55 protein-coding genes, 1 rRNA gene, 1 pseudogene and 1 riboswitch (1 of these 58 only partly in view) are annotated in these 54,945 nt (G+C 72.2%); of the genes and pseudogenes, 17 read left to right on the top strand and 40 right to left on the bottom strand.

Annotated elements, in window-relative coordinates:
• Nucleotides 1-238 carry the 3' end of a UTP--glucose-1-phosphate uridylyltransferase GalU gene (gene galU / locus ACIQR3_RS33380; RefSeq protein WP_403544649.1) on the top strand. The gene continues 728 nt to the left of window position 1, outside the view, so only the last 238 of its 966 coding nucleotides appear in the window; the start codon falls outside the window, past its left edge; it ends in the stop codon at nt 236-238.
• 71 nt (nt 239-309) lie between these two features.
• Here galU and ACIQR3_RS33375 read toward each other — a convergent pair whose 3' ends face one another.
• Entirely contained in the window at nt 310-747 is a 438-nt protein-coding gene (locus tag ACIQR3_RS33375) for a DUF4442 domain-containing protein (protein WP_403544677.1), read from the bottom strand.
• A gap of 118 nt (nt 748-865) precedes the next feature.
• Here ACIQR3_RS33375 and ACIQR3_RS33370 point away from each other — a divergent pair, with 118 nt between their 5' ends.
• Nucleotides 866-2,191: an MFS transporter gene (locus ACIQR3_RS33370; RefSeq protein ID WP_403544647.1), complete on the top strand. Its 1,326-nt coding sequence runs from the start codon at nt 866-868 to the stop codon at nt 2,189-2,191.
• Here the strand turns inward: ACIQR3_RS33370 and ACIQR3_RS33365 are convergent.
• The 3 genes from ACIQR3_RS33365 to ACIQR3_RS33355 all read right to left on the bottom strand — a co-directional run bounded on the left by ACIQR3_RS33365 (nt 2,153) and on the right by ACIQR3_RS33355 (nt 5,275).
• Nucleotides 2,153-2,998 (bottom strand): spermidine synthase, encoded by an 846-nt coding sequence (locus tag ACIQR3_RS33365; protein ID WP_403544645.1) that lies wholly within the window; start codon nt 2,996-2,998, stop codon nt 2,153-2,155. The genes ACIQR3_RS33370 and ACIQR3_RS33365 overlap by 39 nt on opposite strands.
• A gap of 99 nt (nt 2,999-3,097) precedes the next feature.
• On the bottom strand, nt 3,098-4,267 hold the full coding sequence (gene tuf, locus ACIQR3_RS33360) for an elongation factor Tu (RefSeq protein ID WP_403544643.1): 1,170 nt from the start codon (nt 4,265-4,267) through the stop codon (nt 3,098-3,100).
• Between the two features lie 285 nt (nt 4,268-4,552).
• Nucleotides 4,553-5,275 (bottom strand): DNA alkylation repair protein, encoded by a 723-nt coding sequence (locus ACIQR3_RS33355; protein ID WP_403544642.1) that lies wholly within the window; start codon nt 5,273-5,275, stop codon nt 4,553-4,555.
• A 49-nt stretch (nt 5,276-5,324) separates the two neighbouring features.
• Here ACIQR3_RS33355 and ACIQR3_RS33350 point away from each other — a divergent pair, with 49 nt between their 5' ends.
• The 4 genes from ACIQR3_RS33350 (at nt 5,325) to ACIQR3_RS33335 (ending at nt 9,316) form a co-directional block, all read left to right on the top strand.
• Nucleotides 5,325-6,089 carry a TVP38/TMEM64 family protein gene (locus ACIQR3_RS33350; protein ID WP_403544640.1) on the top strand — a complete coding sequence of 255 codons (765 nt, stop codon included), beginning with the start codon at nt 5,325-5,327 and terminating at the stop codon, nt 6,087-6,089.
• A 155-nt stretch (nt 6,090-6,244) separates the two neighbouring features.
• Nucleotides 6,245-7,120, top strand: coding sequence for an undecaprenyl-diphosphate phosphatase (locus ACIQR3_RS33345; RefSeq protein WP_403544638.1), 876 nt, complete (start codon nt 6,245-6,247; stop codon nt 7,118-7,120).
• 329 nt (nt 7,121-7,449) lie between these two features.
• A complete protein-coding gene (locus tag ACIQR3_RS33340; protein WP_403544636.1) occupies nt 7,450-7,683 on the top strand; it encodes a hypothetical protein in 234 nt (77 codons plus the stop codon).
• Nucleotides 7,684-8,530: 847 nt separating this feature from the next.
• Nucleotides 8,531-9,316: a class I SAM-dependent methyltransferase gene (locus ACIQR3_RS33335; RefSeq protein ID WP_403544635.1), complete on the top strand. Its 786-nt coding sequence runs from the start codon at nt 8,531-8,533 to the stop codon at nt 9,314-9,316.
• Here the strand turns inward: ACIQR3_RS33335 and ACIQR3_RS33330 are convergent.
• The 3 genes and pseudogenes from ACIQR3_RS33330 to ACIQR3_RS33320 form a co-directional block, all read right to left on the bottom strand.
• A pseudogene (locus tag ACIQR3_RS33330) lies at nt 9,281-10,052 on the bottom strand (transposase). The gene ACIQR3_RS33335 and the pseudogene ACIQR3_RS33330 sit on opposite strands and share 36 nt — an antisense overlap.
• 223 nt (nt 10,053-10,275) lie before the next feature.
• The gene (locus ACIQR3_RS33325; RefSeq protein ID WP_403544633.1) at nt 10,276-10,923 is read right to left on the bottom strand and encodes a hypothetical protein; all 648 of its coding nucleotides are present in this window, start codon (nt 10,921-10,923) and stop codon (nt 10,276-10,278) included.
• A gap of 178 nt (nt 10,924-11,101) precedes the next feature.
• Nucleotides 11,102-11,473 (bottom strand): hypothetical protein, encoded by a 372-nt coding sequence (locus ACIQR3_RS33320; protein ID WP_403544631.1) that lies wholly within the window; start codon nt 11,471-11,473, stop codon nt 11,102-11,104.
• A 183-nt stretch (nt 11,474-11,656) separates the two neighbouring features.
• Here ACIQR3_RS33320 and ACIQR3_RS33315 point away from each other — a divergent pair, with 183 nt between their 5' ends.
• Nucleotides 11,657-12,871: a helix-turn-helix domain-containing protein gene (locus ACIQR3_RS33315; protein WP_403544630.1), complete on the top strand. Its 1,215-nt coding sequence runs from the start codon at nt 11,657-11,659 to the stop codon at nt 12,869-12,871.
• Here ACIQR3_RS33315 and ACIQR3_RS33310 read toward each other — a convergent pair.
• Both ACIQR3_RS33310 and ACIQR3_RS33305 read right to left on the bottom strand, forming a co-directional pair.
• Nucleotides 12,852-13,514, bottom strand: coding sequence for an HAD family hydrolase (locus ACIQR3_RS33310; RefSeq protein WP_403544628.1), 663 nt, complete (start codon nt 13,512-13,514; stop codon nt 12,852-12,854). The genes ACIQR3_RS33315 and ACIQR3_RS33310 overlap by 20 nt on opposite strands.
• 82 nt (nt 13,515-13,596) lie before the next feature.
• Nucleotides 13,597-13,761, bottom strand: a complete 165-nt coding sequence (locus ACIQR3_RS33305) for a hypothetical protein (protein WP_403544626.1) — start codon at nt 13,759-13,761, stop codon at nt 13,597-13,599.
• 73 nt (nt 13,762-13,834) lie between these two features.
• On the opposite strand from ACIQR3_RS33305, the gene ACIQR3_RS33300 reads away from it, so the two are divergent.
• Entirely contained in the window at nt 13,835-14,014 is a 180-nt protein-coding gene (locus tag ACIQR3_RS33300) for a hypothetical protein (RefSeq protein ID WP_403544624.1), read from the top strand.
• 75 nt (nt 14,015-14,089) lie between these two features.
• Here the strand turns inward: ACIQR3_RS33300 and ACIQR3_RS33295 are convergent, their stop codons facing one another.
• A complete protein-coding gene (locus tag ACIQR3_RS33295) occupies nt 14,090-14,830 on the bottom strand; it encodes an SDR family NAD(P)-dependent oxidoreductase (RefSeq protein WP_403544622.1) in 741 nt (246 codons plus the stop codon).
• A 152-nt stretch (nt 14,831-14,982) separates the two neighbouring features.
• On the opposite strand from ACIQR3_RS33295, the gene lnt reads away from it, so the two are divergent.
• A complete protein-coding gene (lnt, locus tag ACIQR3_RS33290) occupies nt 14,983-16,569 on the top strand; it encodes an apolipoprotein N-acyltransferase (protein ID WP_403544620.1) in 1,587 nt (528 codons plus the stop codon).
• Here lnt and ACIQR3_RS33285 read toward each other — a convergent pair.
• Nucleotides 16,493-17,398, bottom strand: coding sequence for a Gfo/Idh/MocA family protein (locus ACIQR3_RS33285; RefSeq protein ID WP_403544618.1), 906 nt, complete (start codon nt 17,396-17,398; stop codon nt 16,493-16,495). The genes lnt and ACIQR3_RS33285 overlap by 77 nt on opposite strands.
• Before the next feature lie 505 nt (nt 17,399-17,903).
• Between ACIQR3_RS33285 and ACIQR3_RS33280 the strand changes: the two genes are divergently transcribed.
• The gene (locus ACIQR3_RS33280; protein WP_403544617.1) at nt 17,904-18,470 is read left to right on the top strand and encodes a hypothetical protein; all 567 of its coding nucleotides are present in this window, start codon (nt 17,904-17,906) and stop codon (nt 18,468-18,470) included.
• A 71-nt stretch (nt 18,471-18,541) separates the two neighbouring features.
• Here the strand turns inward: ACIQR3_RS33280 and ACIQR3_RS33275 are convergent, their stop codons facing one another.
• The 7 genes from ACIQR3_RS33275 to ACIQR3_RS33245 form a co-directional block, all read right to left on the bottom strand.
• A complete protein-coding gene (locus ACIQR3_RS33275) occupies nt 18,542-19,084 on the bottom strand; it encodes a hypothetical protein (RefSeq protein ID WP_403544615.1) in 543 nt (180 codons plus the stop codon).
• 60 nt (nt 19,085-19,144) lie between these two features.
• Complete coding sequence (ung, locus tag ACIQR3_RS33270) at nt 19,145-19,828, bottom strand: uracil-DNA glycosylase (protein WP_403544613.1); 684 nt, start codon at nt 19,826-19,828, stop codon at nt 19,145-19,147.
• A gap of 107 nt (nt 19,829-19,935) precedes the next feature.
• Entirely contained in the window at nt 19,936-21,540 is a 1,605-nt protein-coding gene (locus ACIQR3_RS33265; RefSeq protein WP_403544612.1) for an ABC transporter substrate-binding protein, read from the bottom strand.
• A 224-nt stretch (nt 21,541-21,764) separates the two neighbouring features.
• Nucleotides 21,765-22,517 (bottom strand): SDR family oxidoreductase, encoded by a 753-nt coding sequence (locus tag ACIQR3_RS33260; RefSeq protein ID WP_403544610.1) that lies wholly within the window; start codon nt 22,515-22,517, stop codon nt 21,765-21,767.
• Nucleotides 22,518-22,537: 20 nt separating this feature from the next.
• Nucleotides 22,538-23,299: a 3-oxoacyl-ACP reductase FabG gene (gene fabG / locus ACIQR3_RS33255; protein WP_403544608.1), complete on the bottom strand. Its 762-nt coding sequence runs from the start codon at nt 23,297-23,299 to the stop codon at nt 22,538-22,540.
• Nucleotides 23,300-23,471: 172 nt separating this feature from the next.
• Nucleotides 23,472-23,921 carry a DUF3037 domain-containing protein gene (locus ACIQR3_RS33250; RefSeq protein ID WP_403544606.1) on the bottom strand — a complete coding sequence of 150 codons (450 nt, stop codon included), beginning with the start codon at nt 23,919-23,921 and terminating at the stop codon, nt 23,472-23,474.
• Complete coding sequence (locus ACIQR3_RS33245) at nt 23,918-24,682, bottom strand: HipA family kinase (protein ID WP_403544604.1); 765 nt, start codon at nt 24,680-24,682, stop codon at nt 23,918-23,920. Before ACIQR3_RS33245 ends, ACIQR3_RS33250 begins: the two co-directional genes overlap by 4 nt.
• Nucleotides 24,683-24,865: 183 nt before the next feature.
• Between ACIQR3_RS33245 and ACIQR3_RS33240 the strand changes: the two genes are divergently transcribed.
• Both ACIQR3_RS33240 and ACIQR3_RS33235 read left to right on the top strand, forming a co-directional pair.
• Nucleotides 24,866-25,387: a Rieske (2Fe-2S) protein gene (locus ACIQR3_RS33240; protein WP_403544602.1), complete on the top strand. Its 522-nt coding sequence runs from the start codon at nt 24,866-24,868 to the stop codon at nt 25,385-25,387.
• Nucleotides 25,384-25,851 (top strand): pyridoxamine 5'-phosphate oxidase family protein, encoded by a 468-nt coding sequence (locus ACIQR3_RS33235; protein ID WP_403544601.1) that lies wholly within the window; start codon nt 25,384-25,386, stop codon nt 25,849-25,851. Before ACIQR3_RS33240 ends, ACIQR3_RS33235 begins: the two co-directional genes overlap by 4 nt.
• 217 nt (nt 25,852-26,068) lie before the next feature.
• On the opposite strand, the gene ACIQR3_RS33230 is transcribed toward ACIQR3_RS33235, so the two are convergent.
• Nucleotides 26,069-27,400: an aminotransferase class I/II-fold pyridoxal phosphate-dependent enzyme gene (locus ACIQR3_RS33230; protein ID WP_403544599.1), complete on the bottom strand. Its 1,332-nt coding sequence runs from the start codon at nt 27,398-27,400 to the stop codon at nt 26,069-26,071.
• 35 nt (nt 27,401-27,435) lie between these two features.
• On the opposite strand from ACIQR3_RS33230, the gene ACIQR3_RS33225 reads away from it, so the two are divergent.
• Nucleotides 27,436-28,131, top strand: a complete 696-nt coding sequence (locus tag ACIQR3_RS33225; RefSeq protein ID WP_403544675.1) for a pyridoxamine 5'-phosphate oxidase family protein — start codon at nt 27,436-27,438, stop codon at nt 28,129-28,131.
• Between the two features lie 45 nt (nt 28,132-28,176).
• On the opposite strand, the gene ACIQR3_RS33220 is transcribed toward ACIQR3_RS33225, so the two are convergent.
• The 4 genes from ACIQR3_RS33220 to ACIQR3_RS33205 all read right to left on the bottom strand — a co-directional run bounded on the left by ACIQR3_RS33220 (nt 28,177) and on the right by ACIQR3_RS33205 (nt 32,034).
• On the bottom strand, nt 28,177-29,286 hold the full coding sequence (locus ACIQR3_RS33220) for a DMT family transporter (protein WP_403544597.1): 1,110 nt from the start codon (nt 29,284-29,286) through the stop codon (nt 28,177-28,179).
• A gap of 207 nt (nt 29,287-29,493) precedes the next feature.
• Nucleotides 29,494-30,492: an EamA family transporter gene (locus ACIQR3_RS33215; RefSeq protein WP_403544673.1), complete on the bottom strand. Its 999-nt coding sequence runs from the start codon at nt 30,490-30,492 to the stop codon at nt 29,494-29,496.
• Nucleotides 30,493-30,637: 145 nt separating this feature from the next.
• The gene (locus tag ACIQR3_RS33210; RefSeq protein WP_403544595.1) at nt 30,638-31,186 is read right to left on the bottom strand and encodes a Clp protease N-terminal domain-containing protein; all 549 of its coding nucleotides are present in this window, start codon (nt 31,184-31,186) and stop codon (nt 30,638-30,640) included.
• Nucleotides 31,187-31,401: 215 nt separating this feature from the next.
• The gene (locus tag ACIQR3_RS33205) at nt 31,402-32,034 is read right to left on the bottom strand and encodes a PadR family transcriptional regulator (protein WP_403544594.1); all 633 of its coding nucleotides are present in this window, start codon (nt 32,032-32,034) and stop codon (nt 31,402-31,404) included.
• A gap of 175 nt (nt 32,035-32,209) precedes the next feature.
• Here ACIQR3_RS33205 and ACIQR3_RS33200 point away from each other — a divergent pair, with 175 nt between their 5' ends.
• The gene (locus ACIQR3_RS33200) at nt 32,210-33,022 is read left to right on the top strand and encodes a PhzF family phenazine biosynthesis protein (RefSeq protein WP_403544592.1); all 813 of its coding nucleotides are present in this window, start codon (nt 32,210-32,212) and stop codon (nt 33,020-33,022) included.
• A gap of 28 nt (nt 33,023-33,050) precedes the next feature.
• On the opposite strand, the gene ACIQR3_RS33195 is transcribed toward ACIQR3_RS33200, so the two are convergent.
• Together ACIQR3_RS33195 and ACIQR3_RS33190 are read right to left on the bottom strand one after the other, a co-directional pair.
• Nucleotides 33,051-33,848 carry a CPBP family intramembrane glutamic endopeptidase gene (locus ACIQR3_RS33195; protein WP_403544590.1) on the bottom strand — a complete coding sequence of 266 codons (798 nt, stop codon included), beginning with the start codon at nt 33,846-33,848 and terminating at the stop codon, nt 33,051-33,053.
• A 109-nt stretch (nt 33,849-33,957) separates the two neighbouring features.
• A complete protein-coding gene (locus ACIQR3_RS33190; protein WP_403544588.1) occupies nt 33,958-35,457 on the bottom strand; it encodes a glutamate--cysteine ligase in 1,500 nt (499 codons plus the stop codon).
• 560 nt (nt 35,458-36,017) lie between these two features.
• Between ACIQR3_RS33190 and ACIQR3_RS33185 the strand changes: the two genes are divergently transcribed.
• Both ACIQR3_RS33185 and ACIQR3_RS33180 read left to right on the top strand, forming a co-directional pair.
• The gene (locus tag ACIQR3_RS33185; protein ID WP_403544586.1) at nt 36,018-36,602 is read left to right on the top strand and encodes a hypothetical protein; all 585 of its coding nucleotides are present in this window, start codon (nt 36,018-36,020) and stop codon (nt 36,600-36,602) included.
• A gap of 353 nt (nt 36,603-36,955) precedes the next feature.
• On the top strand, nt 36,956-37,162 hold the full coding sequence (locus ACIQR3_RS33180) for a DUF5999 family protein (protein WP_215168854.1): 207 nt from the start codon (nt 36,956-36,958) through the stop codon (nt 37,160-37,162).
• A gap of 8 nt (nt 37,163-37,170) precedes the next feature.
• On the opposite strand, the gene ACIQR3_RS33175 is transcribed toward ACIQR3_RS33180, so the two are convergent.
• From ACIQR3_RS33175 to gcvP, 4 genes are all read right to left on the bottom strand, one after another.
• Entirely contained in the window at nt 37,171-37,935 is a 765-nt protein-coding gene (locus ACIQR3_RS33175; protein WP_403544672.1) for a carbohydrate ABC transporter permease, read from the bottom strand.
• A gap of 62 nt (nt 37,936-37,997) precedes the next feature.
• Nucleotides 37,998-38,996, bottom strand: coding sequence for a carbohydrate ABC transporter permease (locus tag ACIQR3_RS33170; RefSeq protein WP_403544584.1), 999 nt, complete (start codon nt 38,994-38,996; stop codon nt 37,998-38,000).
• 6 nt (nt 38,997-39,002) lie between these two features.
• Nucleotides 39,003-40,295 (bottom strand): extracellular solute-binding protein, encoded by a 1,293-nt coding sequence (locus ACIQR3_RS33165; RefSeq protein WP_403544582.1) that lies wholly within the window; start codon nt 40,293-40,295, stop codon nt 39,003-39,005.
• Between the two features lie 241 nt (nt 40,296-40,536).
• On the bottom strand, nt 40,537-43,422 hold the full coding sequence (gcvP, locus tag ACIQR3_RS33160) for an aminomethyl-transferring glycine dehydrogenase (RefSeq protein WP_403544580.1): 2,886 nt from the start codon (nt 43,420-43,422) through the stop codon (nt 40,537-40,539).
• Nucleotides 43,423-43,602: 180 nt separating this feature from the next.
• Nucleotides 43,603-43,697, bottom strand: a riboswitch (glycine riboswitch).
• A 126-nt stretch (nt 43,698-43,823) separates the two neighbouring features.
• On the opposite strand from gcvP, the gene ACIQR3_RS33155 reads away from it, so the two are divergent.
• Nucleotides 43,824-44,198, top strand: a complete 375-nt coding sequence (locus ACIQR3_RS33155; protein WP_403544578.1) for a PRC-barrel domain-containing protein — start codon at nt 43,824-43,826, stop codon at nt 44,196-44,198.
• A 413-nt stretch (nt 44,199-44,611) separates the two neighbouring features.
• Here the strand turns inward: ACIQR3_RS33155 and ACIQR3_RS33150 are convergent, their stop codons facing one another.
• The 11 genes from ACIQR3_RS33150 to rrf form a co-directional block, all read right to left on the bottom strand.
• The gene (locus ACIQR3_RS33150; RefSeq protein WP_403544576.1) at nt 44,612-46,027 is read right to left on the bottom strand and encodes a DNA polymerase IV; all 1,416 of its coding nucleotides are present in this window, start codon (nt 46,025-46,027) and stop codon (nt 44,612-44,614) included.
• A 61-nt stretch (nt 46,028-46,088) separates the two neighbouring features.
• Nucleotides 46,089-46,772 carry a MerR family transcriptional regulator gene (locus tag ACIQR3_RS33145; protein ID WP_403544574.1) on the bottom strand — a complete coding sequence of 228 codons (684 nt, stop codon included), beginning with the start codon at nt 46,770-46,772 and terminating at the stop codon, nt 46,089-46,091.
• A gap of 160 nt (nt 46,773-46,932) precedes the next feature.
• Nucleotides 46,933-47,406 carry a bifunctional nuclease family protein gene (locus ACIQR3_RS33140; RefSeq protein ID WP_188183535.1) on the bottom strand — a complete coding sequence of 158 codons (474 nt, stop codon included), beginning with the start codon at nt 47,404-47,406 and terminating at the stop codon, nt 46,933-46,935.
• Nucleotides 47,407-47,564: 158 nt separating this feature from the next.
• Nucleotides 47,565-48,299, bottom strand: coding sequence for a MerR family transcriptional regulator (locus tag ACIQR3_RS33135; RefSeq protein ID WP_403544572.1), 735 nt, complete (start codon nt 48,297-48,299; stop codon nt 47,565-47,567).
• Nucleotides 48,300-48,341: 42 nt separating this feature from the next.
• Nucleotides 48,342-49,277, bottom strand: a complete 936-nt coding sequence (locus ACIQR3_RS33130; protein ID WP_215168868.1) for an FHA domain-containing protein — start codon at nt 49,275-49,277, stop codon at nt 48,342-48,344.
• Between the two features lie 61 nt (nt 49,278-49,338).
• Complete coding sequence (locus ACIQR3_RS33125) at nt 49,339-50,187, bottom strand: DUF881 domain-containing protein (RefSeq protein WP_403544570.1); 849 nt, start codon at nt 50,185-50,187, stop codon at nt 49,339-49,341.
• A 5-nt stretch (nt 50,188-50,192) separates the two neighbouring features.
• On the bottom strand, nt 50,193-50,525 hold the full coding sequence (locus ACIQR3_RS33120) for a small basic family protein (protein ID WP_003977440.1): 333 nt from the start codon (nt 50,523-50,525) through the stop codon (nt 50,193-50,195).
• Nucleotides 50,522-51,358, bottom strand: a complete 837-nt coding sequence (locus ACIQR3_RS33115) for a DUF881 domain-containing protein (protein WP_403544568.1) — start codon at nt 51,356-51,358, stop codon at nt 50,522-50,524. The genes ACIQR3_RS33120 and ACIQR3_RS33115 overlap by 4 nt, the downstream gene beginning before the upstream one ends.
• A 167-nt stretch (nt 51,359-51,525) precedes the next feature.
• Nucleotides 51,526-54,021 carry a mannose-1-phosphate guanyltransferase gene (locus tag ACIQR3_RS33110; protein WP_215168875.1) on the bottom strand — a complete coding sequence of 832 codons (2,496 nt, stop codon included), beginning with the start codon at nt 54,019-54,021 and terminating at the stop codon, nt 51,526-51,528.
• A gap of 115 nt (nt 54,022-54,136) precedes the next feature.
• Nucleotides 54,137-54,745 carry a CDP-alcohol phosphatidyltransferase family protein gene (locus ACIQR3_RS33105; RefSeq protein ID WP_403544566.1) on the bottom strand — a complete coding sequence of 203 codons (609 nt, stop codon included), beginning with the start codon at nt 54,743-54,745 and terminating at the stop codon, nt 54,137-54,139.
• A gap of 109 nt (nt 54,746-54,854) precedes the next feature.
• A 5S ribosomal RNA gene (gene rrf / locus ACIQR3_RS33100) occupies nt 54,855-54,945 on the bottom strand; the annotation flags it as partial.

Raw genomic sequence — 54,945 nt, 5'->3', positions numbered from 1 at the left:
CACCGACGCCCTCCAGGAACTCGCCGCGGACGGCACGGTGCACGGGGTGGTCTTCGACGGACCGCGCTACGACACCGGCGACAAGGGCGAGTACCTGCGCACGGTGGTACGGCTGGCCTGCGAACGGCCCGACCTGGGACCGGCGTTCACGTCCTGGCTGAAGGAGTTCGTGGCCGGGCTGGAGGACACCGGGGACGGGACGGGCGCCCGCGACGCCGGGGGCTCTCTCGCCGCTTGACGCCCCCATGGACCGAGGTCCCGGCCAGGCACCACCCGGCCGGGCCCTCGAACGGTGCCGCGTGCCGTGCCTCAGCCGCTCGGCCGCAGCGTCCAGGTCACGGTCATCTCCCCGGTGACGGCGCCGTCCTCGCGCCGGACGGCCACGGTCACCGGGAACTCGGGACGGAGCCCCTCGTCCAGTTCCGCGACCACCTCGGCGGCGGGCCGCCCGAGCGTCGCGGTGGCCGTGACCGGGCCCAGGGCGATCTTCTTGAACGCGATCTCGGCGTGCACGGGCAGCGGTACGGCACGCGAGAGCTGGTCGCCGAACGCGGCCAGGACGACGGCCCCGCTGGCCGACTCGCCGAGGGTGAACATCGCCCCGGCGTGCGGCCCGCCGACGTGGTTGCGGTACTCGCTCTGGTCCGGGAGGGCCAGCACGGCCCGCTCCGGACCGGTCTCCAGGTACTCCAGGTTCAGGGTCCGCACCATCGGCACCGTGGCGGCGAGCATCTCGCCGATCGACATCTGGTCTGCGCTCATGAGCGACAAGTTACCCGCAGGTAGCTTCTGGGGCCAGACCCCGCCGGGCAGGTATCGGTACGGGGCATTGGCAGAAAGGCCCCGCCCCGGCGATAGTCGCCAGGTGCCGTACGTATCGCGCCCCCGCCGCCGCGCCCCCTGGTCCCCCGCCTGGGCGAGCCGCAACTACTCCCTGCTGACCGCCGCCACCGTGGTGACCAGCCTCGGCAGCAACGGCGCGCTGATCGCCGCCGCCTTCGCCGTACTGGAGGCGGGCGGCGACGGCGGCGACGTGGGCCTGGTCGCCGCCGCCCGCACCCTCCCGCTGGTCCTCTTCCTGCTGATCGGCGGCGCGCTGGCGGACCGGCTGCCGCGGCACCAGGTGATGGTCGCGGCCAACACGCTCAACTGCCTGTCGCAGGCGGCGTTCGCGGTGCTGGTCCTCGCCGGGGAGCCGCGGCTGTGGCAGATGATGCTGCTGTCCGGGCTCGGCGGCACCGGCCAGGCGTTCTTCGCCCCGGCGGCGGAGGGCATGCTGATGTCCTCGGTCAAGGGCGAACACGCCGCCCGGGCCTTCGCGGTGTTCCGGATGGCGATGCACGGCGCGGGCCTGGGCGGCGCGGCGCTGGGCGGGGCGATGGTCGCCGCGATCGGGCCCGGCTGGGTGCTCGCGGCGGACGCGGCGGCGTTCGCGTGCGCGGCGGCGCTGCGCGGGCTGCTCGACGTGAAGCACATTCCGCCGCGCACTCCGGGCGACGGCCTCCTCGCCGATCTGCGGGAGGGCTGGCGGGAGTTCAGCGGACGGCCGTGGCTGTGGGGCATCGTGGTGCAGTTCTCGATCGCCAACGCGGTGGTCGGCGCCGCCGAGGCGGTCTACGGCCCGCTGGTCGCCCGCGACCACCTGGGCGGAGCCGGGCCCTGGGGCCTGGCGCTGGCCTGCTTCGGCGCCGGCACGGTCGGCGGCGCGCTGCTGATGACCCGCTGGAAACCGCGCCGTCTGCTGCTCGCCGGCACCCTGTGCGTCTTCCCGCTGTCCCTGCCCGCCGCCGCGCTGGCCGTCCCGGTGCCGGCCGGCGCGCTGTGCGCGGTGATGTTCGTGACCGGCCTGTCCATCGAGGTGTTCGGCGTGAGCTGGATGACCGCGCTGCACCAGGAGGTGCCCGAGGAGAAGCTGTCGCGGATCTCGGCGTACGACTGGTTCGGCTCGGTCGCGCTGGTGCCGGCGGCGACCGCCCTGGCGGGTCCCTCGGAGGCCGCGTTCGGGCGGACGGAGTCGCTGTGGGGCTGTGCGGCGCTGGTCGTGGTGGTCACGTCCGCCGTGCTGTTCGTCCCGGAGGTACGCGATCTGCGCCGCCGGACGGAACCGGTGACCCTGGGCACGCCGGCCGCGGGCGCCGACGCCGACGCCGGATCAGCCGATGCCGAACGCCCCGTCGGGGGGCTCGGGTGACGGCACCGCGTCCGCATCCCGCACCGGACGCGCGTCGCCGATGAACCTCCGCAGCCCCGGCCCGTGTTCCACCCGCGCCGGGAAGGCGTCGGCCGCCGAACGCCGGGCCAGCGCGGCCACGTCCAGCGGCCGGTGGGCGGCGGCCAGCACCGCGTTGCCGAAGCGGCGCCCGCGCAGCACGCCCGGCTCGGCGATCAGCACCAGCTCCGCGAACAGGGCGCCGAAGGCGGCCAGCTGGGAGCGGAGGAAGGCAAACGGCGCGGCGTCGGCGAGGTTGGCCAGGTAGACGCCGTCGGCCCGCAGCACCCGCGCGGCCTCCTCGGCGTACTCCGCGGAGGTCAGGTGCGCGGGCACCCGGGAGCCGCCGAAGACGTCGGCGACCAGCACGTCCGCCGAGTCCGCCGGGGCGGCCGACAGCCACGCGCGGGCGTCGGCCGCGTGCCGGGCGATCCGGGCGCCGTCCGGGAGCGGCAGACACTCGGCGACAAGCTCCAGCAGTCCGCGGTCGAACTCCACCACGTCCTGCCGGGAGCCGGGCCGGGTCGCCGCCAGGTACCGGGGCAGGGTGAGCGCGCCCCCGCCGAGGTGCAGCGCGTCCAGCGGCCGGCCCGGCTCGGCCACGGTGTCCAGCACGTGCCCGAGCCGCCGCGCGTACTCGAACTCCAGGTGCTCGGGCTCGTCCAGGTCGACGTACGACTGCGGCGCCCCGTCGACCGTCAGCAGCCACGCCCGCTCCCGGTCGACGTCCGGCATGAGCTTGACGGTGCCTTGGCCGGTGACGCGGGAGACGGGTATGGCTTCGTTCACCTCTTCATTGTGCCCGGGCGCGCGCCTTCAGCAGCGCCCGTGCGCGCCGCGCCCCGCGCACCTCACGTGACGCCGATCACGGCCCCGGCCCCGCACGCCTCACGCGACTCGGGTCACGGTCCCGGCCCCGACCGTCCGTCCGCCCTCCCGGACGGCGAACCCGAGCCCCGGCTCCAACGGCACCTCCCGCCCCAGCTCCACGGTCATGGTCACCGTCTCCCCGGGCCGGGCCACGCCCGCCTCCCCGAGGTCGACGTTCCCCACCACGTCCGCCGTACGGATGTAGAACTGCGGCCGGTACCCGGTCGCGACCGGCGTCGAACGCCCGCCCTCCCGCGTCGACAGCACGTACACCCGCGCGGTGAAGGTCCGCCGCGGCAGCACGCTCCCCGGCGCCGCCACCACGTGCCCCCGCCGGACCGCGTCCCGGGGGACGCCCCGCAGCAGCAGCGCCACGTTGTCCCCGGCCTGCGCCTCGGCCATCGGCTTGCCGAACGTCTCCAGGCCGGTGACCACCGTCTCGACGCCGGCCCCGAGCACCTCGACCCGGTCACCGACCCGCACGGTGCCGCGCTCGACGGCTCCGGTGACGACCGTGCCCCGCCCGGTGATGGTCAGCACGTTCTCCACCGGCAGCAGGAAGGGCGCGTCCAGATACCGCTCCGGCAGGGGCACATACGTGTCCACCGCGTCGAGCAGCGCCTCCACGGACGCCGTCCAGCGGGGGTCGCCGGCCAGCGCCTTCAGCCCGGAGACCCGTACGACGGGCGCGGTGTCGCCGCCGTAGCCGTGGGCGGTGAGCAGCTCGCGGACCTCCAGTTCCACCAGGTCGGCCAGTTCCTCGTCGCCGGCGTCGGCCTTGTTGAGCGCGACCACGATGTGGTCGACTCCCACCTGCCGGGCCAGCAGCACGTGTTCGGCGGTCTGCGGCATGATCCCGTCCAGCGCGGAGACGACGAGGATCGCCCCGTCGAGCTGGGCGGCGCCGGTGACCATGTTCTTGACGTAATCGGCGTGACCTGGCATGTCGACGTGCGCGTAGTGGCGGGTGTCGGTCTCGTACTCGACGTGCGCGATGTTGATGGTGATGCCGCGCGCCGCCTCCTCCGGGGCGCGGTCGATGCGGTCGAACGGCACGAAGGCAGTGCCGCCGCGCTCGGCGAGGACCTTGGTGATGGCGGCGGTCAGGGTGGTCTTGCCGTGGTCGACATGGCCCATGGTGCCGATGTTGAGGTGCGGTTTGGTGCGGACGTACGCCGTCTTGGACATGGCGGTACCTCGAAGCCTCGCTCGAAGGAAGGTGGGGACCCCGGTGACCGGCCGACCCTCCCCCTGCGGGGTCCGCCGGACGATCCGGAGAGGGTCAGCTTCGGGCGCCGCCGGCAGTGGCCGGGAAGGCCCCGGGGAAGAAGGGGACGGCAGCCTTCGGTGCGTCCGCGACCGCGGAGGCGACGAGGTGGAAGGCGTACCGGAACATGACGCCGATCATTGCCGACGCTTTGCCCCGCGTCGAATGGTTTTTTATGGCACGGGAGTTCGACGATCCGGTGCGGCTCAGGGGCCGACGGCCCGCAGGGCCTCCCGTACGGACAGCGGGGCGAGCCGTTCCCGGTGCGCGGCCACGAAGCCGCGCACGGCCTCCGGGTCGGTCTTGGCGTACTCGCGCAGGGACCAGCCGATCGCCTTGCGGACGAAGAAGTCGTCGTGGTCCGCGCGGCGCAGGCAGTGGGCGAAGAGACGGGCGGTGTCGGTGCGTTCCTTGTACCGGAGCTGGTGCAGCAGGGCCGCGCGGACCAGCCACCGGTCGTCGTCCTCGATCCAGGCGTCCATCTCCGCCCCGAGCCGCGGACCGGCCGCCACCAGGCCGCCGACGACGTGCGCGGCGAGCAGGTCCACGGTGTCCCACCAGGGGACGGTGGTGACCAGGTGCCGGACCACCGGCAGGAAACCGGGGGTGAGTACGGACACATGACGGCGGAGCAGATCCACCGCGAAGTAGTGGTACTCCCGCTCCGGCAGCCGCCAGCAGCGCAGCGCGATCGCGGCACAGTCCGCCTCCCCGGGACGCGGCACGCCGCGCAGCACGGTACGGGACAGCGCGCGCCGGACCGGGCTGGTCAGGCCCAGGAAGGGGGCCACGTCCCGCATGTACGCGCGCATCGGCGCGGCCCGCTCCGGGTCGGCGTCGGCCGGGTACACGGCGGTGAGCCGCTCCAGGACGCGGTCGGCGAGCGGACTGCTCGGCACGGCCGGAGTTCGCCCGCCTGTGACAGTCATGACACGCACCATACGGCGATCACACGGATTCGTCGGTTAGTGTCACCGGATGCTCGATGCCACCACCCGCTCTGGGGGCACCGCCACGGCCTCTCCCCGGGCCACCACCGTCACACCCGCCCCGGCCGTCGCCCGGGCCGGGATCTCCGCCCGCGCGACGAGAATCCTGCTGTCGCCCTGGTCCCGGCTGTCGCTGCTCGTCCTGCTCCTGGTCTCGGCCGCCTCGGCGGTGCTGCTGTTCCAGCCGCAGCAGTTGCTGGTGCACGGCTGGCCACCGCAACTGGGCGGAGCCGCCGCGGCACTGGCGTACGCGGTCGCGTACGGCCTGTGCACCGTCGCCTTCGTGCCCCGTCCGCTGCTCAACCTGGCGGCCGGCGCCCTCCTGGGTTCGTCGCTGGGCCTCGGCGCGGCGCTGGCGGGCACGGTGCTCGGGGCCGGGATCGCCTTCTGCCTGGGCCGCGTCCTCGGCCAGGAGGCGCTCCGCCCGCTGCTGCGCGGCAAGTGGCTGAAGGCCGCGGACGGGCAGCTCAGCCGGCACGGCTTCCGGTCGATGCTGGCGGCCCGGCTGTTCCCGGGCGTGCCGTTCGCGGCGGCGAACTACTGCGCCGCGGTCTCCCGGATGAGCCTGCCGGCGTTCCTGCTGGCGACGGCGCTCGGCTCGATCCCGAACACCGCCGCGTACGTCGTCGCCGGCGCCCGGGCCTCCACGCCGACCTCCCCCGCCTTCCTGATCGCCCTGGCCTGCATCGCGCTGCCCGGCCTCGCCGGTGCCGTGGTGGCCTGGCGCAAGCGGAACCGGCTGCGCGCCCGCTGACCGGGGCCGACCGGGTACTGACCGGGCCCTGTGCCCGGGCTGTCATCCGGGGGCGCTACGCTGCCCTCGACACCCCTCGATCCTGATCATCACAGGCGTCGGCCAGGTGTGTCCGTCGTCGCCCGTTCACGATCGGCACTTGGACTCCGTACCTCATGTCTTGGTTTGAATCCCTCATCCTCGGACTCGTCCAGGGGCTGACCGAGTTCCTCCCCGTGTCCTCCAGCGCGCACCTGCGGCTGACCGCGGCGTTCTCCGGCTGGCACGACCCCGGGGCGGCCTTCACGGCGATCACGCAGATCGGCACGGAGGCCGCCGTGCTGATCTACTTCCGCAAGGACATCGCGTCGATCATCGGGGCGTGGAGCAAGTCGCTGGCCGACAAGGAGATGCGCAAGGACCACAACGCGCGCATGGGCTGGCTGGTGATCGTCGGCTCGATCCCGATCGGTGTGCTCGGCGTGACCCTGAAGGACCAGATCGAGGGCCCCTTCCGCGACCTGCGGATCACCGCGACCATGCTGGTGGTGGTCGGCATCGTGATCGGCGTCGCGGACCGGCTGGCGGCGCGCGACGAGAACGGCGGCCGGCACCGGGTGGCCAAGCAGCGCAAGGAGCTGACCGACCTCGGCGTCAAGGACGGCCTGATCTTCGGGCTCTGCCAGGCCGCGGCGCTCATCCCCGGCGTCTCCCGCTCCGGCGCCACCATCAGCGGCGGCCTGTTCATGGGCTACCGGCGCGAGGCCGCGGCCCGCTACTCCTTCCTGCTCGCCGTCCCCGCCGTGCTCGCCTCGGGCCTGTTCGAGCTGAAGGACGCGCTGGAGAGCGACCACATCGCCTGGGGCCCGACGATCTTCGCGACGGTCATCGCCTTCGGTGTCGGATATGCCGTGATCGCCTGGTTCATGAAGTTCATCTCCACCAAGAGCTTCATGCCGTTCGTCTACTACCGCGTCATCCTCGGCATCGTGCTCATCGTCCTGGTCAGCCTGGGCGTACTGAGCCCGGACGCGGGCGAGCCGGCTCACTGACGGTGGATCTGACCGAGGGTTTCCGGTAGCGGTGGCCTACCGGAAACTCCCGGAGATTCGCGCTCGCCCGGGTCCAGTTTCCTCGGCCGTCTCCCACCCGTCTCCCACTCTCCCACTCGAACACTACGAAGGGTCCCGCCTTGAGGCGGATTCCAGTGGTCGCCGCAAGACGGGATCTCTGACGTGCAGCACAGAGAATCAAGCAGTCACTCGGTGACGATCACGCGGCCGGGCGGCCACGGTCGCGTATGGGCCGTACTGGCGACCCTCGAGTCTGCGTATGCTCGCCTCGATTGTTGCTCAGGTCGCAGAGGCTGACGGGGGTACGCGTGCTGAGGCTGCTCGGCTTCTTCGATGACTTCGGCTATTCGAGCGAGTTGGCCGCGGGACCGCTGAGGGCTCAGGTGCAAGCGTCCGGCGAGCCGGATGAAGCGGAAATCGTGGAGTATCTCGACGTCGGCCATCGCCTCACGTACTTCATGGAGGCAGGGGCCGATGTCGTCACGGGAGAGGTCCATCGGCACACGTCCGGCTGCTCCTCGCTGGTAACCGATGGCATGTGAGTATGGCGCGCGGACTTTGCGCACTACCTGGAGGCGTACCACGTGCCGTTGCCCGCGAACTTCGTCGCCCGGGTTCGCGGGCTTCGCTACCAGATGCCGGAGCTGGTCGGTGCGGACTTCGCACCGGTCTTCGACGAGATCGCCTTCCGGTTCGGGTGGACGGATGTCGAGCCGTGGAACGCAGAGTCGCTCCTGCGCCCGAAGCCACGGGCCGTTTCGACCCGTGCCGAATTCGTGGCAAGGGTTCGGCAGGAACGGCCTGCCGGCCCCTGGGGGAAGGCGCCACGTAAGCCGCGCAGGGGCGGTGAGTACGGTTATTAGCCCTCTCTGCCATGGCTCCGTCTTGTCTTCACGAGGGGCAGTGCCGCCTCGTTCTTCCCGTTCGCCTGCCGGCCGTTACGCCATCGCCTGCCTGTCCGGTCGTCGATGCCAACGATCCGGCAGGCGTCAAGGTGAGAAGTTCCTTGATCCACGAGCGCAAGGCACGTCTCCCGCTCGCGGCTCAACTTCTTGGGGCCGTGCGGCCCTCGGTTCGCCCGAACCTCGAAGTCCATCGCATCCCCTGAGCTGGGGTGTTGCGACGAACACTAGTGCCGCATCAGACAACGTTCGCCCTGTAGCACCGCTGGAAAACTCGTCGAAACAGTCTCCCCGCCGCAGCCGAGGGTGGCCCCGTTCTGGCCGTTGACGGCTGGCTGGGCGGACGCCGGCCCGGGGGCTGGAGTGGGTTGCCTGCCGGTGACCTCCGGGGCTCGCAACAGCCCTCTCCAGCCTTCGCAATACACTGTCTCATCTGGTCTTTTATCATTCTCGCTCCTATGGTCGACATCGGTCGAAAGGGGGCCGGATGGACCGGACCGTACGCACTGTCGAGGACGTTCTCGCGCTCTTGGATGGGCTCTTCGCATCTGAATCCGAGGCTGGCCGCTTGGCGACGGGCGACGGCAAGGACTTCTGGGACCGCTTCTATACCGACCGGTCGAGGCCGGTGCCGTTCTTCGTGTCGAAGCCGGACGAGCACCTGGCCGCCTACCTCGACCAGGGCCTGATCGCTCCCGGCCGGGCCCTGGACCTGGGAAGCGGACCCGGCCGCAACGCCCTGTACCTCGCCTCGCACGGCTTCGAGGTGGACGCCGTCGACCTCTCCCCGGTGGCCGTGGCCTGGGGTGAGGACCGGGCTCGCGAGGCCGGAGTTGACGTCCGTTTCCTGTGTGGTGACGCTTTCGCTCTCCCCGCTGCCGAGTTGAGCGGCCCGTACGACTTGGTCGTCGACTCAGGGTGCTTCCACCACCTGCCGCCCCACCGCCGGGTCAGCTACCTGGCCCTCCTCGACAGGGCCCTCGCTCCGGGCGGTCACCTCGCGCTCACCAGCTTCGTCGCCGGCGAGGCCGGAATGGGGTCGGAACTCACCGACGCCGACCTCTACCGTGAACGCGAGTTGCAGGGTGGCCTCGCCTACACCCCCGAATCGCTGCGCTGGATCTTCTCCGACCTGGTCGAGGTGGAACTGCGCCGGATGCGGGAGGAACCCCCTGAGTCAGCGCTGTTCGGCGTGACCTTCCTGTGGACCGCGTTGTTCCGTCGGGGTGCGGCTGCATCAGGCGACGTTCACCCTGTTCACGACCGCGCGTAGGCGCTCGTCCTGGGCGTGCTTGTTCCGCCAGATGATGTAGCGGCGGATCATGCTGCCCTGCTCCTTGTGGCTGGCGTGGTCGGTGCCGTCGAGGGTGAAGTAGCGCAGGGCGGTGAATTGGGCCTCGATCCGGTTCAGCCATGAGGAGTGGGTCGGGGTGTAGGCGATCTCGACGTTGTTGGCCTCGGCCCAGTTGGCGACCCGGCGGCACCGCTTCGTGGTCAGATGCGGCGAGTAGTTGTCGCACACGATCGCGATGCGCTTTTCGACGGGGTGCAGGGAGCGCAGGTAGCGGCAGAACTCCAAAAACTTGGAGCGGTTCTTGGTTTTCTTGATGTGGCCGTAGAGCTGGTCCTTGCCCAGGCCGTAGGCGGCGAACAGTTGCCGGACGCCGTGCGGGCGGGTGTAGGTCGCACGGCGGCGGGGCCGTGGCTCGCGGTCGGGGGCCTTGTGCTTGCCGCCGCGCTCTGCTTCTTGATCTCGCGCCGCTCGGGCAGCGTGAAGGTCCTGGGGCGCCCACCCTTGTACTTCGGGTAGAGCGAGTCGAAGCCGTCGGCATTGAAGTTGTGCAGGACGTCGCGGACGCGGTCTGGACTGGTGAACGTCACCGTCGCGATCTTGTCGACGGGCATGCCCTGCGCGGACAGCAGCACCATCTGGGCGCGCCGCCAGGTCACACGGACCCGGTGCCCCGGCGGATGATGCCCAGCAGCCTCTGGCCCTCATCGTCGTCGATCTACCGCACCCGCACCCGTTCAGCCACCAGGACAGCATGGCTCACGCGCGCCGTCCGGGCCTGTACCCGAACGGCGCGTCACAAAGAGGCGAACGTTGCCTGATGCGGCACTGGAACTCAAGTGACGGCAGGGCCCTTCTTCGCCAACCGACCATGGGTCGGGACCAGGACGGAGGCTCCACCCGGGAGCGAACCACGCCACCCGTACGTCGACCCGGCGACCTCATCCGATGCCCGCCTGCCCGATAGCGTCCAGGTCGGTCACCGGCTCGACGTCGAGCAGCTCGATGACCTCCCGGGCCGCGAGCACCCATCGGAGGCCGGCGTCGTCGGTGTAGGCGACGCGCGCCAGCTCCTCCGGGCACTTCGGGTCCGGACCGGGCAGCGCCACCAGGGAGCCGGGCGCGTACCGGATGCCGGCCACGCCCCACGCCGGAGTGCCTGTGACGAGGGCGGCGGCCCAGCCTGTGCGGAGGTGCGGGCAGTGGCGGACAGCTTGGCGGGCGCATGCCGGGTGGATCGGAGGGACCGCCGTCGTCTCCCCCTCCTGGATCGGCCGTCCGTCGCGGGCGGCGAGGAGGAACAGGAACCGTCCGCCGAGGTGGGCGGGCTCGGCGCAGATCTGGCAGAGGTCGTGCATGACGGCCTGCCGCTGCCGCCACGCGTGTATGCCGGGGAAATACGGGCGGCCAGCGCCTTGGGCGTAGGCCACGCGTACCCAGAGCACGCCGTCGTGCCGGTCGTAAGGCCCCTCACGCTCGTAGGCGAGGCGGCCGTGGCGGATGGTGAGGGGTGTGCTGGTGGCGGTCTCCGCGCTCCACGGGGTGATGTACGGGACGGGCACGCTGCCCCAGCGGTGTGCGCTCGTCACGAACGTCCCTCCTCTCGGAGTAGCCGGCGGTGAACCCGCTCCAACTGCTCGGCCGTCTCACACCGGTCCCGTTCGGACGCGGGGCGAAGGTCGGGCGGTCGGCAGACCGGGCAGGTCACGCAGTGGTCGGCGAGAGCGACGAACGCCTGCTGCGCGGGGGTTCGCTCGGTGAGCGCCGTCATGTGTGCCCCCCGACCGGGGACCGGGTGACGTCACCCAGCGCAGCAGCCAGGGCGCCGGGGTCGGTGAGCATGCCGCCGTCGCTGGGACAGATCCGCCAGAACGGGCCCGGGCCTGCCGTCCGCCGCCGCGGCGGCACGACGAGGGTCGAGCCGGTGCCCAACGCGCGGGTGGTGTCGTCCGTCCAGGTGCTGGCGGTACCGACGGGGACGAAGAAGTAGACGACGGCGCCGTCGTCGAGGATGGCGCCGGAGCGGGCGCCGAGGACGTCTGCGGCGGAGAGACCGACGGAGCGGGGGATGCGGATGGCGTCCCAGTCGCGGCCAACGTCTTCCAGGGTGCAGGCGCCGGGCTGTAGGGGCGTCGGCATGTGGGCTCCTCGTACCGGGTGAATCAGATGGGTACAAGAGTGGCCCCCTTCCTGCCATTGAACGAGGACTTGCACAGGTCTCTTCGCTGCCGGAAAGAGGACTTTCTTTCGATCGTCCGGGTGATAGCTAGTCACGCAGAGGTCTTTCGGCGACACTGGCGTGAGCCCCGACAGGAGGTCCCCGTGGGAAACACCCGGTTCAAGGCAGCCCGGCTCACGGCCGGCTACCACTCTCAAGAGTCCTTCGCCAAGGCCCTCGGTGTCGGCGTGCGGCAGGTCCGCCGGTGGGAGTCCGACACCCCGCCCTGGCCGCAGCCCGAGCAGGGGCAGGCTCTCACGCGGATGCTCGGCCAGTCCCTGGAGGACCTGGGATTCATCCCACCTGGGGGGAGCACTTCCGGGGCTCCCCGCCGGACGATGCTCGCCGCCGCCGCTGGCGCCGTAAGCCTTGCTGTGGTGCCGACGCAGGCCCTGGCGGTGCAGCCCGCGAGCGCTGCCGAGGACTACCAGGCGGTCACCCGTTCCCACCGGCGCCTGTACTGGACCGTCGCCCCGGCCACGCTGCACCCGGCCGCGCTCGCGCACGCCACCCTCGGCTGCGCCCTGCTCGCGGAGACCGTCGGGCAGACCCGGGCCCGCATCGCCGCAGCGCTCGCCGAGTCCTACCTGCTGGCGGGGCGGATCGAGTTCTTCGACATGCGAGACGCCGACCGTGCTGGGGACACCCTGCTGCGCGCGCTTCAGGCAGCGGGTGAGGCCGACGATCCGCTGCTCGGCACCGCGGTCCTCGCGCACACCGCGTTCATCCCCGGCTGGGCCGGCCGCCGCGACGAGACGGTCGAGCGGATGGTGGCCGCCCGTACCTACGCGCGGCGCGGCCCTGCGTCGGCCGAACTGCTCGCGTGGCTCGACGCGGTGGAAGCCGAGTGCGAGACCCGCTGCGGAAACACTCGGACGGCACTGCACCTGATCGGCCACGCCGAGGACGTCCTCGCCGCGGGCAGCGAGCACGAGTCGCCGGAGTGGTTCGACTGGTTCAGCCCGGTTCGGCTGGCCGCGTTCAAGGGCAACACCCAGCTCAAGGCCGGGCACCTACCACAGGCACGGGAGACGCTCCTCGGTGTCCTCGACGCGCTCGGTCCGGCCGACGAGAAGCAGCAAACGGTCGTGCTCGGGGACCTCGCCGCCGTCGAGGCCGCGACCGGCACCCCGGAGGCCGCCTGCGAGTACGCGCAGCGCGCACTCGGCCTGCTGGAGCGGACGTGGTACGCGATGGGCATGGACCGGGTGCGGGAGGTACGGCGCGCGCTGGCGCCGTACCAGCACGAGCAGTGCGTGCGGGACCTGGACGACCGGCTGTACCAGTGGGGTACGACCGTCAGCGCTCTCGCTCGTTGAACGCCTTGATCCGCGGCGACAGCTCCAGCAGGCTTTCGACGCGGAAGGTGGGGAGCTTCTGCGCCTGCTCGCTGCGCCACTGGATCGTCGCCCACGGACCGCGGTGCACGAGCGCGGTGTGCATCCCGGCTGCGCGGGCGGGCGCGACGTCGTTGTCGACGCGGTCGCCGACGTACAGCGTCTCGCCGGGCTCGGCCGGGACGGCCTCGGCGACGCGGTGGAAGAACGCACGGTCGGGCTTGCTGGCACCCCAGTCGTCCGAGGTGCCGATCAGGTCGACGTGCTCGGTGAACAACTCGCGGAGGATGCGGCCTGCGCGCACGGTCTGGTTCCCGGCGATGCCGAGCCAGAGCCCGTCGGCGCGGAGGGTGGTGAGGGCGTCGCGGACATCGGGGTAGAGGTCGTTCTCCCCGAAGGTCTCCGGCTGTCCGGCGTCGGCGCGGCGCTCTCGCTCGGCGTACAGGTCGAAGCCGGGCTGGAACTCCTGGAAGACGTCGCGGTAGTCGCGGCCTTGGGCGATGACTGCGCCGAACATGGCGGCGAAGGTGTGGCGGGGAACGCCGAGCCAGTCGGCCCAGGTGCCGTACTCCCGGGTCTCGTCCACGAGGCACTCGCCGACATCGAAGATCACTGCGCGAATCATGCGGGCAGCGTACCCAGGCACGACTGAACGGCCCGGAGCCTGCCCGCATGGGGCAGATGGCAAGGTCCCTTGGGCGTCGGAGTCAGCGCCGCGTCGCCTGCCGCAGGACGACGCCGAGCGCCCCGGCCGCGACGAGGGCCGCCGACGACGGCAGCGGCCCCTGCGACCGCTCCAGCCTGTCGAGCCGTCTCTCGTGGTCGTCGGGTGTCTTGTCGACCCGCGCCCGGACGCGGGCGAGCCGGCCCACCAGGACCGCCGTCCATCGGCCTCCGTAGCCGTCCGGTAGCGGACTGTCAGTGCTTGCCCCTAGGCTTGTCGGCATGTTCCCCGATGCCCCGGTCCTCGATTCCGTGTGCTCCGCCGCCGAGTTGAACGAGCGGATCCGCGCCCTGTGGCAGCGCGCGGGCGGGTCGCTGTCGGCCCAGGAGCGCGAGGAGTACGAGCTGCTCGTGGTGGAGTGGGCGGCGGCGATGCGCGGTGAGGTGATCGAGGCGGCGTGAGGGCGGGGACGGTGCCTTCCCGGCCGTACGCACCGCCGCCGTCGGCGCATACGGCCGGTCCCCTGAGGGAACGGCTCAGCGTCCGCCCGCCACCCGCAGCACCGCGCCCGTCGTGTACGAGGCGTCCGGCGACAGCAGCCAGGCGATGGCCGCGGCGATCTCCTCCGCCCGCCCGGCCCGGCGCAGCGGGATGCCCGGGGCCATCTGCCGGACCCGGTCCGGGGCGCCCATCGCGGCGTGCATGTCGGTGTCGACGAGGCCGGGCGCGACCGCGTTGACGCGGATGCCGTCCGGGCCCAGCTCCTTGGAGAGGCCCACCGTCAGCGCGTCGACGCCCGCCTTGCTCGCCGCGTAGTGCACGTACTCCCCGGGGCTGCCGAGGGTCGCGGCGCCCGAGGAGACGTTCACGATCGCGCCGCCGTCCCGGGCGGACATCAGCTGCGCCGCGCGCCGCGCGCACAGCAGGGTGCCCAGCAGGTTGACGTCGAGGACCCGGCGCAGATCGGCGGTGTCGCTGTCGGCTAGGCGGCCCAGGGGGCCGGTCACCGCCGCGTTGTTGACCAGTCCCGTCACCGGTCCGAGCCGCGTCTCGGCCTCGGCGAAGAGCCGTTCGACGTCCGCCTCCTCCGAGGTGTCCGCCCGCACGGTGGCGGCCCGCCCGCCGGCCTCCCGCACCCCGGCCGCCACCGCCTCGGCGGCGGCCGGGTCCCGGACGTAGCCCACGGCCACGTCGTGCCCGTCCGCCGCCAGCCGCAGACAGGTCGCCGCGCCGATGCCCCGGCTGCCGCCGGTGACCACCGTGATGGGACGCGCCACGAGTACCTCCTACCGAGAGTTTTGATCGATCATCGATCATCCTAGCGACGGACGGCGGCTCCGGCCCTGGTGTGATCAACTGAACGGGTCTCCCGCTGATCGGTCCACCGCGACGGCGCACACTGGAGACACCGCGGGGTAGGGAGGCGCCCATGAAGACCCTCGGCCACTGGCTCACCGCCCCCTGGCGCCGCTCCCTCGTCGCGGCGCTCGCGGGCGCCCTGCCGGTCCTCGCCTTCCCCGCGCCGTCGCTGTGGTGGTGGGCGTGGTTCGCGCTGGTCCCCTGGCTGCTGCTGGTGCGCGCGGCACCGACCGGGCGGCGGGCGGCGTACGACGGCTGGTGCGGCGGGTTCGGGTTCATGCTGGCGATGCACCACTGGCTGCTGCCGAACCTGCACGTGTTCACCTTCGTCATCGCGGCGCTGCTCGGCGCGCTGTGGGCCCCGTGGGGGTGGCTCGTGCGCCGGCTGCTGGGCGGGACACCCGGGCCGGGCCGGGTGGCGGCGGCGCTCGTCGTGGTGCCGTCGGGGTGGCTGGCGATCGAGCTGGTCCGTTCCTGGCAGGGGCTGGGCGGGCCGTGGGGCGTGCTCGGCGCGAGCCAGTGGCAGGTCGCGCCGGTGCTGCGGCTGGCCTCGGTCGGCGGGGTGTGGCTGGTCAGCTTCCTGATCGTGGCCGTCAACGCCGCCGTCGTCGTGCTGGTCGCCGTGCGGCGGGCCCGGGTGACCGCCGTGGCCGGGCTCCTCGCCACGGCCGCCGCCGGCTCCGCGGCCTGGGTGTGGTCGCCGCCGCCCGCCTCCTCGTCGGGCGCCGACGGCCGGGTGCGGATCGGCGTCGTGCAGGCCGGGGTGGTGGCCGGCACCGGCAGCCCCGCCCGCCGCTTCGACCGCGAGGAGGAGCTGACCCGCCGCCTGGCCGGGCAGGACGTCGACCTGGTGGTGTGGGGCGAGAGCAGCGTCGGCTTCGACCTGGGCGCCAGGCCCGACCTGGCCCGGCGGCTCGCGGCGCTCTCCCGGCAGACCGGTGCCGACGTCCTGGTCAACGTGGACGCGCGGCGCTCGGACCGGCCCGGCATCTTCAAGAGTTCGGTCCTGGTCGGCCCGGACGGACCGACCGGCGCGCGGTACGACAAGATGCGGCTCGTCCCGTTCGGCGAGTACGTCCCGGCCCGCTCGCTGCTCGGCTGGGCCACCTCCGTCGGCGAGGCGGCGGGCGAGGACCGCAGACGGGGCACGGCGCAGGTGGTGATGGAAGTCGGGGACGGACTGCGGGTCGGTCCGATGGTCTGCTTCGAGAGCGCGTTCCCGGACATGAGCCGCCATCTCGCCGAGGACGGTGCCGAGGTGCTGCTCGCCCAGTCGTCGACGTCGACGTTCCAGGAGAGCTGGGCGCCCGCGCAGCACGCGTCGCTGGCCGCGCTGCGCGCCGCCGAGACCGGGCGCCCGATGGTGCACGCCACCCTCACCGGGGTCTCCGCCGTGTACGACGCGAGCGGCGCGCGGACCGGGCCTCGGCTCGGCACCGACACGAGCGGCGCCCAGGTGTACGACGTACCGCTCGCGCACGGCACCACCCCCTACGTCCGCTTCGGCGACTGGCCGCCGTACGCGGCGCTCGCCGTCCTCGTCGTCTGGGCCGCCGTCGAGGGCGTACGGGCGCTGCGGTTCAGGCGGAGCGCTCCTGGACCTCGCGTACCACCCGCTCGCACAGCTCATGGGTCAGCAGCGCGTCCCGGGCGCTGAGCACCCTGCCCGCGCGGACCGCGTCGAGGAAGGCGAGCACCGCCTGCTCGATGCCGCGCTGCCGGGCGACCGGCACCCAGTCGCCGCGCCGCCGCACCGTCGGCTGGCCCTTGTGGTCGATCACCTCGGCGAGGTTGACCACCTGGCGCTTGGTGTCCTGGCCGGAGACTTCGAGGATCTCCTCGGCGGAGCCGCTGAGCCGGTTCATGACGCCGAGCGCGGTGAAGCCGTCGCCGGCGAGCTGCAGCACGACGTGGTGGAGCAGGCCGTCCCGGACGCGGGCCCGCACGGTGACGTCGTCGACCTCGCCCGGAACGAGGAAGCGCAGGGTGTCGACGACGTGGATGAAGTCGTCGAGGATCATCGTGCGCGGCTCCTCCGGCAGCCCTATGCGGTTCTTCTGCAGGAGGATCAGCTCGCGGGGGTGTTCGGCGCACTGGGTGTAGCCGGGGGCGTGGCGCCGGTTGAAGCCGACGGCGAGACTGGTGTTCCGTTCCTCGGCGAGGGCCACCAGCCGCTCGGAGTCGGCCAGTTCGTAGGCGAGGGGCTTGTCGACGTAGGTCGGGACGCCGGCCTGGAGGAGCCGGGTCACGATCTCGGGGTGGACCTCGGTCGGGGCGTGCACGAAGGCGGCGTCGAGGTCCTGGGCGAGCAGCGCGTCGAGGTCGGCGTGGCGCTGGGCCGGCGGAACACGCAGTTCGTCGGCGACGCGGGTCAGGGTCGCCGGGGTCCGGGTGTGCAGGTGCGGTTCGATGCCGGGCTGGAAGGCGAGCACGGGGAGGTACGCCTTGCGCGCGATGTCACCGAGTCCGATGCAGCCGACCTTCACGGGCGTTCTCCTCAAGGGGGTTCTTCTGGTGGTCGCCCCGTGGTCGCCGACCCGGGTGCGCTCGGCAGCATACGGGGGTGGCGGGTGGCGGGTGGCGAGGGTGCGCGCGGTCGCGTCGGCCGCGGCGGGCCCGGGGGCCGGGGGCCGGGGCTGCGGGCGGGGGGTCGGCGGCGGGCCGGGGGCCCGGGGGCGGAGGCCGGGACGGACGGACGGACGGACACCGGGGGCCGACGGACGCGCCAGCCACTGCGGGCCCAGGGGCCGGGGCTGCGGGCCGGGGTCGGCGGCGGGCCCGGGGGCGGAGGCCGGGACGGACGGACGGACGCCGGGGGCCGACGGACGCGCCAGCCACTGCGGGCCCGGGGGCCGGGGCTGCGGGCCGGGGTCGGCGGCGGGCCCGGGGATCACCCGTGCGGGGCATCCTGGGCCGGTCCGGCGCCGTGGGGAGCGGGCGGCCAGCAGAGTGGCGCGGGTGCAGCGAACGACGACCTCCGTGACGCTCCTGGTGACCGCGACCATAACCGCCGCCGTCACGGCCGTGACCGGCTGTGTGACGGTCCAGCGCCCGCCCGCCCCCGGCCCGGCGGCGGGCGAGGCGGCCCGGCCCTCCGCCCCGCGCCCGGACGGCTCCCGGCGGCCCCCGCCGATTGAGGCTCCGGCCCGCGAATCGCTGCAGTCGACCGGCCCCTCCTCGCAGCCGGACCAGCCGGACCAGCCGGACGAGCCGGACGAGCCGGACGACGCGGATCAGACCGGCGCGGCGGACAGGCGGGAGGAGACCAACGGGCCGAGGGGACCGAACGGACCGCGTTCCCGGAAGAACGACGCGGCACGCGGCGGCCCGGCACCGTCCGCCGCCCCGCCCCGACGGCACCCGTCGGCCGCTCCGCCGAAGGCCCGGCCGCGGCCGGCCCGGCCTCCTCGGTCCGCCCCGGCGCTCCCCGAAGCCCCACCAGCCGCCCGCGGACAGCGCGGCGAGGGCGCGGACGTGTGTGCCCTGGGCCGGACGTACGGCCGCTGGCATCCGGACAGTCCCGAGGCGTCCATCTGCCGCCAGACGTACGGCCGCTGAAACCACCGGCCCCGCCCCCCCCTGGACCCGGAACCGCCCCCGCGCACACCCCCGTTCTCCCGCCTCCCCGCTCAGGGCCGCTGCCGCGGCGGCCCCCAAGGGCCGTCCGGCGAGGAACCGCCCTCCCCCAGGCTGCGCTCCAGCCGGCCGATCTCCGCGCGGACGCCCGCGGCATAGCGGTCGTCCCCCAGCGACTCGGCCGCGCGGCGGGCCCGCCACAGATGCAGCCGGGCGGCCTCGGGGCGGCCGAGCCGGTCGTAGTCGGCCGCCAGGTTCAGGTGCAGGGAGGGATAGAGGGAACGCGCGGCGAGCGCGCCCTCGTGGTCCGCCGGGCACCCGGCGGTGAGTTCCTCCGCGGCGGACAGGGCCCGCAGGTCCCAGGCCAGTTCGTCCGCCGGGTCGTCCTGGGTGTCGGCGAGGTAGTGGGCCAGGGTGCACCGGTGCAGCGGGTAGCCCTGTTCGCCGATCTCCGCCCACAGGCCGAGGTACCGGTTGCGGGCCTCCTCGCGGTCGCCCGCGTGATGCAACATGACGACCTGCGCGATCCGGGTCGGTACGGCGTCCGGTGCCGTCCGCTCCTGTCCCTGGGCCACCGCGTCCTCCGCGCCACTCATCCGGCTGTTGCCGACGACGTTAGGCCCCCGCCCGCCGATCACCCCGCAGACGCGGCCAGATCAGCCGAGGTCGGGAATGGTCCAGTCGATCGGCTCGTGGCCCTGCGCCGCGACCGCCTCGTTGATCTGCGTGAACGGCCGGGAGCCGAAGAACTTCTTCGCCGACAGCGGGGACGGGTGCGCGCCCTTGACCACCACGTGCCGCTCCTCGTCGATCAGCGGCAGCTTCTTCTGGGCGTAGTTGCCCCACAGCACGAACACGGCCGGGTCGGGCCGGTCGGCCACCGCGCGGATCACCGCGTCCGTGAACAGCTCCCAGCCGCGGCCCTTGTGCGAGTTGGCCTCGCCCGCGCGGACCGTGAGCACCGCGTTGAGCAGCAGGACGCCCTGCTGCGCCCACGGCATCAGATAGCCGTTGTCCGGGATCGGGACGTCCAGCTCCGCGTGCAGCTCCTTGTAGATGTTCCGCAGGGACGGCGGGATCTTCACGCCCGGGCGGACCGAGAAGCACAGGCCGTGCCCCTGCCCCTCGCCGTGGTACGGGTCCTGCCCGAGGACCAGCACCTTCACCTGGTCGTACGGCGTGGCCTGAAGGGCGGCGAAGACCTCCTCGCGCGGAGGGTAGACGGGACCCTTCGCCCGCTCCTCCTCGACGAACTCCGTCAGCTCCTTGAAGTAGGGCTGCTCCAGCTCGCCGCCGAGCACCTCGCGCCAGGACTCGGGCAGCATGGCGATGTCGGTCACGTCAACTTCCTTACGGTGTGCGGTCGCTCCAGCACCTCAGAACCTACAGGCGACCACTGACAACCGGTGCCGGGAGACCGGGAGACCGGCAAGACCGGCAACCCGGCCTACCAGCTCGTCTTGCGGTGCAGTTCCCACACCATCATGATCGTCGACGGGTCGAGCGCCCGTTCCGCGCCGGAGATGTCCTCGCTGGCCGCCACGTACTGCCGGCCCTGCCACAGCGGCAGCAGCCGGGCGTCGTCGACGAGGACGCGCTGCGCCTCCTCGAACTCCTCCACCACCTCGGCCCGGTCGCTCGCCCGGCGGGAGCGCGGCAGCAGGTCGTCGGTGATCGCGGGGACGCGGTAGGGCGTGCCCAGGGCGTTCTGCTCCCCGACGAACGGGGCGATGAAGTTCTCGGCGTCCGGGAAGTCGGGGAACCAGCCCCGGCCGAAGACCTGGTACTCGCCCTTCTGGTAGCCGGCGACGTACGTCTTCCACGGGCGGCTCCTGAGCGTGACCGTGAACAGGCCGGAGGCCTCCAGCTGGCGTTCGAGCGCCTTGAACTCCAGGGCGGTCTCGGAGCCGTAGCGGTCGGTGGTGTACCAGAGGGTGAGGGGGACGGGTTCGTCGATGCCGGCCCGGGTGAGGATGGCGCGGGCCTTGTCGGCGCTGGGGTCGCCGAACTCGTCGAAGAAGCCGGTGGTGTGCCCGGTCACGCCCTGCGGGACCATCGAGTACAGCGGGTCGACGGTGTCCCGGTAGACGTCGTGGGCGATCGCGGCCCGGTCGATCACCTGGGCGACGGCCCGCCGTACGGGCTTGCGGCCCGTCCAGGGGTCGTCGGGGTCGAAGACGAGGTAGCTGATGTCGGCCCCGGTGCCCTCGAACAGCTGGAGGTCCTCCTCGTCGGCGGTGCCGCTCTCCAGGTCGATGACGTCGTCCGCGGCCAGACCGCGGAAGGTCACCTGGATGCGCCCGGCCCGCAGCGCCTTCACCATGGCCGGGGAGGAATCGAAGTACTCGATGGTCACCGCGTCGTTCCGGCGTTCCGCGTAGCCCTGGTACCGGTCGTTGCGGACCAGTTCGGCCCGTTCGCCGTCCTCGAAGGACTTCAGGACGTACGGCCCCGACCCGACGACCTCGCCGTCCCGGCGCACCGCGTCGGCCGGGTAGGTGTCGGGGTCGACGAGGGACATCGCGGGGGTGGCGAGCACGAACGGGAAGGTGGCGTCCGGTTTGTTCAGGTGGAAGACGACCTCGTGCTCGCTCGGCGCCTGGACCCGCTCCAGGCTGCCCAGCAGTCCGGCCGGTCCGCCGTCGACGTCGATGGCCCTGATCCGGTCGATCGAGTACTTGACGGCCGCAGCGTCGAGCGGGTCGCCGTCCGAGAAGGTCAGTCCGGTACGCAGCTCACAGCGGTACACCTGGTTCGAACTGTCGGTGAACGCGCAGTTCCGCGCGGCGTCGGGGCGGGGCGTGGTCGCGCCGTTGGGGTAGCTCAGCAGGGTCTGGTAGACGTTGCGGAACAGTTCCCAGGAGCCGTCCCAGGAGGCTGCGGGGTCCAGCGTGCTGGGCGCGCTGGTGGTGCCGACGACGATCGGCTCGTCCCGGTCCGGGTCGTCGGGCGAGAGGACGCCGCATCCCGCGGCCAGTAAGGACAGGGCCGCCCCCGCGGCCACGCAGCGCAGGCGTCGGTTCCGGTTCCGGTTGAACACGCGCACGTTCATCGATCCCCCGTGTGGCGGTGCCGAACTCGGGCGACCATATCGCAGCGGCTGTCCCTCCGGACCCGCTTTGAACAGGCGTTTTGATCGTTTCGACGGGTGACTACGTTGTCATGCCCTGGAGGAGATCATTCCGCGCGAAGAAGGCAAGTGTTCTCTGCGTGAAGAAGCCAGATGCCCGCGCGGCGAGGGCGCCGTCCGTTGCCGGAGAACGCCCCCGCCGTGCCTCAGCTCACGCCCGCGTTGAGGAAGATGCCGCCGTCGAGCACCAGCGTCTGCCCGGTGACCCAGGCGGACTGCTCCGAGGTGAGGAACGCGGCGGCGCCGCCGACGTCGGAGGGCACGCCGAGGCGGCCCAGCGGGTAGCCCGCGGCGGCCTCCTCCTCACGGCCCTCGTAGAGCGCGGCGGCGAACTTGGTCTTCACCACGGCCGGCGCGATCGCGTTGACCCGCACCTTGGGCGCGAACTCGTGCGCGAGCTGGCCGGTCAGGTTGATCAGCGCGGCCTTGCTGACCCCGTACGCGGCGATGAAGGGCGAGGGCGCGATGCCCGCCACGGAGGCGATGTTGACGATCGCGCCGCCGTTCTCCTTCTGCCAGGCGTGCCAGGTCTTCTGGGCGAAGCCGAGCGCGGAGATCACGTTGGTCTCGTAGACCTTGCGCGCGACGTTCAGGTCGAGGTCGGCGATCGGCCCGAACACCGGGTTGGTCCCGGCGTTGTTGACCAGGTAGTCGACCCGGCCGAAGGCCTCCATCACCCGCTCCACGGCTACGGCCTGGTGGGCCTCGTCGTGCGCCTTGCCCGCGACGCCGATGACCCGGTCGGCGCCGAGCTTCTCGACCGCCTCCTTCAGGGCGTCCTCGTTGCGTCCGGTGATGCAGACCCGGTCGCCGCGCGCGACCAGGGCCTCGGCGACGCCGTAGCCGATGCCGCGGCTGGCGCCGGTGACCAGCGCGACCTTGCCCGAGAGTTCCGTCATGTCCGTCTGTCCCCAGCTTCCTAGTCGAGCGGTCCGCCGGCCACGTACAGCACCTGGCCGGAGACGAAGCCGGCCGCCTCGCCGGTGAAGAAGGCGACGGCGTTGGCGATGTCGTCGGGCTCGCCGACGCGCTGCACCGGGATCTGGGTGGCGGCGGCGGCCTTGAAGTCCTCGAAGCCCATGCCGACACGCTCGGCGGTCGCGGCGGTCATGTCGGTGGCGATGAAGCCGGGGGCGACGGCGTTGGCGGTGACGCCGAACTTGCCCAGTTCCTTGGCGAGGGTCTTGGTGAAGCCCTGCATACCGGCCTTGGCGGCGGAGTAGTTGACCTGGCCGCGGTTGCCGAGGGCGGAGGACGAGGACAGGTTGACGATGCGGCCGTACTTGGCGTCCACCATGTACTTCTGGCAGGCCCGGGACATCAGGAAGGCGCCGCGCAGGTGCACGTTCATGACGGTGTCCCAGTCGGAGACGCTCATCTTGAACAGCAGGTTGTCACGCAGCACACCGGCGTTGTTGACGAGGATCACCGGCGCGCCCAGTTCCTCGGCGATGCGGGTGACGGCCGCCTCGACCTGGGTCTCGTCGGAGACGTCGCAGCCGACCGCGAGGGCCTTGCCGCCGGCCGCGGTGATCTTCTCCACGGTGTCCTTGCAGGCGGCCTCGTCGAGGTCGATCACGGCGACGGCGTGGCCTTCGGCGGCCAGTCGTACGGCGGTGGCGGCACCGATGCCGCGCGCGGCACCGGTGACTACGGCGACCCGCTGCTCAGTGGTGGACATGCTGCTTCTCCTCGTCCTGGGGATGCGGCTGCGGCGGCCTCGCCCTCGTGCGGGTGAGCGACCGCTTAGTACCTTCGGCAGACGTGACGCTAGAAGCCCTGGCACGCGGTGTCAACGGGACACCGTGCCGGTGTGATTCATCACCCCCGTGCGCCCCGGCCCACCGGCCCGCTCAGCGCACCAGCAGCTCAAGCAGCCGTTCGATCTCCGCCCCCGGGTCCGCCGTGAGGCCCGTGTGGACCGGACCGGGCTGGACGACGGTGGAGCGGGGGGCGATCAGCCAGCGGAAGCGGCGGCCGGGGTCGTCGCCGGCGGCCTGCCCGGCCGAGGTGCCGCCGGCGCACACGGCCTCCACGGCGCGCAGGGCGGCGCGCACCCCTTCGACGTCCGCCCGGGGATCGAGGGCGAGCAGCCGGGCCTCGTCCAGGTGGGTGCGCGCGGCGACGAACGCCTTGGCGCGGCAGTACAGGAGCACCCCGGCGTTGACGCACTCGCCGCGCTCGACGCGGGGGACGACGCGCAGGAGGACGTACTCGTAGACGTCCCGCTCGTTGGTCTCGCCGCCCCGGATGATGTGCCGTTCGACGACGCTGCCGGCCATGTGGATGTGGCGCTCGCTCACTTGTCCCCCTCGATTCCGGTGATCCGCTCGTGGACGGTGGCGGCCCGGGCGAGCAGGGGCCGGGCGTAGGCCCGCCGCAGGTCGTCCGGCGCGTCGAAGCCGGGCTCGCCGTCCAGCCAGGCGTCGGGGATCTCGGCGGTGACCTCGGCGAGGAGTTCCTCGGTGACGCGGGGGGCGAGCTGCGCGGCGGCGGCGCGGACGTCCGGCGCGAAGGAGGCCAGGGCGTGGTCGGCGGCGTCGTAGGGGCGGGCGGCGGAGGCTTCGGCGCCGGGCCAGTTGTGGTGCCAGATCATCGTGGCGCCGTGGTCGATGAGCCAGAGGTCGCCCCGGTGGCGCAGCAGGTTGGGGTTGCGCCAGGAGCGGTCGACGTTGTTGACCAGCGCGTCGAACCAGACGATCCGCCCGGCCTCCTCGGGGCTGACCGCGAAGGCGAGCGGGTCGAAGCCGAGGGCGCCGGAGAGGAACTCCATGCCGAGATTGGTGCCGCCGCTGGACCTGAGCAGTTCCTGCACCTGCGGGTCGGGTTCGCCGAGCCCCAGCACCGGGTCGAGGCCGACGGTCACCAGGCGGGGCACCCGCAGGCCCAGCCGGCGGGCCAGCTCCCCGCAGACGGCCTCGGCGACGAGCGTCTTGCGGCCCTGGCCGGCCGAGCGGAACTTCAGGACGTACGTCCCGAAGTCGTCGGCCTCGACGAGCCCCGGCAGCGAACCGCCCTCACGCAGCGGCGTGATGTAACGGGTCGCGATGACTTCCTTGAGCATCGCCCCAGGCTACCGGCGGCACGACCGGCCGCCGGGGCCGCCCGACAGCTCGGCGACAGCTGTGGCTCACGCCCGTCCTACCGCGCGGGCGCCAGCATCTCGGCACGGTCTGAACAGCACGTGTCCCACGGCCGTACCCCACGGCAGATCATCCACCGTCGTCCCCCGGAAGGGAACGTCCGTATGACCCGCGCATCGCTCCACCCCTCGGCAGGACCGGCCCGGCGCACCGTCGTGGCGGCGGCCGGAGCGGCCGGACTCGCCGTCGCGCTGTCCGCCTGCTCCGACTCCGGTACGGACTCCGGCACCGGCTCCGACACCGGCTCGGGGACGGGCACGGGCTCCGGCACCGGCTCGGGTTCCGGCGGCGCACCGGACGCGACCGGCCCGGCGTCCTCCCCCGCCGAGGGCGCCACCGCGCAGGCCCTCGCCTCGGCCGCCGACATCCCCGAGGGCGGCGGCGTGGTCTTCGCCGAGCAGAAAGTGGTCGTGACGCAGCCCTCGGCCGGTGAGTTCAAGGCGTTCTCGGCGACCTGCACACACCAGGGGTGCGCCGTGAAGGAAGTCTCCGACGGCGTCATCAACTGCCCCTGCCACAACAGCAACTTCTCCATCACGGACGGCAGTGTGCAAAGCGGCCCCGCGCGCGAGCCGCTGCCCGCCGTGGAGATCGCCGTCGACGGAGAGTCGATCTCACTGGTATGACCGTGACACAGCGCCGGGGCCGCCGGATCATGATGACGCCCGGCGAGCTGGACGCGTTCCTGACCACCGAGCGCACCTGCCGGGTCGCCACGGTGTCGGCCGACGGCGCCCCGCACGTGAGCACCCTGTGGTTCGTCTGGGACGGCGGCTCCCTGTGGCTGTACTCGGTGGTGCGCAGCAGGCGCTGGGCCGATCTGCGCCGCGACCCGCGGGTGGCGGTCGTGGTCGACACCGGGGAGGAGTACGACGAACTGCGCGGCGTGGAGCTGTCGGGCAGCGTCGAACCCGTGGGCGAGGTGCCCCGCACGGGCGAGCTGTGCGCCGAACTGGACCTGCCGGAGACGCTGTTCGCCCGCAAGTACTTCGGCGTCGACGAGTTGCCCCACGACGGCCGCCACGCCTGGCTCCGCCTCACCCCTCGGAAGACGGTCTCCTGGGACTTCCGCAAACTGACACCGCCGTAGACCGCGCCCTCAGAAACGCGGGAGCCCCGCCCGCAGGAGCACGGGGGCCGCGCCGGCAGGAGCACGAGGAGCCGCGCCCGCAGGAGCACGGGGGCCGCGCCGGCAGGAGCACGAGGAGCCCCGCCCACAGGAGCACGAGGAGCCCCGCCCGCAGGAGCACGAGGAGCCGCGCCCGCAGGAGCGCGGGGAGCCGCACGCCAGCTCCCCCGCACCCGCTCTACACATAACTCCGCACCGGCCCGGGGCCGAGCGCCCCGGCCACCGCGTCGGCCAGCAGCCCCACATCCCCCTCCCCCAGCGTGGACACCGTGACCCGCACCCCCGGCGGTGCGCTCATCCGGAACCGCGCCCCCGGCGCGACCGCCCACCCGGCGCCCAGCAGCCGGGCGACCACGCCGGTCTCGTCCGGCACCGGGATCCACACGTTCATACCGCTGCGGCCGTGCGCCGGCACACCCCGCCGGGCGAGGGCGTCGAGCAGCGCCTCCCGTCGCCGCCCGTAGGCCGCGGCCACCACCGCCGGGTCCGCCGCGCCGTCGGCCCACAGCCGGGCCACGGCGCGCTGGGTGATGCGGCTGACCCAGCCGGGGCCGAGCCGCTGGCGCCCGCGCACCCGGTCGAGCGTGACCGCGTCGCCGGTGAGGACGGCGAGCCTGAGGTCGGGTCCGTACGCCTTGGCGGCCGAGCGGACGAAGGCCCAGCGGTGCGTCGTACCGGCGAGCGGGCACAGCGGCAGGTCGACGATCCGGTGGCCGTGGTCGTCCTCGATCAGCAGGGTCTCCGGGTGCTCGCGGAGCACGGAGCGCAGGGCACGCGCGCGGGGAGGGCTCAGCGCGGCGCCGGTCGGGTTCTGCGCCCGGTCCGTGACGACCAGGGCGCGGGCGCCGGACGTCAGCGCGCGGCGCACGTCGTCGGGCAGCGGCCCCTCGTCGTCGACGCCGACCGGCACCGTGCGCAGCCCGAGCGCCGGGACGAGGTCGAGGAGGCTGCCCCAGCCCGGGTCCTCGACGGCGACGGCGTCCCCGGGTTTCAGGTGCGCGGCCAGCACGCGTTCCATGGCGTCCAGCGAGCCGGACGTGACGGCCACCGGGCCGCCGGGGACCCCGTCGGCGTCCAGTTCGGCCCGCGCCAGGCGGACCAGCTCGGGTTCGGCCGGCTCGTGCCCGTACAGCACCGGATGCCGGTCGTTGTGCTCGGCCGCGGCGGCGAACACCGGGGCGAGCGCGGGCAGCAGCGCCGGGTCCGGGTTGCCGTCGGACACGTCACGGACGCCCTCGGGCACCTCCACCCGGAGGAACTCGCGCCCCGTGGTGGCCGGTTTCGCCCGCACCCGGCTGCCCCGGCGCCCGGCCGTCTCGATCACCCCGCGCTCGCGCAGGGTGCGGTACGCGGCGGCCACGGTGTTCGGGTTCACCCCGAGCCGCTCGGCCAACTCCCTCATGGGAGGCAGTAGTTGCCCCGGTTCCAGCTCTCCCGCGCCCACCGCGCGCTCGACGCTCGCGGAAATGTCGGCTGCGCGCCGCCCACTGATCGGATAGTCTCCTAGCACAAAGCCTATTATGCACTAGTGCAATGGAGACCACCATGCAGGGGACCACGGGGACCGCAGGGTCCACGGCACAGCCCGCCACCGCCTACCCCCCGACCGACCGCACCGTCCCCACCCGTTCCCCGGGCCGCGCCTCGTACGACCGGGACGTGGTGCACTCGATCCTCGACGAGGGGTACGTCTGCCACCTCGGCTTCGTCCGGGACGGCGCCCCGGTGGTGCTGCCGACGCTGTACGGCCGGGTCGGCGAGCGGCTCTACGTGCACGGCTCGACGGGCTCGCGCCCGCTGCGCATGGCCGGGCAGGCCGACCCGGGGCTGCCGGTGTGCCTGACGGTCACGCACGTGGACGCGCTGGTGCTGGCCCGCTCCGCCTTCCACCACTCCGTCAACTACCGGTCGGTGGTGGTGCACGGCACCGCGTACGACGTCACGGACCCCGAGGAGAAGCGCACCGCCCTCGACGCCCTGGTCGACCACGTCGTGGCGGGCCGCTCCCGCGACTCCCGGCCCGCCAACCGGAAGGAGCTGGCGGCCACCGCCGTCCTCCGCCTCGACCTGCGCGAGGTCTCCGCCAAGGCCCGCTCCGGCGGCGTGAACGACGAGCCCGAGGACCTCGCCCTCCCCCACTGGGCCGGACTCCTCCCGCTGCGCAAGGGCTACGACGCCCCGGTCGCCGACCCCGGCCTGGCCCCCGGCACCGCGCTGCCGGACTACCTCTCCGCGCCGTGACACCGGCCGCGGGGGCCCTCCCGCCCGGGAGGGCCCCCGTCCCGGTCACACGAGCGCCGGCCGCCCCCGCGCCTGACGCGCCTCCGCGACCGCGAGGCCGGTGACCGACCCGAGCAGCAGCAGCGTGCCGGCCGAGGTGGCCGGTGTGAGGTGCTCACCGAGCAGGGTGACGGCCAGCACCGCCGCGGCGACCGGCTCCAGGAGCATGATCACGGACACGGTGGCAGACCGGACCACGGCCGCGCCCGCGAAGTACAGGCCGTAGGCGAGGGCGGTGGGCACGGCAGCGACGTAGGCCAGCAGCCACAGCAGCGGCCCCGGCTCCACGGTGTGCGGCACCAGACCCTCGGCCAGGGCGAAGGGCAGCAGGCACAGGCTGGTGACGGCGAACGCGCCGACCGACGTGGCGGCGGCGTCCGCCCCGCCGTCCCGGCCCCACCAGCGGGTCAGCAGGGTCATCACCGAGTACCCGGCCGCGGACAGCAGCGCCAGGACCACACCCCAGGGACGTACGGTCGCGCCGCCCCCGCCGAGGACGAGCACCGCGAGCCCGGCCAGCGCCCCGGCGACCGCGCCGACGCCGCCCCGGCCCAGGCGCTCCCCGAGGGCGAGCCGGGCGCCGAGCGCGATCAGCACCGGACCGGCGCCGAGGGTGACGACGGTCGCCACGGCCAGTCCGGTGGACCGCACGGCGGCGAAGTAGGCGGTCTGGAAGACGGCGAGGCCGACCCCGGTGGCGGCGGTCCGCAGCACCTTGCGGCCGAGCGGCTCGGACACGGCGGGCTGTACCGGGCGGCCGGCCGACCGCCGCCGAAGGCCGACGGACCGTACCAGGCGGCCGGCCGACCGCCGCCGAAGGCCGACGGACCGTACCGGGCGATCGGCGGACCGCCGCCGAGGACCGACGGGCCGTGCTCGGCGGCCGGCCGACCGCCGCCGAGGACCGGCCGCCCCTGCCAGGCGGCGCGGCAGCCGGGCGGCGAGCAGCAGCACGAGGCCGGCCGCGCAGCGCCAGAAGGACAGGGCGACGGGGCCCAGGTCACTGAGCCGGTAGACCAGCGAGGCGGCGGCGCCCGCGGTGCCCCAGGCGACGCCGGCGACGATCAGGTAGAGGAGGCCACGCCCTACGGGCAGGCCGGACTGTGCATTCGACACGATGATTCACTCCGCAGTCGCGCGATGAGCGCGGAAGTTCGGCAAGGGCCCCTGAACCGACGGGAATGAACCGCCGGGGCCCTACGGACCTCGTCCGCGGGCAGCACCGTTCCGCCCGACGGCGACGCGCCGGGCTGCTCACCGGTGGACCCGCCTCAGGCGGCCGGAGGCGGAAGAACGAGGGCGTCCGAATGCATGATCGGCAGACTAGGCGACCGGTCCCCGGCGGGACAACTCCCGTCCCGGGCCGCCCGCCGCCACCGGCTGCGCCGATCCCGTGGCGGGTGTCGACGCCTGGGCGATGAAGGCGCCCACCAGGACCACCGCGCCGCCGGCGATCTGCGGGGCGGAGAGGCGCTCGCCGAGCAGCACCCAGGCCAGGACGGTCGCGATGACCGCCTCCAGGCAGGCCACGACGCCCGCGACCTGCGGCGACAGCCGGCGTACGGCGACGATGCCGGAGACGTAGGCGAGCACCGTGGCGATCAGCACGATCCAGGCCAGCAGGAGCGCGGCGGCGACCGGTGTGCCGTCGACCGGCACGGTGTGCGCGAGCACCTGCCAGTCCATGCCCCAGGGCCGGGCCACGACGGTGAGCACGGCCGCGCCGACCAGCAGGCCGTAGGCGATCACGCCGAGCGGGTCGGGCGTGTCGTCGCCCGCGTCGCTGCCCTGGTCGGACAGGACGAAGTAGCCGACCTGGCAGCAGGCGGCGCCCAGCGCGAGCAGCAGGCCGAGGGCGTCGAACCCCAGCCCCGCCCAGACCTCCACGACACAGGCGAGGCCGCCGACGGCGAGGACCACGCCGAGCGCGGCGGCCCGCGTCACCGGCCGCCGCTGCACGAACCGCACCCAGCCGAGCACCAGGGCGGGCGCCAGGTACTCGACGAGCAGGGCCACGCCGACCGGGATGCGGGAGATCGCGGCGAAGTAGCAGGCCTGGACACCGGCCACGGCGAGCAGACCGAAGCCGGCGAGCAGACCGGGACGGCGGCGCAGCAGCGCGCGGTGCCGCACGGCGAGCGGGAGCATCACCAGGGCCGCGCCGGTCACCCGCAGCCACACCACGTGGAGCGGGTCGAGACCCGCCTCGATCAGAGGCTTGGCCGCGACACCGGATCCGCCGAAGGCGAGGGCGGAGACGAGCGCGACGCCGAGCCCGACGCCCTTGCCGCCCCGGCCGCTGTCAGTCGTATGCACCGGCACATGATGACAGGGCACGACATGACCGTCACCCCAGATGACACCTGTCTCGCGGACCGGACGCCGGCCGTGCCGAAGGACGGGCTCCGCAACCTCTCCGGAGCCGGAGCCGGAGCCGGAGCCGGAGGCGGACGGACTCGGCGGGTGCCTACGCCGTCGGCTCCGCGTGGCCGTCGGCGCGGGCGAGCAGGGCCTGGGGGTCGACGCCGGCCCGGACGAGGACCTCGACGGCCCGCGTGCCCGGGTCCGCGACCAGGGCGGCGAGCAGATCCACCCCGCCGGCCCGGGCGGCGCCGCGCCGTACCGCGCGCTCGCGAGCCCGGTCGACCGCGGTGGCGGCCGAGGGCGAGAAGCCCGCGGCCTCCTTGACGACGGGTACGGCTCCGGAGTCCTCCACGGTGCCCTGCCAGCGCAGCCCGTAGCCGATGCTGCGCTGCACCAGATAGCCGAGCAGTCGGGCCATCTGCGGCCCGTCGCCCAGCACGGCGCACACCTCGGGGTCGTACTCCAGGAGCGAGTGGAGCAGGTGCGCCGTGTCGATCTGCCGGTCCCCGTCCCGTACCGCCCTGCGGCGCGCGCCGGAGACCACCGCTGCCAGTCCGGGGCCGAGCCGGTCATCGTGGTCGGTGCGGTCGGGGTGGTCGGGCCGCCGGACGCCTTGCTCGCCGGCCGGCTGCCGGGGGATACGGGATTGCACCACTCCACCCCATCAGCCCCCATGGCCCCGGGTCATCCCCGGAGGGGAGCATTTCGACGTCCCACGCGAAGTGGACGCCGAGGGCCGTGATCTCCTCCTCACGGATGAGATCAGGCCGTTCACTCCCCCTGACCGGCGTGGCCTCTTGCCCGGGACGATTGCGCCCCGCGGAGTCGTCCGCGGAGTCGTCCGCGGGGCGCCGCACATCCTCGCCGTCAGTCCTCGTCGGCGAGGATCCGGTACAGCTTCTTGCGGGACTCGTTGATGACGTCGAGCGCCTTCTCCCGCTGTTCCTTGCTGCCGGTCTTCCAGACCTGGCCGAACGCCTCCATGAGGCCGAAGCCGGCCTGCCGGATGTCGTTCAGCGCCTCCCAGTCGACCCCGCGCGATGCCTCTTCCCAGGGGGCCTCGGGCCCTTCCTCGGCGGCGGCGCGGCCGGACTCCGTGAGGGCGAACAGCTTCTTGCCGCCCTCGCTCTCGCTGGCGATCAGCCCCTCGTCCTCCAGCAGCTGGAGGGTCGGGTACACCGAGCCGGGGCTGGGCTTCCACGCCCCGCCGCTGCGCTCGGCGATCTCCTGGATCATCTCGTAGCCGTGCATCGGCCGGTCCTTGAGCAGGGCCAGGATCGACGCGCGTACGTCGCCGCGCCGCGCCCTGCCCCGCGGACCGCCCCGCCCCCGGCCGCCCCAGGGCCCGGGACCGAAGCCCGGTCCGAAGGGTCCGGGGCCGCCGTGACCGCCCGGCCCGAAGGGGCCGAAGGCCGCGCGGCGCCCGTCGAAGCCACCGCGCCCGAAGGGGCCGCCCTCGCCCCGTCCACCGTGTCCACGCTCGTATCCGTGGGTACGCATCGCCACCACTCCATTCCATCGTTGATCTGTCGCGATGCTTCAACGATATATCGGAGAACTGGATACGACAACCCCTCGCCGAAGACCCGTCCGGCCGGCCGGCGACCCGAAACCCGGTCCACCGGTCGCCCATTGGCCTTGGCCTGCGCTTCTGCCGCTCCCGTAGCGTCGGGACATGCGCATCCGAATCGTCGACGCCTTCACCGACCGGCCCTTCGCGGGCAACCCCGCCGGGGTCCTGCTCCTCGACGCCTTCCCGGACGACCGCCTGCTCCAGCAAGTCGCCCTGGAGGTCAACCACGCCGAGACGGCCTTCGCCCACCCGCTGCCCGAGGGCGGCGCGGCCGACTGGGCGCTGCGCTGGTTCACCCCGGCCACCGAGGTGAACCTGTGCGGCCACGCCACGCTCGCCACCGCCCACGTCCTGCACACCACCGGCGCCCATCAGGGGCCCGTCCGGTTCGCCACCCGCAGCGGCGTCCTCGTCGCCACGCCCGGCGCGGACGGCTCGGTCACCCTGGACTTCCCGACCGCGCCGCTGACCCCGGCCGCGGTCCCGGCGGGTCTGGCCGAGGCCCTCGGCGCCGAGCCCCGCGCGGTCCTCGACACCGGTCCGAACGTCGGTGACCTGCTGGTCGAACTCGCCGACGAGACGACCGTCCGCGAGCTGACACCGGACCACAAGGCGCTGGCGGCCCACTCCGAGCGCGGCGTCATCGCGACCGCCCGCGCCGAGGACCCCGCGCGCGGCTACGACTTCGTCTCCCGCTGCTTCTTCCCCAACGTCGGCATCGACGAGGACCCGGTCACCGGCAGCGCGCACACCGCGCTGGCCCCCTACTGGTGCGAGCGCCTGGGCCGCCCCGCCCTCACCGGTCTCCAGGCCTCACCGCGCTCCGGCCTGGTCCGCGTGGAGCCGCGCGGCGACCGCACGCTGCTGAGCGGGCGCGCGGTGACGGTGATCGAGGGCGACCTGCTCGCCTGGTGACACCGGAGCGGGGCCGGCTGCCCGGCCGTCACGCCGTCGGCAGCCAGCTCACCTTCCCGGCCAGCAGCGCGTAGCCCACGAAGGCCCCGATGTCGAGCAGCGAGTGCGCCACGACCAGGGGCCCCACCCGGCCCCAGCGCCGGTAGAGGTACACGAACACCACGCCCATCACCATGTTGCCGATGAAGCCGCCGATGCCCTGGTAGAGGTGGTACGAGCCGCGCAGCACCGAACTGCCGACCAGCGACGCCCGGGGCGTCCAGCCCAGTTGGTCGAGCCTGCGCAGCAGGTAGCCGACGACGATGACCTCCTCCAGGACCGAGTTCTGGAGGGCGGACAGGATCAGCACCGGGTACTTCCACCACACCTCGGGCAGCGCCTCGGGCACCACGGTGAGGTTGAAGCCGAGGCCCCGGGCGGCCAGGTAGAAGGCGATGCCGCTGCTGCCGATGACGGCCGCGATCACGGCACCGCGCAGCAGGTCGGGACCCGGCCGGGTGCGGTCGAAGCCCAGGACGCGCAGGCTCCGCCCCTCCCGCAGCAGCAGGTGGGCGACGAGGGCGACCGGCACCAGCGCGGTGGCGATGCCGAACAGCTGCCAGGCGAGGTCCAGCCAGGGGCGGCCGGGCGCGGCGGAGGCGTTGAGGGTGGCCGCCTGGTCCTTCAGACCGCCCGGCCGGGTCACCGAACCGATGAAGCTGATCAGGGCGGAGACCCCGCTCGCGCCCAGCGAGAGAGCCAGGACGAGCAGCGTCTCGTCCCGCAGACTCCGTCGCGAGAGCCGCTCCTGAGGGATGGAATCGACCACCGGGCCCGCCTCCGCCATGCACACCTGCCTCGACCGGGACGTCAAGCTTGCCCGATCAGTATGGGGCGGACACCGGCGGGGGCGGGCGCGGGGCCGGGACGACCGGCCCGGCCCCGCGCAGTCACCGCTACGGCCGCCCGATCGGCCACAGGTGGACCGGGTCCCCCTTGTGCATCAGCTCGACGTAGCGCCGGGTCGTCGCGGCCAGCGCGGCCTCGCGGGACATCCCCGCCTCCAGCGCCCGGTGGAACGTGGCCGCCTGCCAGCCGGCGCCGTTGACCCGGCGCCGGCACCGCTCGTCGATCACGCCCAGGTAGAAGTCGCGGTCGGCGGGCTCGACGCCCCACGCGTCCAGTCCCGCCTCGGCCAGCGGCAGCAGCTCGTCCCGGACCAGGACGGCCGCGTCGACCTCCCCCGTGCCGCCCAGCCGGCCGCGCCTCGGCCACTGGAAGCGGGCCTCGATGCCGTACCGGCAGGCGGCGTCGAAGTTGGCGGCGGCGGCCTCGAACGGCAGCCGCGTCCACACCGGCCGCGGCTCGTCGGCCAGGGCGCGGACGACACCGTAGTAGAACGCCGCGTTGGCGATGACGTCGGTGACGGTGGGGCCCGCGGGCAGCACCCGGTTCTCCACCCGCAGGTGCGGGAGGCCGTCGGCGACGCCGTAGACGGGCCGGTTCCAGCGGTAGACGGTGCCGTTGTGCAGCACCAGCTCGGCGAGGGACGGCACGCCGCCCGCGTCCAGGACGTCGAGGGGGTCCTCGTCGTCGCAGATCGGCAGCAGGGCCGGGTAGTAGCGCAGGTTCTCCTCGAACAGGTCGTAGGCCGAGGTAACCCACCGCTCCCCGAACCAGGTGCGCGGACGCACGCCCTGCGCCTGGAGCTCGGGCGGCCGGGTGTCGGTGGACTGCTGGAACAGCGGCGGGCGGGACTCCCGCCACAGCTCGCGGCCGAACAGGAAGGGCGCGTTGGCCCCGACGGCTATCTGCGCGGCGGTGACGGCCTGCGCGGCGTTCCACACCCCGGCGAAACGCTCCGGCGTCACCTGGAGGTGCAGTTGCACCGACGTGCAGGCGGCCTCGGGGGCGATGGACTTCGAGGTGCAGCTGAGGCGTTCGACGCCGTCGATCTCCAGGTGGAAGTCCTCGCCGCGGGCGGCCACGATCTGGTCGTTGAGCAGGGCGTAGCGGTCCACGTCGGAAAGGTTGGAGGAGACCAGGTCGTCCCGGTCCAGGGTCGGCAGAATGCCGATCATCGCGATTCCCGCGTCCAGCTCTCCGGCCTTTCGGTCGGCATATGCCAAGGAGGTGCCGATTTCCTCGGCGAGCCGGTCGAATACCCGGCCCTCCAACCGGTGTGGAGCGATGTTGACTTCCAGGTTGAACATGGCGAGTTCTGTTTGGAAGTCCCGGCTCGCGATGCGTTCCAGGACCTGCCCGTTCAGCATTTTGGGCATCCCGTCGGCGCCGACGAGATTCAGTTCGATCTCCAGCCCCATCAGGTTCTTCGGACGGTCGAACCGCTTCTCCGCCAGGAGTCGCTCCAAACCCGTCAGACAGCGGCGGAGCTTGTCGCGGTAGTGCTGGCGATCGGACAGGTCCACCTGGCCTGCCGCGACCTTCTCCCCCATGGAAGCGTCCTCCTCGGATCAGCGGCCGGGTCCGGCCGCCGGTGGGTGCCGGTCAGGATGGATGATGCCCAGCCGATGCGATCGATAACGTCCCCGCGCGGACCCGCGAGCCGCTACGCTGGCGCGATGTGACCGGAGGCACATTCGCCGGGCATGGCGCACACCCGGTTTCGGACTCCGGGAACTCGTGGAAAAGCCCGACGACAATTGGCCGACCACTTCCCGGATATTCACCGAGGTCATCGGCGTTCAGCCCGTTCGAAATCAGGGTAACCTCCACATATCGCCGACCGGATGCGCCCTTGTTCGTCTTGCCGGAAAGCGCTAGCCGAAACCCACCACGAACACTTGTCGTATAAACTCTGCGGACACGGCAGAGAGCTGGCGCCTACGGTCGAGATCGCCGAGGCGACGTACAGCAGCCCTCACCCCCGCTTGCCGGCGTTCGGACCCGGCCTCGTCTCTCTGCCCCTGCGAGCTGACAGCGTCGTCCGCCCGGCCCCCACGCCGCCCTGCCCCGCCCTCGCGCCACCGTGCCTTCGACTGAGAGGCGACCCACCATGCCGCTGCATGTCCCCCCGGCTCCCGCGCCCGCCCTGCGCACCGTCCTCACCGCGCTCTCCTCGCCCACCGCGGTCCGCGAGGCCCGCACCCCGTCCCTGCTCGGCGCCCGCGGCCCGGTCACGCCCGAGCTGCCGCTGCCCGTGCACGTCCTGGACCACGTCACCCCCGAGGGCGTGCCGGCCGTCCGGCTCGCCGGGTGGCGCTTCCTGATCCGCAGCGGGGAGGGCGTGGTGGCCGCGGCGGACACCATGCTGACCCCGGACGGCTGGGCCTTCTCGCACTTCTTCGAGGGCCCCTACGTCACCGCGACCGAACGCGCGCTGCGCCAGGCCGAGTCGGTGGCCCAGCCGTTCCAGCCGCGGCTGCTGTCGGTGCCCGGCCTGTACATGCTCACCCTGTGGCTGCACGGCGACCACACGGCCGACGCCGCCGTCGGCCACCCGGACGCCGGCGACCTGCTGGTGCCGCTGGCGCCGGCCCCGCCCGGCATCGCGGCGCACCGGCCGCACCGGGTCGCGGACCTGCTCCCGGTCCTGACCCACCGGGCCACACCGACGCCCCTGCTCCGCTCCCCCGCCTGAACCCCACAGAGACCGAACCCCACAGAGACCGAACCCCACGTGACCCCGCCGCCCGGCGACAGGGCGGCGGGGTCACCCGCGCTCGCACGAACCGGCACCCACCCCGACCGGCTCCTCCAGGCCCCGTGAACCGGCCACACGGACACCGCAGTTGGACTGAACCGTCCGGGCGGGTGACGCGTCCTCAACCTGTGAGAGGCGGTGCCGCGAAATACCTGCGGATCGACGTCCGTGGGGCAACACTGGGTCCGGACCGACGTATGCAACGGGGGGCGGCCATGAACCACGTGTCACGCCGCGGAACAGAGACGACAGCACACCCACCCATCACTCCGGAGCGAAAGAACCCCGCCATGTGCCAGCACCAGCCACCGTGTCCGTCAGCCGACTCCGCCGACCGGGAATCCGCGCGTCTCGTGGCGCACCACCCGGAGCAGGGCTGGAGCCTGCTGTGCAACGGTGTCCTCTTCTTCGAGGACACCGGCGAACTCCTGCCGGACGGCCGGATCATCGCCCCGCACCGCCCGCTCGGTGCCGGCCAGGTGATGACGGCCGCCTGACCGCCCCGTCACCCCTTCGTGGCCCCGGCCGTGAGCCCGCCGACGAGCTGCCGCTCGGCCACCGAGTAGAAGGCGAGGGCGGGCACCATCGCCAGCACCAGGTAGGCGAAGACCCGGGCGGTGTCCGCGGAGTACTGGCCCTGGAACTGCTGGACGCCGATCGGGATGGTCCACCAGGTGGAGTCGGTGAAGACCAGCAGCGGCAGGAAGAAGTTGTTCCAGCTGGTGACCACGGCCAGTACGGACACCGTCCCCAGCGCCGGCCGGGCCATCGGCAGCAGCACCCGCCAGAAGAAGCCGAACGGCCCGCAGCCGTCCAGCGTGGCCGCCTCCTCCAGCTCACCGGGGATCTCCCGGAAGAAGCCGCGCAGGATGATGATGGTCATCGGCAGCCCGAAGGCGGCCTGGGGCAGGATCACGCCGAGCGGGTTGTCCAGCAGGCCCATCGAGCGCAGCAGCAGGAACAGCGGCAGCGCCGCCACCGCGAAGGGGAACATCAGCCCCATCGTGAACAGCGTGAACAGCGCCTCCCGGCCGCGGAAGGCGAACCGGGCGAAGGAGAACGCGGCGAGCGCGGAGACCGCGACCACGAGGACGGTGGTCGCCACGGCGATCAGCGTGCTGTTGCCGACCAGCCGCCAGAAGGATCCCGAGCCGAGGATGTCCGTGTAGTTGGAGAACACCCACGGGCTCGGCAGCCCCACCGGGTTGTCGGAGAGCTGGTCCGAGGACTTGAACCCGGACAGCACGGCGTACAGCAGCGGTACGGCCATGACGGCGCCGACGAGGGTCAGGGCGAGGTGCAGGGGCAGGGTCCGCCCCCGGGACTTGGCGCTCACTTGCCGTCTCCCCTCATGGTCGTGGTGGCCCCCTGGAGGTCGCGCCGCAGCACGAACCGCTGGTAGGCGAGGGCGAAGACGAGGCTGATGCCGAACATGACCACGCTGATCGCGCTGGCGTAGCCGACCTGGTACCGCTTGAACCCGAACTGGAACATGGTCACGGCCATGGTCTCGGAGTGGTGGTCGGGTCCGCCCTGGGTGACCACCCACACCAGGTCGAACAGCTGGATGGCGCCGATGACGGACAGGAACACGCTGATGCGCAGGGTGGGCGCCAGCAGCGGCAGGGTGACGTTGCGGAAGCGCTGCCAGGCGCCCGCCCCGTCGATGAGCGCGGCCTCCGTCAACTCCTTCGGGATGGACTGGAGTCCGGCCAGGTAGAGCATCATGTGGAAGCCGAAGTACTTCCACGTCATGACGAGGAAGAGGGTCGCCATCACCATCGACGGGTCGGCGAACCACTCCCCGCCGACACCGCCCAGGCCGACGCCGCCCAGCACCCGGTCGGCGAGCCCGTCGTCCGGCGCGAAGATCATGCCGAACAGCACGCCGGTGATGGCCTCGGACAGCACGTACGGGGCGAAGAACAGCATCCGGTACACCGCCCGGCCGCGCATCCGCTGGTTCAGCAGGACCGCCATGGCCAGCGCGAACGGCAGTTGCAGCGCCAGGGAGAGGACCACCAGGACCAGGCAGCGCCACAGGTCGCCGAGGAAGACCGGGTCGTCGAAGAGGCGGGTGAAGTTGTCGGTGCCGATGTAGTCCGAGGGCATGCCGAAGCCGCCCCACCTGAAGAAGGCGGCGTACAGCGCGAACAGGATCGGCAGCACGACGAGGACCAGGAACAGCACCAGGGCGGGCACTTGGAAGCCGACCGCGGTGAGCCAGTGCGTGATGCGGCGCCGGGTCCGCCCCCGGGCCGCGGCGGCCGGCGGGGGCGGCAGGTCGGCACCGGGGCCGGTCCGCTCGTCCGGCAGGAACGTGGAGGTCATCGGTGGTTACTGCTCTTCCTTCGCGACCTTGGTGATCGACTCGGCGACCTGCTGGGGGGACTTGGAGCCGGCGATGAGCGCGGCGACGCTGTCGTTGACCTCCTGCCCGACGGCGGGCGCGTAGGCCTGGTCGAGGTAGAGCTGGAAGCCGGTGGCCCCCTTCAACTGCTGCTGTACGGCCTTCAGGTCGGCGTCGGTCAGCGCGCTCTCGGCGGCCGGGACCACGGGCAGGACACCGGTCTTGGCGACCAGTTCCCGGTCGGTGGCCTCGGAGGCGAAGAACTTCAGGAAGTCGACGGCCGCCTGCGGGGCGTCCCTGCGCAGGGCGTGCCCGTTGGCCCCGCCGAACACCTCGGTGAGGGCGCCCTTGCCGCCCTCGACCGCCGGGAACGGGAAGAAACCGAGGTCGTCCCCGAGCCCCTTGCCCGAGTCCGCCTGCACCACCGGTGCCCACTGGCCCATCAGCTCCATCGCCGCCTTGCCGTTGCCGACGGCGGCGGCCTGCCCGTTGGGGGCGGAGTACGCGGCCCCGAGGAAGCCCTTCTGGAACGGCTGGAGCGCGGCCAGTTCCTTCAGGTGCTGCCCGGCCTGGACGAACGCGGCCCCGGTGAAGTCCTTGTCGTCGGCGGCCTTCTGCACGGCCTCGGCACCGCCGACCCGCATCGCGAGGTAGGCCCAGTAGTACATGCCGGGCCACTTCTCCTTGCCGGCCAGGGCGATGGGCGTGATGTTCTCCGACTTCAGCGCGCGTACGGCGTCCAGGAAGCCGCTCCAGGTGGTGGGCGGAGCGCTGATGCCGGCCTTCTTGAAGAGCGCCTTGTTGTACCAGAAGCCGACCATGCCGCTGTCGAACGGGATGCCGTAGAGCCGGTCGTCGATCAGGTACGGCTCCTTCGCGACCGGGAGCATGCCGTCGGACCACTCCTTGGTGCGGTCGGTGAGGTCCTCGACGAGCCCCGCGTCGACCTGCTGCTTGAGGACACCGCCGCCCCAGGTGTGGAAGATGTCCGGGAGCTTCCCGGAGGCGATGAGCGCCGTCATCTTCGACTTGTAGGCGTCGTTCTCCAGCTGGACGATCTTTATCTTGACGTTGGGGTTCTGTGCCTCGAACTTCTTGGCGAGGGCCGCCCAGACGTCCTTCGTCGGCTGGGTCGTGGAGATGTTCCACCACTCGATGGTGGTGGTCCCGGACGCCCCTTCGTCCGAGTCACCGCCGCAACCGCTCAGTACCGTCATGCCCAGACCGGCCGCGGCCGAGGCCGCCAGGAACCCGCGGCGGGACAGTGCCGGGTCGCCCATGATGCGCTCCTTGAGTGCGAAAGTTTCGGAGAAAATCCAGAAAGCTGCGTTGCTGCCGCACCCTAGAGACCGCGCGTAATCGGTGGCAACCCCTCGTACACAACGAATCTGTCCTCGCCGGATCCCGACCGCCTCCTGAGGCCGAAACATTCGACTCATACCGCGAACCTTTTACGGCTCCCCGGTGTGACGGAAACAGAAAGGGCCCCGCCGGTCGGCGGGGCCCTTCCTCGTGTCCTGCTCAGTCCTCGTACGCCTCCAGCGGCGGGCAGGAGCAGACCAGGTTCCGGTCACCGAAGGCCTGGTCGATGCGGCGCACCGGCGGCCAGTACTTGTCGGCGGCCGACACCCCGGCCGGGAAGACGGCCTCCTCGCGGGCGTACGCGTGCTCCCACTCGCCGGCGAGCGCGGCGGCGGTGTGCGGGGCGCCCCGCAGCGGGTTGTCGTCCGCGGGCCACTCGCCCGAGCCGACCTTCTCGATCTCCGCACGGATGGCGATCATCGCGTCGCAAAAACGGTCCAGTTCGGTCAGGTCCTCGGACTCGGTCGGCTCGATCATCAGCGTCCCGGCCACCGGGAACGACATCGTCGGCGCGTGGAAGCCGTAGTCGATCAGCCGCTTGGCGACGTCGTCGACGCTCACGCCGGTCGCCTTGGTCAGCGGGCGCAGGTCGATGATGCACTCGTGCGCGACCAGCCCGTCCGGCCCCGTGTACAGCACCGGGTAGTGCGGCTCCAGGCGCTTGGCGACGTAGTTGGCGGACAGCACCGCCACCTGCGTGGCCCGCTTGAGCCCCTCACCGCCCATCAGACGGACGTACGCCCAGGAGATGGGCAGAATGCCCGCCGAGCCCCAGGGCGCCGCCGAGATGGGCCCCACGCCCGTCTGCGGGCCCGCCGCGGGCTGGAGCGGGTGGTTGGGCAGGTACGGCGCGAGGTGCTCCCGCACGCCCACCGGGCCGACGCCGGGACCGCCGCCGCCGTGCGGGATGCAGAACGTCTTGTGCAGGTTCAGGTGGGAGACGTCGCCGCCGAAGTGGCCCGGCCGGGCGAGCCCGACCAGGGCGTTGAGGTTGGCGCCGTCCACGTACACCTGGCCGCCCGCGTCGTGCACGGCCGCGCAGATGTCCGCGACGTGCGCCTCGAAGACGCCGTGCGTGGACGGGTAGGTGATCATCAGCACCGCCAGCTCCTCGCGGTGCTGCTCGATCTTGGCCCGCAGGTCCTCGACGTCGATCTCGCCGTCCTCGGCGGTCTTGACGACGACGACCTTCATCCCGGCCATGACGGCGCTGGCGGCGTTGGTGCCGTGCGCGGAGGACGGGATCAGACAGACGGTCCGCTGCTCGTCGCCGTTGGCCCGGTGGTATCCGCGTACGGCGAGCAGGCCGGCCAGCTCGCCCTGCGACCCGGCGTTGGGCTGGAGCGAGACCTTGTCGTACCCGGTGACCTCGGCCAGCCGCTCCTCCAGCTCCCGGATGAGCGTGAGGTAGCCCTGCGCCTGCTCGGCGGGGGCGAAGGGGTGCAGCTGCCCGAACTCGGGCCAGGTCACCGGCTCCATCTCGGTGGTCGCGTTGAGCTTCATGGTGCAGGAGCCCAGCGGGATCATGCCGCGGTCCAGCGCGTAGTCCCGGTCGGCCAGCCGGCGCAGGTAGCGCAGCATCGCGGTCTCGGAACGGTGCTGGTGGAAGACGGGGTGGGTCAGGAAGTCGTCGGTGCGCAGCAGCCCCTCGGGCAGCGCGTCCCCGGTCGCCGCGTCCAGCGCCTCGATGTCGCCCTCGGCCCCGAACGCGTTCCACACTCCGCCGATCTGCGCGCGCGTGGTCGTCTCGTCGCAGACCATGGAGACGTGGTCGGCGTCGACGAGCCGCAGGTTGACCCCGTTCTGCCGGGCCGCGGCCACGATCTCGACGGCCCGCCCGGGCACCCGCGCCGTGACCGTGTCGAAGTAGTCGCCGTGGACGATCTCGACACCGCTCGCCGCGAGCCCCGCGGCGAGGACGGCGGCGTACCGGTGGGTGCGCCGGGCGATGCCGCGCAGCCCCTCGGGGCCGTGGTACACGGCGTACATCCCGGCCATCACGGCGAGCAGCACCTGCGCGGTGCAGATGTTGCTGGTGGCCTTCTCGCGGCGGATGTGCTGCTCGCGGGTCTGCAGCGCCAGCCGGTAGGCCCGGTTCCCGTCGGCGTCCACGGAGACGCCCACCAGCCGCCCGGGCAGGCTGCGCGCCATCTTCTCCTGAACGGCCAGGTAGCCGGCGTGCGGCCCGCCGAAGCCCATCGGCACCCCGAACCGCTGGGTCGTGCCCACCGCGATGTCGGCGCCCAGCTCACCGGGCGACTTCAGCAGCGTCAGCGCGAGCAGATCGGCGGCGACGGTGACCAGCGCGCCCAGCTCGTGCGCCCGGTCGATCACCGGCTTGATGTCGCGTACGGCACCGGAGGCGCCCGGGTACTGGATCAGCACGCCGTTGATCTCCCGCTCCGCGACCTGAGCCGGGATGCCGTCGGTGAGGTCGGCGACCACCACCTCGACGCCGGTCGGTTCGGCCCGCGTGCGGATCACGGCGATGGTCTGCGGCAGCGCGTCCGCGTCGACCAGGAACAGCCCCTTCTTGTTCTTCCCCATCCGCCGCGACAGCGCCATCGCCTCGGCGGCGGCCGTGCCCTCGTCGAGCAGCGAGGCCCCGGAGGTCGGCAGCCCGGTCAGCTCGGCCACCATCGTCTGGAAGTTGAGCAGCGCCTCCAGGCGCCCCTGCGAGATCTCCGGCTGGTACGGCGTGTACGCGGTGTACCAGGCCGGGTTCTCCATGACGTTGCGCAGAATCACGGGCGGCGTGAACGTGCCGTGGTACCCGAGCCCGATCATCGAGTCGAGCACCTGGTTGCGGTCGGCCAGCGAGCGCAGTTCGGCCAGCACCTCGGCCTCCGTGCGCGCCCGGGGCAGGTCGAGGGCGCCGGCGCTCTTGATCACGTCCGGCACGGCGGCGGCCGTCAGCTCGTCGAGCGAGCCGTACCCGACCTGGGCGAGCATCTTGGCCCGGGCCTCGTGGTCGGGACCGATGTGGCGCTGCTCGAACGGCGTTCCCTGTTCGAGCTCGGAGAGCGGAGTGCGGTGGGCTGTCATTGTGCGGAGGCCTCCTGGTCTGACGCGACCTGCGAGGGGCACCACGGCACGGGTGCCCCGACGGCCTCCCCCTCTGTCATCTCGACCTGAGAGCTTCACCGGGATCCTGTCGGGCCGTCCCGGCTTTCACCGTCGGTGAGAGCGGAAGCCGTCGACACCCGCCCTGCTTTCCAGAGTGACCTCGTCCGTGCGGTACGTGGGCCTGAGAGATTCCGGGGAGGATTTGCTCCTTCGGCGCCTCCGAGGTATCCGGAGGACTCTCCCGCACGGGGTCAGCAGCCGTTCGTCAGCCTACCAGCGAGGCCCACGCACGGTCTTTCGAGTGGCCGCCCGTCCGAATGTGCTCTTTTGTAGTGCTTACGGATGATGTACCGGATGGTTGGCGACCACCTGGAGGGCCCGTGCGTACCGACATCGACCCGCGCAACCTGATCGGCCGCAAGGCGTTCGACCGCAACGGCACGAGGATCGGCACCGTCGACGAGGTCTACCTCGATGACGCCACCGGCGTACCCGAATGGGCGGCCATACGCACCGGCCTCTTCGGCCGGGACGCGTTCGTCCCCCTGGAGCCCAGCGAACTGGTCGACGGCACGCTGCGGGTGCCGTTCGACCGCGCGCTCATCAAGGAAGCCCCCGACTTCGGCGTCGGCCGCCACCTCTCCCCGGAGCAGGAACTCCAGCTCTACCACCACTACGGCCTCGACACCGCAGCCCCGTCCCCCCTGCCCGACCGCGACTTCGGCAAGCTGGCGGGCCAGGAGGAGCCGACCTGAGGCGTACGGGTACGGGGCGCGCCCGGCACCGCTGAGCCGCCGGACGGCCACCTCAGACCACCCGCCCGGCCCGTGCTGGAAATCAGCGACGACGAGTGGCGCCGCTGCTCCGGAATCAACGCGCTCGCGAGGTCCGCCCCACCTGCCTCAGCACCTCGCCCCCTTCACCGGCGTCCACGGCGCGCGCCGCCGACCCGACCAACACCAACCGCGTCCCGCGCCAACCTGCACCACCCCGCACCACCGGCACCATCCCGCACCACTGGCACCATCGCGCACCACCGGCACCACATCGCACCACCGACACCACCGGCACCACTGGCACCACTGGCACCCCGCCGCACCACCGGCACCACGAGCACCATCGGCACCACCCGCACCGGCCGACAGGCCCACCGCGCCCACCCCGGCCGTCACCCCGCACCCGCCGGCCCCACCGCGTCCACCGGACCGGCGGCGGCCGAGGGTCTTCGCTCCACCAACGGCAGCGGATCCGCCGGCTCCAGCTCCGGATCGTCGGTCCGGAAGGTCCGCACCCGCCCCGGCCGGGTCGACAACGGCGTCTCGAACCGCACCGTGACCCGCCCCAGACCACTTCCCTGCACCCACCCGTGCCCGTACACGGCGTGCCGCACGTCGTGCCCCGACGGCCAGCGGCGCTCGGCGGGCGGGAGGTCAGGCTCGGCGGTCCCGCCCCGGTCGGCCTCCTCGGCCGGCGCCGACGGCTGATCCGGCTCCTCCGCCCCCGCCCGCTCCCCGGCCGCCTGTGCGAACAGGTCCTCCTGCGTGTAGTCGGCCAGCCCGGTGACCCCCACGCCGAGCAGCCGCACCCCGCCGGTGGTGTCCACGGCCTCCAACAGCCGCGCCGCCGCCTCCGCGACCACCGCCGGGTCGTCCGTGGGCCCCCGCAGCGTCTCGGACCGGGTCAGGGTGGAGAAGTCGTAGCGCCGCACCTTCAGCACGATGGTGCGCCCGGACAGCCCCGCCTCGCGCAGCCGCCGCACACACCGGCCGGCCAGCCGCCGCACCTCCAGACCGACCCGGGTGCGGTCATGGATGTCCACGTCGTAGGTGTCCTCCACCGACACCGACTTGGCCTCCCGCTCGGCCACCACGGGCCGCTCGTCGTGCGCCAGCGCCATCGCGTACAGCGCGTGTCCGTGCGCCTTGCCCAGCAGCCGGACCAGCTCGTCCTCGCCCGCCTCGGCAAGTTCCCCGACCGTGGTCATGCCGGCCCGCCGCAGGTGGTCGCCGGTCGCCGGGCCCACGCCGGGCAGGATCCGCACGGACTTCGGCGCGAGCAGGTCCCGCTCGGTGCCGGGCTCGATCAGCACCAGCCCGTCGGGCTTGGCGTCCTCGGAGGCGATCTTGGCGAGCATCTTGGACGCGGCCAGCCCCACCGAGCCCGTGAGCCCGGTGACGGCCCGGATGTCCGCCCGCAGCCGCGCGCCGGTCAGCCGCGCCGAGTCCGCGTCCCAGGCGGCCCCGCCGGCCTCCAGGTCCACGAACGCCTCGTCCAGGCTCAGCGGCTCCACCAGCGGCGACAGCGCCCGCAGCAGCCCCATCACCTGCTCGCTGACCGCGCGGTACAGCTGGAAGCGCGGCACCAGGTAGGCGGCGTTGGGCGCGAGCCGCCGGGCCTGGGACATGGGCATCGCCGAGTGGACGCCGTGGACCCGGGCCTCGTAGGAGGCCGTGGCCACCACGCCACGCGGGCCCAGCCCGCCCACCACGACGGCTTTCCCGCGCAGGCTCGGCTTCGACGCCTGCTCCACCGAGGCGTAGAAGGCGTCCATGTCGAGATGCAGGATCGTGGGCGCGGTTCTCACATCTCCGATGCTGCCCTACGCCACTGACAACGGCCCCGCCCCCGGTACGCCCGGCGTGGGGTCAGACCGCCCGGTTGCGCCGCCGGGCCAGCTCGTCCGCCGGGTTGTGGCCGACGAGGGTCTCGCCCGTGTCCACCCGCTCCCCGTGCAGCTGCGACAGGGCGGCCTCCACGTCCCGCCACACCACGCCGACGGCAATCCCGAAGATCCCCTGGCCGCCCTGGAGCAGCGCGTGCACCTCGTCGGGCGAGGTGCACTCGTAGACCGTGGCGCCGTCGCTCATCAGCGTCATCCGCTCCAGGTCGCGAAAACCGCTCTCCCTGAGGTGCTGAACCGTGGTCCGGATGTTCTGCAGCGACACGCCGGTGTCGAGGAACCGCTTGACGATCTTCAGGACGACCACGTCACGGAAGCTGTACAGACGCTGCGTCCCGGACCCGTGGGCCGGCCGCACACTCGGTTCGACGAGTCCGGTACGGGCCCAGTAGTCGAGCTGCCGGTAGGTGATACCGGCGGCCGCGCAGGCCGTGGGCCCCCGGTAACCGATCTGCTCGGACGCCATGGACGCCGCCCCTTCGCCGCTCGGCACCGCCGCGGGCCGCCGCGGGGCGTGGCCGGCCGTACCGCCGGGCTGCGGGCATCCTCCACCCGGACGAATCCGAGAACTCTCGGGAGGGTACGGAGCGCTCGCCCCGAGACCGCGTGCAGGAGCACGCCCCACCGTACCGTCGCCGCTGCTTCTCACGCCGACCTCCGTCCTTGACCTGCCTCCTCGAAGGTAGGCAGTCACCAAGGGTGCGTCAACGATCGCCACACTCGGCACGCCGAGTGATAATCACCCTAAGAGTGGTTTGCCGTGCCCTCTCATGGGGAAAGGCTAGCCGAATGTCCTTTTCGGACGGCTGTCACTGATTGCTGCTGCCGAAGTCCTCCGGCGAAATCTGGTCGAGGAACTCGCGGAACTTCTCCACCTCGTCCTCCTGCTCGTCCGGGATCGCGATACCGGCGTCGTCCAGCACCGTGTCACTGCCGAAGATCGGCGTCCCGGTGCGCAGCGCCAGCGCTATGGCGTCCGACGGCCGGGCGCTCACCTCGACTCCGCTGGCGAAGACCAGCTCGGCGTAGAAGACACCTTCCCGCAGGTCGGTGATGCGCACTTCGGTGAGCTCCTGGCCGACGGCTTCCAGCACGTCCTTGAACAGGTCGTGGGTCAGCGGCCGTGCGGGAGCCATGCCCTGCTGGGCGAAGGCGATCGCCGTCGCCTCCCCGGGACCGATCCAGATGGGGAGGTAACGGTCTCCTCCCACTTCACGCAGCAGCACGATCGGTTGGTTGGAGGGCATCTCGACCCGGACACCTACGACATCGAGCTCGTTCACACAGCAACCCTAGGCCGTGCCCGGGACGTTTGGGTAGTCGGGCCGGGAACGGGTGACCGATCCAGGTCCTCCACAGGGCGGTCCCGGCCCCTCCTCGGGCCGATCCATGCCCCCCGCAGGGCAGTCCTGGCCCCTCCTCGGGCCGATCCGGTCCCGCCTCAGGGCAGCCGTACCCCGAGAGCGGTCTGCACCAGCGCCGCGTGCAGCTTGACCGCGAGCCCCGCCAGCTCCTTGGTACGGGCCTCCGCGTGCGCCCTGGTCTGCGGGTTCCGGTGGCGCTTGAGCGGGGCCACCACTTGGTCCACCAGCCCGGCCTCCCGGTCGGCGGCGGCCTTCATCACCCTCAGGTGCCGCGGTTCGATCCCGGACCGTCCCAGCTCCACCACGAGAGTGGCCACGGTCACCGCCTCCGCGTCATAGGCCCCGTCGGGCAGCGGCGCGATCAGCCCGTACGCCTCCCACTCGTCGAGCTGCCGTTCCTCTATGCCGGCGGCGGCGAGCAGTTCCTCCCGCCCGATCCGGGCCGCCGTCGCCCCGGCGGTGGGCTCCGGCGCCGCCTCACCGTCGCGCTGCCGCCCCAGCGTGGGCAGCGGCACGGCCTCCCCGCGCTCCATGGCGTCCAGGTGCTCGCGGATCACCTTGAGCGGCAGATAGTGGTCCCGCTGCATCCGCAGGACGTGCCCGAGCCGCTCGACATCACGGGCGCTGAACTTGCGGTATCCCGCGGGCGTCCGCCGCGGCTCCACGAGCCCTTCCGACTCCAGGAAACGGATCTTCGAGATCGTGATGTCGGGGAACTCGTCGCGCAGCACGTTCAGCACCGCGCCGATGCTCATCAGTCCGTCCGTGGCGGTGGTGCCGTGACCGGCACCACCGCTCGGTGTTTGCAGCATGGCCCTTCCCTGGGGATCTCCCCGGACGGAGCCCGGGGCGGCTCAGTAGCCCCGCTGGCTCGCGTAGAAGACCAGCCGGTACTTGCCGATCTGCACCTCGTCACCGTTGGACAGGGCGACCTCGTCGATCCGCTCCCGGTTGACGTACGTACCGTTGAGGCTGCCCACGTCGGCAACCGTGAACGACCCGTCCTGCTGCCGGCGGAACTCCACGTGCCGGCGGGAGACGGTCACGTCGTCCAGGAAGATGTCGCTCTGCGGGTGCCGCCCGGCCGTGGTCAGCTCCCCGTCCAGCAGGAACCGGCTGCCCGAGTTCGGACCCCGGCGCACGACCAGCAGCGCCGAGCCCAGCGGCAGCGCCTCCACGGCGGCCTGCGCCTCCGGGGAGAGCGTCGGCATCTGGGTCTGTCCGGTGACCTCGGCGTCGTAGGCCTCCAGGCCGGAGATCGAGATCGTGGACGTCGTCTCCGAGGGACGCTCCGGGTGCGCCCCGGCCCGCAGCGGCGCGCCGCAGTTGGAGCAGAAGCGGCTGTTCTCCGCGTTGCGGTTACCGCACCTCGTACACACCAGGGCCGACATGGACGGATCCTCCTGCGGCGGCTGTCCCGCCGGGGTGTTGGACGCGTACGGACCGGGGCCGAACCCTGAACCCGTACTTGAGGTCGACGGTTGCCCGAAACCTATGCCGCCGGACTGTGCAGGGTCAACAGACGGCGCGCCCTGACCACCCACCTGGTCGCGGAACAGCGGACGCTGACCCTCCGCGTCGGGCTGCGCGCGATGGCGAGCGGTCGCGTTCTCGCCGCTCTCTCGCGCGCTCTTGCCGAACAACTTCGCAAACAACTTCACGGGCGATTCCCCTTGACCGAAACAGACCCGCCCGTGGGGCAGGACGAACCCTGACTGAACGTACTGGCCGACCCGGACATCCTGACAACGTCCGTCTCCACCAGACAGTTTCCACCACGCACCACCCATTCGGTGCGCCGACCCCCCGCAACCTCATGCCCCCGCCGGACAGCGCCCATGCGCCCCCGGTTCACTCGGAGGACGACCGAGCGTAGTCAGGCTGCTTCGCCGCTCGCAAGGCGTCCACGACGATCTCGCTCGACCGCTCAACAGTAGCGGTGGCCTGTTCCTTCTCCAGAGTCTGCACCACTCCCCCAGGGATGTTGAGCGCGGGTTCGAGGTCCTGCGGCTTGCCGATGACCTTGAAACGATAGGGCGCGTCGATCTTGTTCCCGTCGACGCTCACTCCGTCACCGGAGTCCGTCAGATAGGTACCGGCGACGACCCGTACCCCGTTGACCTGGATCGCCTCCGCGCCGGCGGCGCGCAGTTCCTGGATCGCGTCGAGCAGCATGTCCGCCTCGACCGTCCCCCTCGTGTCCGCGATCGTCATCGTGATGCCCGGCCCCTGCGCGGCCACCGTGCCCGCCAGGACGCCGAGTTGCCGCTCCTTCTCGATCGTCTGCTTGCGGGCCTCCTCGGCTTGGTCGGAGCTGTTCTCCAGCTCGTCGCGCTGCTCCTCGAGGCCCTGCTTCTCGTCCTGAAGACGTTGCGTACGGTCATCGAGTTCATCGAGGATGCGGACAAGATCTTCCTGCCGGGCGCCGCGCAGCGCGCTGTCCCCGTCGCTGTTGGACGCCACCTGAACGGCCAGGCCGAAACCGAGGCCGAACAGCAGCAGGGCGACGATCAGTTGAGCCCGGGTCACCCGGGGCGGCCACAGCCCCTGCACCAGTCGCTGCCGCCCGGTCAGTCCGGGCTCCTGCCGTGCCGCGGGTCCCTGCTCCGCGCTCGGCCGAGGGACCGGCGCCACCTCCTGCGGCAATGCGGCACGGAGCCGGCTCCCGGCCTTCCCCTGCTGCTCGTCGTCGGCGGTCATCGGCCTCACGCCCGGAAGACGTGCCGGCGGATCGCCGCGGCGTTGGAGAAGATCCGGATGCCGAGGACGACCACGACACCGGTGGACAGCTGGGCGCCGACGCCCAACTTGTCGCCCAGGAAGACGATCAGCGCGGCCACGACCACGTTCGACAGGAACGACACCACGAAGACCTTGTCGTCGAAGATGCCGTCGAGCATGGCCCGCAGACCGCCGAACACGGCGTCCAGCGCCGCGACCACGGCGATCGGCAGATAAGGCTCGACGGCGGCCGGAACCTCCGGCCGGACCAGCAGGCCGGCCACGACTCCCACGACGAGGCCCAGTACGGCGATCACGATGTGCCCTTCTCGGTTTTCGGTTGTGCGGTACGTACGATCACACTCGGCGCGGCCGGCAGCCGGAGGTCGTCCTCCGTGGAGACACCGGTCCGGATGCCGTAGTTCTCCTTCAGGGCGTTCAGATACAGCCCGTCGGCGCTGTTCCCGAACCGGGTGCCGAGCCGCTGTCCGTCCCCCACGGCGACCACCGTGTAGGGAGGCACCAGCGGCCTGTTGTCCACCAGTATCGCGTCACCCGCGGCCCTGATCGCGGAGAGCGCGGTCAGCCGCTGCCCGTTGATGGAGATCGCCTCGGCGCCGGAGGCCCACAGCCCGTTGACGACCCGTTGCAGGTCCCGGTCGCGGACCCGGCCGGTGTCGGAGAAGCCGGAGGTCCCGCGCGGCTCGCCGTCCCCGCCCGTGGAGGCGTCCTTGGCGTCGTTCACCACGAGTTTCACCCCCGGCCCGTGCACGGCGACGGCTCCGGACAGGATCCCGACCAGCTCGCCCCGTTCGCCGTCCCCGGTGTGCTGGAGCGCCGCACGCTGGCGCGCGCTCACGTCCGCGCGCAGCGCGTCGACGTCGTCCTCCAAGTCGTCCGCCGCCGAGGTCTCCTGGTCGATGCGGTCGATCAGCTCCTCGCGCTCCTTGGCGGCGGCCGGGGCGGCGACCCGCGCCTGGGCGGCTCCGACAGTCACCACCAGGGCGGCGAGCACCAGCCCGGCGGCCAGGCCCAGCTTGGCGCTGAGTGTCTTGGGCAGCCCGCCGGTGCCCTCGGCCCGCTTGCGCGCCGCCGCCTCGGCGTAACCGTCGTCGAGGCTGTGGTCCATGACGTTGGTGAGCAACGACATGGACGCGTCCGGGCGCGGGGGCCGCGTAGCTGTGCTCCGAACGGGGGGTTGCTGCGGCATGCCGCACATCGTCGCACGCCGCCGCCCCTGCCTCCGAACGGGCCCACCGGCGTGCCGGACAGGCCCCCTTGGAGGCACTTGTCCGGCACGCGCGCGTACTGCGTGTTTTACCGGCCCGCGCTGTCCACGACCGCCGACCACTCGTCGAGCAGTGCCTGCGCGGAGGCGTCGTCGGGACCCTCGGCCCACAGGTGGGTGACGGCCTCGGCCGGGTCGGGCAGCACCATGACCCAGCGCCCGTCGGCCTCCACGACCCGCACCCCGTCGGTGGTGTCCACGGAGCGGTCTCCCGCCTCCTCCACGACGCGCCGCATGACGAGCCCCTTGACGGCCCACGGGGTCGCCAGATCCCGCCTGAGGACGTGCGCCCGCGGGATCCGGGCGTCGATCTGGCTCAGCGTGAGCTGCGTCCGCGCCACCAGCCCGATCAGCCGTACGAAGGCCGCCGTGCCGTCGTAGACACTGCTGAACTCCGGGACGATGAACCCGCCCTTGCCGTCACCGCCGAAGATGGTACCTTCCTCACCGCCCACACGCGTGAGGTCGTCGGGCGAGGTGGTCGTCCACTCCACCTGGGTGCCGTGGTACGCCGCCACCTGCTCGGCGATCCGAGTGGTGGTCACCGGCAGGGCCACCCGCCCACTGCGCCGCTCGGCGGCGATCAGGTCCAGCATCACCAGCAGCGCCCGGTCGTCCTCGATGATGCGGCCCTTCTCGTCGACGAGCGACAGCCGCTCACCGACCGGGTCGAACCGCACGCCGAACGCCGCCCGCGAGGACGCCACGATCTCACCGAGCCGCACCAGCCCGGACCGCCGCATGTCGGCCGACTCGGTCGGCCGGGACTCGTCGAGGCCGGGATTGATGGTCAGCGAGTCGACACCCAGCTTGCCCAGCAGACTCGGCAGCACCAGGCCGGCACTTCCGTTGGAGGCGTCGACGACGACCTTCAGCCCCGACTCGGCGATCCCCGCCGTGTCGACATTGCGCAACAGCGACCCGGTGTACGAGTCGAAGACGCTGGCCGGGAAGTGCAGGTCACCGATCTCCCCGGGGAACGCCCGCCGGTACTCCTGCCGCGCGAACACCCGGTCCAGCTTCCGCTGGCTGCCCTGCGACAGGTCGGCGCCCTGGCTGTCGAAGAACATGATGTCGACGGAGTCCGGTACCCCGGGCGTCGTACGGATCATGATGCCGCCGGCGCTTCCCCGCGCGGTCTGCTGCCGTGCCACGGGCAGCGGTACGTTCTCCAGGTCCCGTACGTCGATGGCGCTGGCCTGCAACGCGGAGATGACCGCGCGCTTGAGCGCACGCGCGCCTCGCGAGTGGTCGCGGGCGGTGGTGACGGTGGAGCCCTTCTTGAGGGTCGTCGCGTAGGCACCGGCCAGCCGCACGGCGAGTTCCGGCGTGATCTCGACGTTCAGGATGCCGGAGACGCCTCTGGCGCCGAACAGGTGCGCCTGGCCCCTCGACTCCCAGATGACCGAGGTGTTGACGAACGCGCCGGCCTCGACCGTCTTGAACGGATAGACCCGCACATTGCCCTGAACGATCGATTCTTCACCGACCAGGCACTCGTCACCGATGACGGCGCCGTCCTCGATCCGCGCGGCGCGCATGATGTCGGTGTTCTTGCCGACGACACAGCCACGCAGATTGCTGTGCGGCCCGACGTACACGTTGTCGTGCACGACCGCCTTGTGCAGGAAGGCCCCGCTCTTCACGACGACATTGGAACCGATGACGGTGTGTTCCCGGATCTCGGCACCGGCCTCGACCTTGGCGTAGTCACCGACGTACAGGGGCCCGCGCAGCACGGCGTCGGGATGTACTTCGGCACCCTCGGCCACCCACACTCCGGGCGACAGCTCGAAACCGTCGATGTCGACGTCGACCTTGCCCTCCAGGACATCCGCCTGGGCCTTCACATAGCTCTCGTGGGTGCCGACGTCCTCCCAGTACCCCTCGGCGACATAGCCGTAGATCGGCTTGCCTTCCTTCATCAGCTGCGGGAAGACATCGCCGGACCAGTCGACGGACACATCGGCCTCGACATAGTCGAAGACCTCCGGCTCCATCACGTAGATGCCGGTGTTCACGGTGTCCGAGAAGACCTGCCCCCAGGTCGGCTTCTCCAGGAAGCGCTCGACCTTGCCGTCCTCGTCGACGATGGTGATTCCGAATTCAAGGGGATTCGGCACCCGCGTCAGGCAGACGGTGACCAGCGCGCCCTTCTCCTTGTGGAAATTGACGAGCTCGGTGAGGTCGAAGTCGGTCAGCGCATCGCCGGAGATGACGAGGAAGGCATCGTCCTTCAACGCCTCTTCGGCGTTCTTGACGCTTCCGGCGGTACCGAGTGGCTTCTCCTCGTTGGCATAGGTGAGCTCCATTCCGAGCTCTTCACCGTCACCGAAGTAGTTCTTGACCAGGGAGGCCAGGAACTGAACGGTGACGACGGTCTCGTTGAGCCCATGCCTTTTGAGCAGCCTCAGAACGTGCTCCATGATCGGCCGGTTGGCCACCGGCAGGAGCGGCTTGGGCATGCTTGAGGTCATAGGGCGAAGGCGCGTGCCTTCGCCTCCGGCCATCACGACGGCCTTCATGTCGGAAGCGTCCTCCTCTAAGAGACGACGGTCTGACCGACTTCACCCGCCTCGATTGTCCCGCACTTTTCCAGCACGGGCCATCGGGGCCGTTACGGCCGCACGGTGGGCGAGTTCAATCGGCCATGGTGTCCGCGCGGACCAAGCGGCGGACCTGGACCATGTAGAGGACTCCTGCCCACCAATACAGCGTTGTACCCCATCCGGCGAACGCCCATCCGAAAATAGCAGCGAGTGACGAGATCCATCCACTTCCGTCACTGAGCAGCAGCAGCGGGAAGGCGTACATCAAGTTGAACGTCGCGGCCTTCCCCAGGAAGTTCACCTGCGGCGGCGGATAGCCGTGGCGCCTGAGGATGCCCACCATGACGAGGAGGACCAGCTCGCGCGCCAGCAGTACAGCGGTCAACCAGAGCGGCAGGATCTCCCGCCACGTCAGCCCGACCAGCGTGGACAGGATGTAGAGCCGGTCGGCCGCGGGATCCAGCAGCCGGCCTAGGCTGCTGATCTGGTTCCAGCGCCGGGCGAGCTTGCCGTCCAGGTAGTCGCTGACTCCACTGAGGGCCAGGACCAGCAGCGCCCAGCCGTCGCTCTTGGGGCCGCCGAACTCGGGCCTGAGGATCAGCCACAGAAAAAGGGGCACGCCGACAAGACGGGCCATGCTGAGGATGTTCGGGATGGTGAGGACCCGGTCAGTCTGGACGCGGGTCTCCTGGACCTCCACCCGGGGGCCTCCTGGATGAAATAAGCCAACAATGCTCCCCGACCTTACCTCAACGCAAAAAAGCGCTGGCCCTCGGGCAGTCTGCCCAAGAGCCAGCGCTCTAAGAATTGTTCGGCGGCGTCCTACTCTCCCACAGGGTCCCCCCTGCAGTACCATCGGCGCTGTAAGGCTTAGCTTCCGGGTTCGGAATGTAACCGGGC

Origin of the sequence: Streptomyces sp. NPDC090994 (genome assembly GCF_044768905.1) — a bacterium.
GTDB lineage: Bacteria > Actinomycetota > Actinomycetes > Streptomycetales > Streptomycetaceae > Streptomyces.
Note: the sequence above shows the minus strand (reverse complement) of the source record. Positions and strands in the feature narration are given on the sequence as shown.

Bases quoted from the DNA above. Each gene is read 5' to 3' on its own strand.
- ACIQR3_RS33355 (WP_403544642.1), bottom strand. From the start codon at position 5,275: ATGACTGTCACAGGCGGGCGAACTCCGGCCGTGCCGAGCAGTCCGCTC.
- ACIQR3_RS33350 (WP_403544640.1), top strand. From the start codon at position 5,325: ATGCTCGATGCCACCACCCGCTCTGGGGGCACCGCCACGGCCTCTCCC.
- ACIQR3_RS33190 (WP_403544588.1), bottom strand. From the start codon at position 35,457: ATGGGGGAGAAGGTCGCGGCAGGCCAGGTGGACCTGTCCGATCGCCAG.
- ACIQR3_RS33180 (WP_215168854.1), top strand. From the start codon at position 36,956: ATGTGCCAGCACCAGCCACCGTGTCCGTCAGCCGACTCCGCCGACCGG.
- ACIQR3_RS33175 (WP_403544672.1), bottom strand. From the start codon at position 37,935: ATGGCCGTACCGCTGCTGTACGCCGTGCTGTCCGGGTTCAAGTCCTCG.
- ACIQR3_RS33235 (WP_403544601.1), top strand. From the start codon at position 25,384: ATGACCGTGACACAGCGCCGGGGCCGCCGGATCATGATGACGCCCGGC.
- ACIQR3_RS33245 (WP_403544604.1), bottom strand. From the start codon at position 24,682: ATGCTCAAGGAAGTCATCGCGACCCGTTACATCACGCCGCTGCGTGAG.
- ACIQR3_RS33195 (WP_403544590.1), bottom strand. From the start codon at position 33,848: ATGGCGGAGGCGGGCCCGGTGGTCGATTCCATCCCTCAGGAGCGGCTC.
- ACIQR3_RS33345 (WP_403544638.1), top strand. From the start codon at position 6,245: ATGTCTTGGTTTGAATCCCTCATCCTCGGACTCGTCCAGGGGCTGACC.
- tuf (WP_403544643.1), bottom strand. From the start codon at position 4,267: ATGTCCAAGACGGCGTACGTCCGCACCAAACCGCACCTCAACATCGGC.
- ACIQR3_RS33225 (WP_403544675.1), top strand. From the start codon at position 27,436: ATGCAGGGGACCACGGGGACCGCAGGGTCCACGGCACAGCCCGCCACC.
- lnt (WP_403544620.1), top strand. From the start codon at position 14,983: ATGAAGACCCTCGGCCACTGGCTCACCGCCCCCTGGCGCCGCTCCCTC.
- ACIQR3_RS33310 (WP_403544628.1), bottom strand. From the start codon at position 13,514: ATGATTCGCGCAGTGATCTTCGATGTCGGCGAGTGCCTCGTGGACGAG.
- ACIQR3_RS33300 (WP_403544624.1), top strand. From the start codon at position 13,835: ATGTTCCCCGATGCCCCGGTCCTCGATTCCGTGTGCTCCGCCGCCGAG.
- gcvP (WP_403544580.1), bottom strand. From the start codon at position 43,422: ATGACAGCCCACCGCACTCCGCTCTCCGAGCTCGAACAGGGAACGCCG.
- ACIQR3_RS33265 (WP_403544612.1), bottom strand. From the start codon at position 21,540: ATGAACGTGCGCGTGTTCAACCGGAACCGGAACCGACGCCTGCGCTGC.
- ACIQR3_RS33275 (WP_403544615.1), bottom strand. From the start codon at position 19,084: ATGAGTGGCGCGGAGGACGCGGTGGCCCAGGGACAGGAGCGGACGGCA.
- ACIQR3_RS33205 (WP_403544594.1), bottom strand. From the start codon at position 32,034: ATGCGTACCCACGGATACGAGCGTGGACACGGTGGACGGGGCGAGGGC.
- ACIQR3_RS33110 (WP_215168875.1), bottom strand. From the start codon at position 54,021: ATGAAGGCCGTCGTGATGGCCGGAGGCGAAGGCACGCGCCTTCGCCCT.
- ACIQR3_RS33320 (WP_403544631.1), bottom strand. From the start codon at position 11,473: ATGCCGACGCCCCTACAGCCCGGCGCCTGCACCCTGGAAGACGTTGGC.
- ACIQR3_RS33115 (WP_403544568.1), bottom strand. From the start codon at position 51,358: ATGTCGTTGCTCACCAACGTCATGGACCACAGCCTCGACGACGGTTAC.
- ACIQR3_RS33335 (WP_403544635.1), top strand. From the start codon at position 8,531: ATGGACCGGACCGTACGCACTGTCGAGGACGTTCTCGCGCTCTTGGAT.
- fabG (WP_403544608.1), bottom strand. From the start codon at position 23,299: ATGTCCACCACTGAGCAGCGGGTCGCCGTAGTCACCGGTGCCGCGCGC.
- ACIQR3_RS33125 (WP_403544570.1), bottom strand. From the start codon at position 50,187: ATGACCGCCGACGACGAGCAGCAGGGGAAGGCCGGGAGCCGGCTCCGT.
- ACIQR3_RS33375 (WP_403544677.1), bottom strand. From the start codon at position 747: ATGTCGATCGGCGAGATGCTCGCCGCCACGGTGCCGATGGTGCGGACC.
- ACIQR3_RS33170 (WP_403544584.1), bottom strand. From the start codon at position 38,996: ATGACCTCCACGTTCCTGCCGGACGAGCGGACCGGCCCCGGTGCCGAC.
- ACIQR3_RS33240 (WP_403544602.1), top strand. From the start codon at position 24,866: ATGACCCGCGCATCGCTCCACCCCTCGGCAGGACCGGCCCGGCGCACC.
- ACIQR3_RS33135 (WP_403544572.1), bottom strand. From the start codon at position 48,299: ATGCTGCAAACACCGAGCGGTGGTGCCGGTCACGGCACCACCGCCACG.
- ACIQR3_RS33260 (WP_403544610.1), bottom strand. From the start codon at position 22,517: ATGACGGAACTCTCGGGCAAGGTCGCGCTGGTCACCGGCGCCAGCCGC.
- ACIQR3_RS33200 (WP_403544592.1), top strand. From the start codon at position 32,210: ATGCGCATCCGAATCGTCGACGCCTTCACCGACCGGCCCTTCGCGGGC.
- ACIQR3_RS33165 (WP_403544582.1), bottom strand. From the start codon at position 40,295: ATGGGCGACCCGGCACTGTCCCGCCGCGGGTTCCTGGCGGCCTCGGCC.
- ACIQR3_RS33130 (WP_215168868.1), bottom strand. From the start codon at position 49,277: ATGGGTGGTGCGTGGTGGAAACTGTCTGGTGGAGACGGACGTTGTCAG.
- ACIQR3_RS33185 (WP_403544586.1), top strand. From the start codon at position 36,018: ATGCCGCTGCATGTCCCCCCGGCTCCCGCGCCCGCCCTGCGCACCGTC.